This window comes from Streptococcus infantis (assembly GCF_047463315.1).
GTDB lineage: Bacteria > Bacillota > Bacilli > Lactobacillales > Streptococcaceae > Streptococcus > Streptococcus infantis_AB.
In genome coordinates this window covers 115,116-172,786 of record NZ_JASHEB010000004.1, presented here as the reverse complement: position 1 = coordinate 172,786, position 57,671 = coordinate 115,116, and the positions used below count along the sequence as shown (strand labels likewise).

The window sequence follows — 57,671 nt, the reverse complement described above, 5'->3', positions numbered from 1 at the left end:
CCACTACGTGGAAATCTTTAGAAGCCATAATTTGACTCTCCTTTAAATGTTTTCTTTTTGAGTTATATCTGATAACCCTTACAATTTGATATTATATCACCTTCTAGGAATTTTTTCAAGTATTTTATGGGATTTCTTCTTTTTCCTTTCAGATAACTTGCTGAAAATCTTCTATTTTATGTATCAAAATACATCATATAGTTTTTTATAATTTTAACATTTAGAAAACGCTGTTATTTATGGGTTTTATTTTTTGCAATCACTATATATTGTGTTTAGATAACTCTCATCTAAAAAAATTCTACAATATTTAGTTTTTCTTCGTTGACAAAGATTTTTTTTCTGATATACTTAAGAAGTAATTAAATTTTGAAAGAGGAGTTACAGAATGGTAACCGTTTATTCTAAAAACAATTGTGTTCAATGTAAAATGACCAAACGATTCTTAGATAGTAACAACATCGCATATCGCGAAATCAATCTTGATGAACAACCTGAATTTATTGAACAAGTTAAAGAGCTAGGCTTCAGCGCTGCTCCTATCATTCAAACACCAACTGAAGTTTTCTCTGGTTTCCAACCAGCAAAACTTAAAGAACTTGCTTAAGTATCAGGATTAAAAGCTTCTATGTCAATCTTAGAAGCCTTTCTTTTGTAATGAATTAAAGGAAATTTTATGGGATTAAAACAACTTGAGGATGTAACTTACTTCCGTCTAAATAATGAAATCAACCGTCCTGTTAATGGACAAATCATGCTCCACAAAGATAAAGAAGCCTTGGACGCTTTCTTTAAAGAAAATGTTGTACCAAATTCTATGGTTTTTGATTCTATCACTGATAAAATCGATTATCTTATTAAACAAGACTATATCGAAACAGCGTTTATCAAGAAATATCGTCCAGAATTCTTAGAAGAGCTTTACCAATTTATTAAGGATCAAAACTTCCAATTCAAGTCTTTCATGGCAGCATACAAGTTTTACAATCAATATGCCTTGAAAACTAATGACGGAGAGTACTATCTTGAGAGCATGGAAGACCGTGTCTTCTTTAACGCTCTTTACTTTGCTGATGGTGACGAAGCTATCGCGATTGATATTGCCAATGAAATCATCCACCAGCGTTACCAGCCTGCTACACCTTCTTTCTTGAATGCAGGCCGTGCACGTCGTGGTGAATTGGTATCCTGTTTCTTGATTCAGGTAACAGATGATATGAACTCTATTGGACGTTCTATCAACTCAGCACTTCAACTGTCACGTATCGGTGGTGGTGTCGGAATTTCCCTCAGCAACCTTCGTGAAGCTGGAGCTCCTATCAAAGGATATGAAGGTGCTGCCTCTGGTGTCGTACCAGTTATGAAACTCTTCGAAGACAGCTTCTCTTACTCAAACCAACTCGGTCAACGTCAAGGTGCTGGGGTTGTTTACCTCAACGTCTTCCACCCAGACATTATCGCTTTCCTTTCTACTAAGAAAGAAAATGCTGATGAAAAAGTTCGTGTGAAGACACTTTCGCTTGGTGTTGTGGTACCTGATAAATTCTACGAATTGGCTCGTAAGAATGAAGAAATGTACCTATTTAGCCCATATTCTGTAGAAAAAGAGTATGGAGTACCTTTCAACTATATCGACATCACTGAAAAATACGATGAGCTAGTTGCAAATCCAAACATTCGTAAGACAAAGATCAAGGCGCGTGATTTGGAAACTGAAATTTCTAAACTACAACAAGAATCTGGCTATCCTTACGTAGTCAACATCGATACAGCAAACCGCGCTAATCCTGTCGATGGTAAGATCATCATGAGTAACTTGTGTTCAGAGATTCTTCAAGTCCAAGAACCAAGTCTTATCAATGATGCGCAAGAATTCCTTAAAATGGGTACTGACGTTTCATGTAACCTTGGTTCAACAAACGTGGTCAACATGATGACTTCACCTGACTTTGGACGTTCGATCCGTGCAATGGTACGTGCTTTAACTTTCGTTACAGATAGTTCTCACATCGTCGCTGTTCCTACAATCGACCACGGAAACAGCCAAGCTCATACATTTGGACTTGGAGCTATGGGACTTCACAGCTACCTTGCTCAGCAATTGATCGAATATGGATCTCCTGAGTCTGTTGAATTTACAAGCATCTACTTTATGCTTTTGAATTACTGGACTTTGGTAGAATCAAACAATATTGCGCGTGAACGTGGCATTACCTTCCACAACTTTGAGAAATCAGACTATGCAAATGGTACTTATTTCGATAAGTATACGTCTGGTCAATTTGTTCCAAAATCTGATCGTGTTAAAGAACTCTTTGAAGGAATCTTTATCCCGTCTGCAGCTGATTGGGCTGAACTTCGAGATAAAGTTAAAGCAGATGGACTTTACCACCAAAACCGTCTTGCTGTAGCGCCGAATGGTTCTATCAGCTACATCAATGACGTGTCTGCTTCTATCCACCCAATTACTCAACGTATTGAAGAACGTCAAGAGAAGAAAATTGGTAAGATTTACTATCCTGCTGCAGGATTATCAACTGAAACTATTCCTTACTACACTTCTGCCTATGACATGGATATGCGTAGAGTTATCGATGTCTATGCTGCTGCAACTGAGCACGTAGACCAAGGGCTTTCACTTACTCTCTTCATGCGTAGTGATATCCCAACAGGTCTTTACGAATGGAAGAAAGAGAACAAACAAACAACACGTGACCTATCTATCCTTCGTAACTACGCATTTAACAAGGGCATTAAGTCTATCTACTACGTTCGTACCTACACAGATGACGGCGGTGAAGTTGGTGCTAACCAATGTGAAAGCTGTGTGATTTAAAATCTCACTAAAATCTTGTTTACAAAGATAAGGTAACATCAAAAAGTCGGAGTACCGACTTTTTGTGCGGTAACCCAATCACACAAGGATAGAACATTCATCACTATTTTAATAAAATCAAAAGAAAGAGATTTGTAATGGAAACTTACTACAAAGCCATTAACTGGAATGCTATCGAAGATGTCATCGATAAATCAACCTGGGAAAAACTAACTGAACAATTTTGGTTGGATACACGTATTCCCTTATCTAATGACTTAGATGACTGGAGAAAGTTATCAAATCAAGAAAAAGACTTGGTAGGAAAAGTCTTTGGCGGTTTGACACTTTTGGATACCATGCAGTCTGAAACAGGGGTAAATGCTCTTCGCGATGATATTCGTACTCCTCACGAAGAAGCTGTTTTTAACAACATCCAATTCATGGAATCTGTCCACGCTAAATCTTATTCTTCTATTTTCTCAACCTTGAATACCAAGACTGAGATTGAAGAAATCTTTGAATGGACTGATACAAACCCATATCTTCAGAAAAAGGCACAAATCATCAATGAGATTTACCTTAACGGAACACCACTTGAAAAGAAAGTGGCTAGTGTATTCCTTGAAACCTTCCTCTTTTACTCTGGTTTCTTCACTCCACTCTACTATCTAGGAAATAACAAGTTGGCAAACGTTGCTGAAATCATCAAACTCATCATTCGGGACGAGTCAGTTCACGGAACATATATTGGTTATAAATTCCAACTTGGTTTTAACGAATTACCAGAAGAAGAGCAAGAAAAATTAAAAGACTGGATGTACGACCTTCTTTACACACTTTATGAAAATGAAGAAGGTTATACAGAGAGTTTATATGATGGTGTTGGTTGGACTGAAGAAGTGAAAACTTTCCTTCGGTACAACGCCAATAAAGCTCTTATGAACCTAGGACAAGATCCTCTCTTCCCTGACTCAGCTGACGATGTAAACCCAATTGTTATGAACGGGATTTCAACTGGTACATCCAACCACGACTTCTTCTCTCAAGTTGGTAACGGATATCTACTTGGTGAAGTTGAAGCTATGCAGGACGATGATTATAATTACGGATTAGACTAATTAAAAAATATAAAAACATCTGAGTTAAAAATAAACACAGATGTTTTTTGTTTTTGTTTATTTTTGTTTTATTTAAGTTGCTTAGATGTTTAAAATATGATAAAATGATATTGGATATGGGGGTGATTCAATGCTAAAACAAGAAAAACTAGATGTGATTTTAGAGATTGTTAATACAAGAGGAACCATCACAGTTAAAGAAATAATGAATCGTTTAGATATTTCTGATATGACTGCTCGACGTTATCTGCAAGAGTTAGCTGACAAGGATCTACTTGTTCGAGTGCATGGAGGCGCTGAAAAACTTCGTTCTGGTTCTCTGTTAGCAAATGAACGCTCAAATGTCGAAAAACAAGGTCTTCAGATTGCTGAAAAACAAGAAATCGCAAAATTTGCTGGTCATTTAGTTGAAGAAAGAGAAACGATTTTTATCGGTCCAGGTACTACTCTTGAGTTCTTTGCGCGTGAACTTCCAATAGATAATATTCGTGTAGTAACAAATAGCCTTCCTGTTTTCATTATCTTGAATGAACGAAAACTGACTGATTTAATTTTGATTGGTGGAAATTATCGAGAAATCACTGGTGCCTTTGTCGGAACCTTAACGCTCCAAGATATCGAAAGTCTTCAATTCTCTAAAGCTTTTGTTAGTTGCAATGGTATAAAAGATCATGCTATCGCTACTTTTAGCGAAGATGAAGGTGAAGTCCAAAAGCTAGCATTAAATAATGCTAATAAAAAGATTCTTCTTGCTGACCACAGTAAATTTAATAAGTTTGATTTTTATACTTTCTATAATATCGCTGATATTGATACGATTATTTCAGATTCAAAACTTAGCCAAGAAACCCTAAAAACTTTGTCTAAACAAACAAAAATTATTAAGTCGACACCTTAAAAAGTCTCACCAATGGTGAGACTTTTTTATCGTTACATCTACTCAATAAGGCCTGTTTCAGCTAATTTCTTGTACCAATGTGCAGATTTCTTAGGATAACGTTCTTGTGTATCGAAATCAACGTAGAAGAGTCCGTAACGTTTTTCATAACCATTAGACCATGAGAAGACGTCCATCAATGACCAGATGAAGTATCCTTTGACGTTTGCACCATCGGCAATCGCATCAGACAATACTTCCAAATGTTGTTTCACATAATCGATACGGCCATCATCGTAAACAGTGTTTTCCACAAATTCATCTTTGTATCCAAGTCCGTTTTCAGTGATGTAGATCTTCTTGTAGTTTGGATAATCTTTCTTGACACGCATTATTTGATCATACAAACCTTGAGGGTAGATGATCCAGTCCCAGTCAGTACGAGGTACATAGTCAGGAGCTACACGACGTCCAACACCTTTGATTTGGTATTTAGAGCTTCCTTTCTCCCCTTTACCATTGTGGATGATTTCAGTTTCACCATCAAAGGCTTCCATCCAATCACTCATGTAGTAGTTAATTCCAAGGAAGTCATTCAGGTCTTTAGCTGCATCAAGTGCCACAAAGTCTTCGTCTCGAAGATCCAACTCACCACCATTAACTGAAAGAATGTGGTTTACACCTTCCATAGTTTTATCGGAATAGTGTCCAAGGTAAGTAGCATCCAAGATAAATTTGTTGTGGATGATATCTTCCAACTCAGTCGCACGTACGTCTGCAGGATTTTTAGGATCCAACGGATACTTAGTTGGAAGAGCGTGCACAACTCCAATTTCACCTTCATACCCTTTGTCTTTATACAATTTCACAGCACGCGCATGAGAAACCATCATATTGTGGTGAGATTGGAAGACTTTGGCAAGGTCATACTGAATCCCTGGAGGGAATTTACCGACTAAGTATTGACCATCACCGATTGGGCCAATTTCATTGAAGGTTGTCCAGTAGTTGACTTCTGGGAACTCTTCAAAACAGAAGGCAGCATAATCTACGAAGTGTTCGATATTTTCACGATTCAAGAAGTCTCCGTTTGAGTGAAGAGCTTCCGGAGTATCAAAGTGGTGAAGAGTTACGAATGGTTCTACATGACGTTTATGACATTCTGCAAATAACTTATGATAGAATTCTACCCCTTTTGGATTGACTTCACCATAACCAGTTGGGAAAATACGTGACCAAGCAATAGAAATACGAATTCCGTTTACGCCATATTCTTCCGCCAACTGTAAGTCTACTGGATATTTATGGTAAAAATCACTTGCTGGTTCAGCAGTATACCAATAGTTGTCTGCTAAGTATTTGTCCCATGCAACAGGTCCTTTACCGTCTGTATGAGTCGCACCTTCTGCCTGATAAGCTGCAGTTGCGCCACCAAAAATAAAATCTTTAGGAAGTGTTTTTGTCATTTTTTCACCTATTTCTTGATTGGATAAAATGAAAAGTGAGGGGAGAGGAGTTAGTGAGCCATCCATCTCCATCTCACTTCTTGTTCCAAGCCACCGAATTGTGACATGAGGAGGTAAAAACGATATGTTTTTACCGACGAATTAACAAGGCGATTAGGAAAATCGCCATAGCGATTTCCGTTACGATAGGAGACTGTTTCACAGTCCCTATCGTTAATCGAATTGAGCTTGAACAAAGGCTAGAGCACCTTGTCCATCGCGTGTCAATTTAATGTACTGAGCACCCTCTGTTTTCGCCAATTTGATGCCTAGTTTATCTGTTTCAGCTTTCATATCCTCAAAATTTGAAGCAACTTGTGGTGCTAAGATAACCAAATCAAACTCTGGTAACATTTCACGGTGGGCTCCATAGCCACCTGCTGCAGCTTTAACTGGAACTTTATACTCTTCTGCGGCTTTATTCAAAGCATTGGCAAGAAGACCACTTGTTCCTCCACCCGCACAAAGAACGAGGACGTTTGTTTCTTCAGTAATTGTATTCTGTGCTGAATCTACTCCAGCTTTTTCAAGAATAGCATCTGCTTTTGCAGTGTTAAAGTTTGCAGCTACTTTTTCTTTTAATTCATCATTAGCTTTACCTGAACGTTCTTCTTCAAGAATTTGTTCATCATAAACCTTGAGGAATGGATAGTAGATAACAACGTCTACTACAATTAATAATGCTGCGAGAGCGAATGATAAAAACTGGAAGTTTGTACCAAGAACAATACCAAGAGGTCCTGGTGTAGTCCATGGAAGGTTGGCAGTAAATGAGTTCATGCCAAGTGTTTCAATAAAGAACTTAAAGATCCATACGTTTGCAATTGGTGCAAAGATGAATGGGATAAAGAAGATTGGGTTCAAAACAAGTGGTGCACCAAATAAGATTGGTTCGTTTACACCGAAGAATGTAGGAACTACTGAAGCACGTCCGATGGCACGGTTACGCTTAGACTTACACAACCACATAAACATGAATGGAACTACAAGGGTTGCTCCTGTACCACCCATAGTGACGATGAACATTTGTGTACCAGATGTAAGGATCTTATCAGCGTGCATACCTTGTTGGAGAAGGTTCATATTTACTTCAGCATTGGCATATGTAATAGCAGCAATTGCAGGCTCAACGATAGAAGGTCCATGGATACCAATAAACCAGAAGAAAGCAAAAGCACCGAAAATAATCGTAATACCAACATAACCATCAGCTGCTGAGAATAGAGGTGCAAAGAATTTTCCGATTGATTCTGCTACACTTGCGCCAACAAATTGACGAGCAAGTAAGTCAAGACCGTAAAGGGAAACGACAGAAAGCGTAAATGGAATAACATCTTTAAAGACCTGTGAGATATTTGGTGGAACTTCGTCAGGCATTCGAATAGTAACATTATTCTTCACACAAACTTTATAGATTGCTACAGTCACAAAGGCTGCTAGAAAAGCTGAAAGCAAACCTTTTGTTCCGAGGAAACCTGTTGCAAAGCCCCCTTCAATTGGGTCAGCTGCCAAGATCAATAAACCAACAATAGCAGCTAATAGAGTTGACATATAGTTGATTTGGTTGGTTTTTTCCATGCTACGGTTAACAGAGTCTGTTAATGATTTAGCAGTCGTACCAGCAACCAAAAGTGCGAGAATACCCATTGAATAGCTATAAGGTTTCATCAATAGTGCCACTACATCATCTGACCACTGGAATCCCCATGAATTTGGTACAAAGGCAATTAAGATAAAAATACTTGAGAATAGAATGACTGGCATTCCTGCGATAAATCCATCACGAATAGCACGAAGATAGATATTACGAGATAGTTTTTCAAAGAAAGGTTTTCCTTTCTCGATAAAGGCAATTAACTTATTCATTATTTAGCTCCTCTTTTATAAAGTTCAATTAAATGATGCATCAAATCTTTTAGCAAAATAGTTGTCATCAAGTGATCTTGGCCATGCATCATGGTCACGCTATAAGCCAAATCGTCACCAGCAGCTTCCTTGGTTAAAAGACTAGTTTGCGCGTGGTGAGCTTCTGCAATACAAGAACCAGCTTCCTCGACTAGGCTATCCGCTTTTGCAAAATCACCAGTTTCAGCAGCTTTCAGAGCTTCTAAGAGTTTTGAACGAGCATCGCCAGCATAGGCAACAATCTCAAAACCTAACAGTGTTACTTCTTCTCTATTCATGATAGATTTCTCCTTATATAATTTTTAGTAAATATTATGACAATAAACGTTGAATATGTAGAACAAGGTAAACTCGTTCACTCTTATAAAGGTCTACCCCAGTTTCCTGAGCAATGACTTCATAAATTTTGCTACCAATTTCAAATGCTTTTGGATATGTAGTTTTGATATGTTCTTCCATATCGAGCAAGGATTGATTATCATCCCGACTTCGATCAAGGTAATCCAAGAAATAATTTAGATGAATCATAAAACGATCGTAGAAATTATTATTTTCATGGGTTCTTTGAATGTCATAGCTCCTGAGAAGACTCTCAACCTTCTTTATGATTTCCTTTCTCTTATCAATAGCTTCTGCAACTTCTACCTCATTCTCACCCTCGGCATTAATAAAGTGGTAGGCTATTCTTTTTATTTCATCCTTTGGTAAATTACCAGATAGTTTACTATTATAGATTTCAAAAGACTCTTGAGCTATTTGAAAAGCAATAGGATACTCCTTTGAAATATCAGGTAAATTACTATCCTTATAACGTCCTTGGCTAATCGCTTGATAAGAACAATAGATATGGTCTGTTAAGGTTACGTAGAGGTACTCTTGAACAGGATATTGGTATTTTTTTGAAAGATTATCGATAATTTCATAAGTAACGGTAATAAAGTCTAACGGAACATCCTTGAGTAGAGTCATAAAATTTTCTCGAGATTCTTCAGTCTTCATCCGAAAAACTTTTTCAACTTGCTCTTCGGAAATCAAATCACCTTTCTTTTTCCCAAAGGCAATCCCTTTCCCAATTACTACAAGCTCTTCACCGTTTCCGTTACGTACAAGAGAAACATTATGGTTCATTGGATTTAATATCCGATACATGTCGACCTCCTTGTTCTGTCATTTAAGAGCTAGAGCATAAAAAATGACCACAAATGACCCTGAAAATAAATTTCTGAATCATCTGTGATCATGCCTAATATTACTTAGTAACACTCACTCTTATTAACTTGTGACTTAAGTATAGCACAAGATTTTTGTTTTGTAAACCTTTACATACAACTTTTTTTAAAAGTTTTTTGCTGGGTTTTAGAACATAAAAAGGGTGGAAATTTACACACGTTCGGTCCATGAAGTTGCTGTTGTTTTAAGAACTTTGTTGAGTTCATCGATGTTCTCAAAACCAGTTGTACGAAGCCATTCGCGAGCAGCTGCTTCACCGTCTTTAATATAAGCTTCAACTGATCCAGCCCATGTTGCACGTCCACAAAGAACACCATTGAAGTTTGCACCTGATTCGTGGGCAAATACAAGAGTTTCTTGGAAGAGCTTAGCTGATACACCAGCACTCAAATAGATGTATGGTAGATTTGTTGCTTCGTCTTGTGCTTTGAAGAATGCTGCTGCTTCTTCACGTGTGTGAACAACTTCGCCTTCAGCGAAACCTTCAACGTATTTAACGTTAACTGGAACTTCCACTTTCAAAACATCAATGTTAAAGCGTGGGTCTGAGAAGACTTTCATAGCACCAATAACTTTGTGTGGTTTTACTTTAGCGTATTCAGCAGAACCTGCATCAGCAATTTTTTCATCGTAAGCAAGAATTTCAAGGAAGAATGGAATATCTTCTGCCACACACTCAGAACCAATACGTTCGATGTAGGCTTGTTTTTGTTGGTTGAGTTCGTCAGAGCTATCTACGTCGTAGTAAAGCAAGAACTTAACAGCATCTGCACCTTGTTCTTTGATACGTTTTGCAGACCAAACATCCAAGCAGTCTGGCAAGCGTTTTGTGCTTGTTGTGTCGTATCCAGTTTTTTCATAAGCAAGGAGAAGACCAGCATTTGGAGCAAGAGCTTTAGTCGCTGGAAGTCCGTACTCAGGGTCAAGTAGCATAGATGAAGCATATTTAGTCAATTCATCTGCTACCAAGACTTTAAGTTCTTCCATTTGAGCTACTGTTGGCTCTTCTGTTTGGTATTGAGCCATAAGGCGTTTCAAAGCACCACGTTGGTCAAAAGCAAGAGCTGAGATGATACCATTTTCATCTGAGAGTTTTTTCAAACAAGCACGTTTATTTTCTGTTAAAGTCATTTTATACCTCTTTCACAATTAATTGGTCAAATAAATTTTGATAGTTAGCCATATTGACATGACCGGTCATTTTTTCTTGAGCATTAAGCATACCAAGGACATTTGCCTTAGTCAACAATTCTTGATCAGATTCTTTATGGAAAAGACCTGATGCAATACCTGCTACAGTAGAATCACCAGAACCAACTGGATTTACTACTTGAATTTTTGGAATATCTACTTTATAGAAAGTATCCCCGTGTTTTGCAAAGGCACCATTAGCGCCTAAGGAAACGATAATCCACTCGATTCCATCAAATAGTGGTTCTTGAAGAACTTCTTTTAATTCATCCAAGTCTTTAGTAATTTCTCTTCCCAAAAGTTGAGATAATTCTTCATTATTTGGTTTGATAACTGTTGGCTTATGTGGAGATTCAAGAACCGCCTGAAGTGAAGCTCCTGAACAATCCAAGACAACAGGTTTACCAGCTTGGTTAGCAAGTTCAACCAGACTAGCATAGTAATCAACTGGAAGTCCTGCAGGTAGACTACCTGAAATGGCCACTACCTCTACAGTCTCTAAAAGTTCTTTGAAATGAGCCAAGAAATCTTGACCTTCTTTTTCTTGAACTTCAGGACCTTTTTCTAGGATTTCTGTTTGGCTTTCTCCATGTAGAATTGCGATACAGTTACGGGTTTCACCTTGAATAGAGAAGAAACGTTTGCTTACTTTATCATCAATATTTTCTACTAAAAAATCACCCAGTTTACCACCGACAAGTCCTGTTGCGACTACGGAGTCACCAAATTCTGATAGGACACGAGTAACGTTAAGACCTTTACCACCAGCCGTCTTAGTTACATCTACAACACGGTTGACAGTGTCAATTTTTAATTCATCCAAAGGATAGGAAATATCAATGGATGGGTTCATTGTGACTGTTAAAATCATAAGTCACCTCTTAGTCGTGGTATTCACCACGATCCCATTTTTCAAGGAATTCTGTAAAGAAGTTGGCATCCGTTTGATGGTCGTTATGAGTTTCAACGTGTTGGATTTTAGCGATCAATTTTTTGTTTTCTTCTGATGGTTTGTATTCAGCGTTGATGAAAGCTTCAATGATATCACACATGAGCAATTCACCAGTGATTTTACCACCAAATCCGATTACGTTGGCATTCAATTGTTCTTTAGCATAAAGAGCTGTTGTCATATCACGAACTAATGCTGAACGAACACCAGGAACTTTATTAACAGCATTATTAATACCTACACCAGTACCACAGATACATACACCAAGATCAGCTTGTCCACTAACTACTGCTTCACCAACTTTTTTACCAAAGATAGGGTAGTGGGTACGAGCATGGTCATAAGTACCAAAGTCGATAACTTCATGTCCTTTTGATTTCAAAAATTCTGAAACAGCCATTTTTTCATTTGTTACGATGTGGTCACATCCGATTGCAATTCTCATTAGTTATTCCCTCCGATTAATTGTATAAATCTAATATCATTTATCTTACTCAAGAAAAATCAAGATTAGCTTAGGAAGCGAGCTGCGAGCATAACTGAGGTTAGCTAAAGTGAGCTGACGACAGATTATCTTGATTTTTGAAGAGTATTAGCACATTTTGTTCAACATGTCGACCCTGATTTGGTGACGACCACCGTCGTATTTACCATTCACAAAGCCTTTAGCAATATTTTTAGCTAATTCATCACCAACAAGTTGAGCACCCATCGTAATCATACGTGAGTTGTTGTGACCGCGAGTCATATAAGCTGAACGTTCATCAGAAACTTCTGCAGCAACCATTCCTTTGATTTTAGTAGCAACCATAAACGGACCTGCACCATAAGCATCAATGACGATACCAAGGTTTTGTTCTTCTTTCTTGACTTCTTCCGCAACTGCTAGAGTTACATCAACAAAGTCTTGACCTTCTGCTGTAACATCCACTACGTGGAAGTTTTCTTTTTCCAAGAAGTCTTTTACAACTTCTTTCAATCTTAAACCTGCAGCATCTGCACCAATAACAATAGCCATATTGTATACTCCTTTTTTATAATAGACCAGTAAAACTTTTTGATTCTAGCCTAAAAGAGACCTTTCTCAAATAGTTACTAGTAGTTTTGTTGACAATAATTTAAATTAAGAACGAAGACCGTATTCCGTTCTTAATAAGTTTTCTTCATAGAAAAACTAGAACAGTCACTTTGTTAAAATAAACACAAATTGTTCTTTATAAACATAATATACTACTATTAGTTGAAAAAGTCAACAATTTATGTTTGTTTTTGTTTATTTTTTATAAAATTTCGATATCAAATCCAACGTGATCAAAATCGACAGGTTTCAAAATTCGAACATCTTTCTTTTCTTCAAGTCGATCGCCTTCTTCAAGTGAAGTAGACAAGCCAGACCATGGTTCTAAGGCGATAAAAGGGCCTTTATTAAGAGTTGACCATACAATTAAATTTGGAAATTCTTCAAAGTGTAGTCTCAAACCTTTATCATGTTTTCTTGAGCGTAAAGTTACTTTGCGGGACTCTAACTCATCTAATGTCACTGCATCATAGCTAAACAAGTCATAATTTAGGTCCAATTCTTGTTGATTGTCTAACAAAGAACTTCTTACTTTGAAATCTAACATTCCTGTTTCTGGGAAAGGTTTCGGAACTGAGCACGTTTCAGGCTCTTCAAATTCAAGATAGTAATCTTCATAAACTTCATCAGCTAAGAGTGGACAATTAAAGCCAGGATGCCCTCCAATAAAGTACGGCATAGTCTTTTCAGATTCTTTATTGTAAATTTTATACTCTGTACGAATTATTTTACCAGTCACAATATAAGTGATTTCTAGTCGGAAATGATAAGGATAATTCTCATACATTTCCTCAGTATCTTCAATAGCAAATGTAACAGAATTATCTGTTTGAGCAACTAATTCAAATTCCTTTTTTCTTACCAATCCATGACGCGGAATTTTTCCTATTTTATGACTTCCGTCTTTATTCTCATAAACGACGGTATCATTTCTAACTGATCCGCAAATTGGGAATAAAACAGGTGCTTGTCCACTCCAATAAGTTGGATCACCTTGCCACAGATACTCTACACCATCTTTATCCTTAATTGAAGATAAAGCACCTCCAAAAGTTTGAAACTGTACATGCAATTGATCTGATTTTAATTCAATCACAGCTGTTACCTCCATTTTTTCAAAAAAACTAGGCTGACTGCTCCACGCTGGAAACTGACAACCTAGTTTTTACAATTTACATTTTTAGGAGCAAATTATTTTGCGTTTGCTGCGTATTCTTCGTTACGTTTGATCATTTGTTTTCTGTACCATGCAAAGATACCAACGTAGAATACAAGGAATACTACTGCGCCAAGGATAGCTTTGATATCACCAGTTGTAGCGTTACCAATTGCCCAACCTAATAGTTTTTCAATTGGTCCTTCAAGAGTTGAGTGAGTAATCAATTGAGTTTGGCTCACACCTTCTGGGAAGGCACCTACACCTTTAGCAAGTTCAGTTGCGAATGGTGCGATAAGTGTACCTGAAAGAAGGAAGAGTGGCAATAAGAGAGTTCCGAAGATAATCATACGGAGCAATTTACCACGAGTAACTACCAAGAGAGCTGGAGTCACACCCATAGCGATGATACCAGCAAGTGGCAAGATACCATTTCCGACTTTTGAAAGAAGCACAGCTTCAACCAACATGATTGGTGCAAGTACGTTAGCACAAGCCCAGATTTCAGCACGACCAGCGATAAATGGCCAGTCAAGACCGATGTTGAATTTACGTCCTTGAAGACGTTTAGTAGCAACGTTTGTAATACCTTGTGAAAGTGGTTCTACGGCTGCGATGAACCATGAACCGATAAGAGAGAATAGCTCCAAGCAGACACCGGCAGTCAAACCAAGTGACAACCAACCTTTAATAACAAGTTCCCATTTATCAGCGCCTTCTACACCAGCAACTGGATGTGGAGTTCCCATCAAACCGATAACGATACCAAGGATGAAACCGATGAAGAATTTAGATCCCCAGAAACCGATTTTCTTGTTTAGTTTAGCAGCGTCGAAGTCGTATTTATCAAGACCTGGGAAAAGTTTGTCAAAAATCTTATCCAAAACCATGATAACTGGGTTCATCATGTAGTTCATGTGAGTTGAAGTCATTGGTGATGAACTTGGTGCGTTAAGTAGGTCATCAAATGTAGGTTTCATCAAGTCAGAGTTAATGATTTTAAGAACCCCAACAAGAACAACTGCTGCAGTCGCGATAAAGAGTGAAACTCCTTGGCTAACTCCATTGTTGTCAGCGTACCATTTGATCAAAAGACCTGTGATAGACAAGTGCCAGATATCGAAGATATCAACGTCAAGTGTATCAGTTTTCTTCATTGCAAGCATCACAACGTTGACAATCAACATGATGAGCAAGAAGTAAAGTGTCCAGGCAGAACCCCAAGTGATTGTAGCAAGTGGTGCCCAACCAACGTCGGTGATGTTCAATTGAATACCAGTATTTTCAACGAATTTTGCAAGAGAAGCAGAGAAAGCTCCATTAAGCATTCCGATGATAGCACCGATACCAGTAAGTGCGATGGCAAGTTTGATACCACCTTCAAGCGCTTTGGAGAATTTCACTCCAAAGAGTAAAGCCAAGAGTGTCAACACGATCAGCATGATGACTGGTGCACCCATTTCCAAAATAGGTTTAAAGACCTCATTGGCTATGTTAATAATGACGTCCATAATTTTTCCTCCCTTTATTTTTATGGAAACTTACAAAATAATAATTAACTTAATCCGTGTTCTTTGATTGCTGCTTCAATATTATCATAAACTGGAGCGCTCATTGCAGGAATACGGAACAAAATTGGTCCAGCTTCAACTACTGGGATACCAGGGTCAAAACCTAAGTCAGTTGCAGCGATTGGTGTGAAGATATCATAACCTTTAATCAAGTCTTCATTGACGTCTTTTACCATAACTGCGTCACATTTTACATCGTACCCACGGTTTGAAAGCTCTTCTTCTAGAGCACTTTTAATTTGGTGGCTTGAGTTGACACCTGCACCACATGCAGCAAGAATTTTAATCATTTGGATTTCCTCCGTTTTTTAGTTTCTAATTATTTACAAATTTAAGCAGTCGCATCTGAGATATACTGGTACAGAGCTTCTGGATCAGTAAGCTTAGATAGTGCTTCTAGATGACCATTACCTGTAAAGAAGTCCATCAATTGTGCAAGAATGTTTGTTTGACTTGAACTTGAATTATTGATGATAAAGAAAAGTAATGATACTTCTACTTCCTTGTCAGGTGCAATCATATTGTGGAATGTTACTGGTTTTGGTAAGCGAACCACAACAACATTTTCAGTTAAATTATGAATCGTATCTGTGTGAGGGATTGCTACGTTTGGCAAGTCCTTCCCTAAAAATTCCATATCTAAACCGGTTGGGAACATTTTTTCACGTTCAATCAAAGCCGATCGATAGGTATCCGTAACAACTTTCTTTTCTTCCAATAGGGTTGCAACTTGATCAAATAGTTGCTCTTGATTATCTGCTTCTAGACAAAAAACTAAGTCTTTGCTGAAGAAATGATCTAATCCCATGACCTTCTCCCTTCATATTTAACTTTTATGATACAAGTATAACACTATATGAAACCGTTGTCAATATTTTTTGTTGTATTTTGTTTGATTTTTATTTTTTTTGTTTGATTGTAAACAATTTTATTTCATACATATTCTTTAAAGGTTACAAAGATATAAAAAAACAGGATAATAATCCTGTTTTTAGATTTAACTCTTCTTCGCTGTCCAACTTTCTTCTATCAACGGAAGCATATCTTTCAATACTTCAGGTGTTCCTTCTAGAGAAACATATCTAAACTTACCATCATCTGATTTAAAGATATAGATAACTAGATATTTCCCGTTTTTAGCAATACAGTTTACCACATAAGCGTCATAACCACCAATTTTTGACTTAGATCCCCAAACTTTAGAGAAATCCTTGCTTTGTTGTTTAGTTTGATAAACACTAGTAGAGACTTGAACAGCATCAAGAGTAGCATATTCACTTTCACTAACACCAAGATGCTCTGGTTTAAAAGTATTTAGGGTTACGATATTGATGTCCGTTCCATCACAGTACTGAATATCATCACCACCCTCAACTTCTGTAAAATGAATCCATGATTTTGGAACTTTTACGTAGCCATAAGCATCTGACCCAATTACCTGTGTATCTTTAATTGTTGATTCAGCTACAGTTGTTGTTTCTTGGGCTGTTGTAGTTTCTTGAACTGTTGTTGCTTCTGAGGCCGCTTCTTTTTTCGTTTTTGAAGTATTACAAGCAGCGAGGCAAAGGCAACACACTAAAAGTGTAGATAGGCTGACGATTTTTTTCATGATCCTTCTCCTTTCACTTCTATTCTAATGAAAGAAAAGATAAGTGTCAAAAGATAACTGTATTAGGAATCAATTATTCTTCATCCATACTCAAGACACTTAGGAAGGCTTCTTGAGGAACTTCTACTGATCCAATAGCTTTCATGCGCTTTTTACCAGCCTTTTGTTTTTCAAGAAGTTTACGTTTACGCGAAACATCTCCTCCATAACACTTGGCAAGAACGTTTTTACGAAGAGCTTTGATATCTGTACGAGCTACAATCTTGTGTCCAATAGCTGCTTGGATTGGAACTTCAAACTGTTGACGTGGAATGATTTTCTTGAGTTTATCAACGATGAGTTTTCCACGTTCATAAGCAAAGTCCTTGTGAACGATAAAGCTGAGCGCATCCACCTTGTCTCCGTTGAGAAGGATATCCATTTTAACCAGTTTAGATGGACGATACTCTGACAATTCATAGTCAAAGCTTGCATAGCCACGTGTTGAAGATTTGAGCTTGTCAAAGAAATCAAAGACAATTTCAGCAAGTGGAATTTGATAGATAACATTGACACGATTATCATCGATATAGTCCATCGTTACAAAGTCACCACGTTTTCGCTGAGCTAGTTCCATAACAGCTCCGACAAATTCCTGTGGTACCATGATTTGTGCTTTAACATAAGGTTCTTCAATAGTTGCAATTTTAGTAGGATCAGGAAACTCGGATGGATTCGATACATCCATAGACTCGCCATCAGTCTGATTAACTTTGTAGATAACAGATGGTGCAGTCATGATCAAGTCAATATTGAACTCACGTTCCAAACGTTCCTGAATAACATCCATATGAAGGAGACCCAAGAATCCACAACGGAAACCGAATCCAAGAGCTTGCGATGTTTCGGGTTCAAACTGAAGACTAGCATCGTTCAACTGCAATTTTTCAAGGGCTTCACGAAGATCATTGTATTTATTTGACTCGATTGGATAAAGACCTGCGAAAACCATCGGATTCATCTGCTTGTATCCAGATAGGGGTTCTGAAGCAGGGTTTGCCGCCAAGGTCACTGTATCACCGACACGAGTATCTTGAACAGTCTTGATAGATGCTGCAATATAACCAACGTCACCTGTCGCAAGGAAGTCACGTCCTACTGCTTTGGGTGTGAATATTCCGACCTCAGTAACATCAAAGGTTTTGCCATTGCTCATGAGCTGAATCTTATCACCTGGCTTAACAACTCCATCCATGACACGAACTTGGAGGATAACGCCACGATAAGCATCGTAAACTGAGTCAAAAATCAAAGCTTTTAATGGTGCTGATACATCACCAGTTGGTGCTGGAACTCTTTCTACAATTTGCTCTAAAATATCTTCAATTCCAATCCCAGCTTTTGCTGAAGCTAATACAGCCTCACTAGCATCCAGTCCGATGACATCTTCAATTTCAGTACGCACGCGCTCTGGATCTGCAGCAGGCAAGTCAATCTTGTTAATAACTGGAAGGATCTCCAAATCATTATCTAAGGCAAGGTAAACGTTAGCTAATGTTTGAGCCTCAATCCCTTGGGCGGCATCAACGACCAAAATGGCTCCCTCACAAGCAGCTAGAGAACGTGATACCTCATAAGTGAAGTCCACGTGTCCTGGTGTGTCAATCAGGTGGAAAATATAGGTCTCGCCGTCTTTGGCAGTATAATTAAGCTCGATGGCATTCAGTTTGATAGTAATCCCACGCTCTCTCTCTAGGTCCATACTATCAAGAAGCTGAGCTTGCATTTCACGACTAGAAACCGTCTCTGTAGCCTCCAAAATACGGTCTGCCAATGTTGACTTCCCATGGTCAATATGCGCGATAATGGAAAAGTTTCGGATCTTCTCCTGACGTTTTTTCAATTCTTCTAAATTCAAGATTCTCTTCCTTTCAGGGTATCTATTAATTATAAATTGTTTTTATGTTTTTGACAAGACCATAATACCCTGTAGAGAGTATTAATCTTCAGCAACAAAGCCGTCATTTTCGATGAAATAGTGGTCTGTCATACCTTGGTCAGTAAAGACAATTCCATGAAGGACACCACCATAGACAGCTCCTCCATCCATTCCGATTTTTCCATCTTCTGTCATCCAAAGTTCTGCAGTTCCTGGTTTTTGATCCAAAAGTCCGTAGACTGGTGTATGACCAAAAACAATTGTTTTTCCTGTATGATTAACTGCTTCGTGGAATGGTTTTCTGAGCCAGACTTTCTTGTAATCTGTAGTTTCATGCCAATCATCCAAAGTTAAATCAATTCCCGCATGAACAAAGATATACTGATCCGTTTCAATCATGAATGGCATTTGTCGGATAAAAGCAACCAAGTCTGCTGCTTCAGTTTCTACACGCTTAGCATCTGCTACTCCATCTACTGGTGCATCCAGTGGACGTCCCAAAATAGAATTTATAGTTGTATCCCCACCATTACGACGATAGTGGTCATAGCTTTCTTCAGGATTATCCAACCAAGTTAAAAACATGTACTCGTGATTTCCTGAAATGCAAATCGCTCCTTGATTTTCTACCAAGTCCTTGACCATCTCAAGAACACGACGACTATCTTCCCCTCTATCAATCAAATCTCCAAGAAAGAGTAATTGAGTCTTACCATCCCATGTTTTTAGAAGGTCCTCGAGCATTCCTGCTTTTCCGTGAACATCTCCAATTACATAATAGTCTGTCATTTATTTCTCCTTACTTTGTAACAATTCTCTCGCTTGACTAAGTGCTGCTTCAGTCACATTCTCACCAGCCAACATTTTAGCAACTTCTTCCACCCTTTCTTCAACTGTCAACAAGCGAACTGTTGAAACAGTTGAATGGTCATTACTAATCTTTTCGATAAAGAACTGATAATCTGCGATCGCAATGACTTGAGGAAGATGAGATATAGCTAATACTTGGCCGTGCTGACCAATTTTATGAATCTTTTGAGCGATTGCTTGAGCTACACGACCTGAAACTCCTGTGTCCACTTCATCGAATACAATACTGGTCTTACCTTCCTTACGAGAAAAAGCAGACTTAATCGCCAACATAAGGCGAGACAACTCTCCTCCAGAAGCTACTTTGACCAATGGTTTAAAAGCTTCTCCAGGGTTGGTGGAGATGTAAAATTCAACACTTTCATTTCCTTCACGAGTAAACTTACCTTTAGTAAATTGAACCTGAAATCGAGCCTTATCCATATAAAGGTCTTTGAGTTCTTGCTGAATCTCAATTTCTAATTGTTGCGCTAAGTTATGTCGAGCAGATGCAAGCTTACTTGCTAAGTTAACTAGACTTACTTCTAATTGTTTGAGTTCAGCTTCCATATCTTCTGAAGAAAGATTATTACCAGTCAGAAGGTTGTATTCTTCAGTGATTTTAGCAAAGTACATCAAGACATCATCGACATTTCCACCATACTTACGTGTGATGGCGTGAATGAGATCCAAACGGCTTTCAATCTGCATTAGATGATTACCGTCAAAATCAAGATCTTCAATAATATCCTCTAAACGTTTGGTAACATCTTCTAGAACATAATAAGATTCAGATAAGGAAGTAGAAATTTCACGATATTCTACATCATACTCTTCTATACTTTCCATATCATTCATAGCTGAACGCACGTTAGCTAGACTTGAAAATTCTTCATTATCTAACATTGTATAAGCATTAGTCAACGTATCAGCAATATTTTTATGATTTAGAAGTTTATCTCGTTCTTGGTTTAGTTTGAGGTCTTCACCTGGCTGTAAGGATGCAGATTCAATTTCAGCCATCTGAAATTCCAACATTTCAATACGAGCCTTGTGCTCTTCTTGATTTTTCTTAATCTCAAGAAGTTGCTTGCGCATTTTACGATAAGCATCAAAGTTTGTCTGATAGGCTTGCTTCAGTTCCAGAAAATCTGCATCACCAAACCCATCAAGCATCTGAATATGCAATTGGGGACGCATTAACTCTTCTTGATCATGTTGGCCATGGATATCAACAAGATACTGTCCAATTGAGCGAAGAACAGATAGATTAACCATCTGTCCATTGACACGACTAACACTACGCCCGTTTTGTAAAATTTCACGACGGATGATGATTTCATCACCTAACTCCATTCCTTGCTCATCAAAAATCATTTGCAAAGCATGACTGTTTTCAACCGAGAAAAGACCTTCGATTTCAGCCTTAGGGGCACCATGACGAATAACGTCCGTTGTAGCTCTGGCGCCCAGCATCATATTCATAGCATCAATGATGATAGACTTCCCAGCACCGGTTTCCCCAGTCAGAACTGTCATTCCCTTCTCAAAATTAAGTGAAATAGCCTCAATGATGGCAAAGTTTTTAATTGAAATTTCAAGTAACATAAGGTCCTACCACTTTTTAACTTGTTCAACAATCTCTACAGCTGCTTCTTCAGTTCGCGCCACAATTAAAATTGAGTTATCATCTGCTAAACAGCTAAAAATCATATCCGAAAATGTTTGAGTCAATTGACTTTTTACAAAAATTGTATTCCCAGGAATAACATCTAAGTTGATGAGATTACCCATTCTTTCGAAACTTTCGATATTGTTCTCAGCTAACTGTAAACTTTTAACTACTGACTTTGGTAATTCATAGACATATGTATTGTCTTTCAAAGGAATTTTTACAATCCCTAATTCTTTGATATCACGTGAAACAGTTGCTTGAGTGGCAGAGATGCCTGCTTCTCTCAAGTGTTCAACGATTTCTTCTTGTGTACCGATTTGATAGTCAGTCACAAATCTTCTAATTTTTTCAAGTCTTTCTTTTTTATTCATCTTTAAACTCTCTATGTGCTTTTTCTACTACTTGTTCTATTTCAGAAACTACTTGGTTGCTTGTATGTTCTTCTTTACGTAAATAAGCAAGAAACTCAATATTTCCGTGTCCACCTTGAATAGGAGAGAAATCCAATCCTAAGACTGAGAATCCTTCATCAACTGCCATTTTAGTAACTGATTCTAAAACATTTTGGTGAACTTTGGCATCTCTGATAATACCATTTTTTCCAATTTGTTCTCGCCCTGCTTCAAACTGTGGTTTTATAAGTGCAACAACTTCCCCTTGATTGGCCAATATTCTATGTAGAGCTGGTAAAATGAGACTCAAAGAAATAAAACTCACGTCTATACTTGCAAAACTAGGTTCTTGTTCAAAATCAGTCTTTTCAGCATAACGAAAATTAAACTGTTCCATGCTAACGACACGCTCATCTTGGCGTAATTTCCAGGCTAGCTGATTGGTCCCAACATCAACGGCATAAACCAGTTTTGCACCATTTTGCAGCATGACATCCGTAAAGCCTCCTGTTGAAGCGCCAATATCAATGGTTGTTTTGCCTTCAACTGATATTTCAAATTTTTCTAAAGCCTTCTCAAGTTTCAAGCCACCTCGACTAACATACTTGAGTTTCTCACCCTTGAGTTTTAATTCAGTATCATCAGGAATTTTTTCTCCTGGTTTATCAAAACGCTCACCATTAAGGACTGCAATCACTAATCCAGCCATTACGCCCCGCTTAGCCTGTTCTCTTGTTTCAAATAAACCTTGTTTGTAGGCAAGTACATCTACTCTTTCCTTAGGCATTGATTCTCAAACTTTCTACTATTTTTACAATTGGTTCTTTATCAAAGTCGACTAATTGGCTAATCACGTCTAATTTTTCATTAGCCTGATCCAAAGTTCGGTTACAAAAAACTTTTGCCTCATCCAATCCTAACAAAGCAGGATAGGTTGATTTCTCAGCTTGCAAATCTTTTTGTGGTGTTTTACCAATTTCCTCAAAACTAGCAGTAACATCAAGGATATCATCTCTCACTTGAAAAGCAAGCCCAATCAGCTCTCCAACTGTTTTCAACTGTTTTTGAAGATTTTTATCCAATCCTGCAATAACTCCTGCCGCTTGAAAAGGGAAAGCTAAGAGTTTACCCGTTTTATTAGCATGGATGGTCTGAAGTTCTTCTAGGTTTAAATGTTTACCTTCACCTTCCATATCCAAAACTTGGCCAGCGACCATCCCCATACTTCCAGAAGAAAGGGACAAAGAAGCTATTAAATCTACCTTAATTTCATTTGGCAAGTCTGCTTGCGCTATCAAAGCATAAGGATCTAAAAAGAGGGCATCGCCAGCTAAAATTGCTAGTGCTTCACCAAACTTCTTATGGTTGGTTAAACGCCCACGACGAAAATCATCATCATCCATAGCAGGAAGATCATCATGAATTAAGCTTCCTGTGTGAATCATCTCAAGCGCTGCTGCAACCTGGGCATGAGCTATAGTGATTGGCACCTGCAAAGACTCCAAAACTTCTAAAAGTAGATAAGGACGAATTCGTTTACCACCTGCATGGATAGAATAGAGAACAGCTTCTCTGAGATTAGCAGCTAATTGCTGGTCTCCATAAAACTCCTCAAGAGCTGATTCAACCAAAGCTAATTTTTCTTGCTTGTTCATAGAAGTTCGCTTTCTGTTCCATCTTCTTGCATGACTTTAACCAAGGTCTTTTCTGCTTTATCAAGTGTTGCTTGCAATTCTTTTGAAAGAACCATTCCTTTTTGAAATGCAGTAATAGCATCTTCTAAAGCAATTTCACCATTTTCTAAACTCTGAACAATAGTCTCAAGCTCTGCTAAATTATCTTCAAATTTCTTCTGTTTTGACATCTTTAACCTCTAATTCTACATGACCATCTCGCATCATCAACATCACCTGGTCATTTTTTTTCAAATCATTTGCTGAAGATACCACGGTATCCTCTTTTTTAACAATCGCATAACCCCTTGCTACGATACGACTCGTATCTAACATGAGTAAAGCTTCTGACAAGCGTTTTACTTCAGCAACCTTGGCATCATAAATCACAGCCATCTGGCTACGCATTAATTTTTGTAACTGTTGAATACGATCTTGGTAGCGCTGAATCTTGACATTTGGCGATAATTGCTCCAAACGGTGAATTTGAGCTTGAACCTTCTGTTGATTTCTAACTAACTCACCATTCAATCCCTGCTTCAGTCGAAGCATTAACTGATCCAAGCGTTGCAGATATCCATCATATAAACGCTCTGGTTGCCTGAAGATGACTGATTGACTAAGCCCTCTCAAGGCTTCTTTTTTCTTTGATAAAGTATTTTGTACAGCAGTAGCCATTCGTTTCTCTTGATTTTTAAGGTAGGTCAGTAGATCTAACTTAGTCACAGGTGTAGCTAACTCTGCTGCAGCAGTTGGTGTTGCTGCTCTCTTGTCGGCAACAAAATCAGCCAAGGTTACATCCGTTTCGTGACCAACACTTGAAATAATCGGTAAACGAGATTCAAAGATAGAACGCACTACAATCTCTTCGTTAAAAGCCCAAAGATCCTCAATTGATCCACCACCACGACCAATGATAAGAACATCCAAGTCTTCTCGTTCATTAGCTCTAGCAATGTTACGGGCAATCTCCTCTGCTGCCCCTTCGCCTTGTACCTTGGTAGGATATAAAACAATCTCAACCCCTGGGAAACGTCTGCTAACGGTAGTAATAATATCCTGTATAACAGCACCACTACGACTAGTTACAACCCCGATACGTTTTGCAAACTGAGGGATTGCTTGTTTAAAGCGTTCTTGAAAAAGGCCTTCTTCTGATAATTTCTTTTTTAATTGTTCGAACTGAATCGCAAGAGCCCCTACGCCATCAGGCTCTGCCTTTTCAATGATGATAGAGTAGCTCCCACTTGGTTCATAGACTTGGACACGACCGATAACATTGATCTTCATCCCTTCTTCCAAATCAAAACCTAGTTTCTGATAAATACCTGACCAAATAGTCGCTTGGATTACAGCTCGATCATCTTTTAGAGAAAAATATTGATGAGTTGGACGCTTCCGGAAGTTAGAAACCTGACCAGTTAAATAGACCCTCTCCAAGTATGGGTCTTTATCGAATTTCATTTTCAGATACTTAGTCAAAGTTGTTACCGATAAATACTTTTCCATCTCAACCTCCTTCTTTCTCTAGTTTTTCCTGGGTATTATTATACCAAAAAACCGTTTAAAAATCTCTCATTTCACCTCTAGAATACGAAAACAAGACTGGATTTCTTTGAGCTTGTCTTATAATATACAAAAGCCCTTGGAAAAATCCAAGGGCTTTCATTAGTTCACTGAACTAGATTATTTTTTCAAGTTGTAGAATGATTTCAATCCACGGTATTCAGCTACTTCACCAAGTTGATCTTCGATGCGAAGCAATTGGTTGTATTTAGCGATACGGTCTGTACGTGAAAGTGAACCAGTCTTGATTTGTCCTGCGTTTGTTGCAACTGCGATGTCAGCGATTGTTGAATCTTCAGTTTCACCTGAACGGTGTGATACAACGGCAGTGTAACCAGCTTCTTTCGCCATTTCGATAGCGTCGAATGTTTCAGTAAGAGTACCGATTTGGTTAACTTTGATAAGGATTGAGTTAGCAGCACCTTCTTCGATACCACGTGAAAGGTAGTCAGTGTTTGTTACGAAGAAGTCGTCACCAACCAATTGAACTTTACCACCAAGACGTTCAGTAAGAGCTTTCCAACCGTCCCAGTCGTTTTCGTCCATACCATCTTCGATAGTGATGATTGGGTATTTGTTTACCAATTCTTCAAGGTAGTCGATTTGTTCAGCAGCAGTACGGACAGCAGCTCCTTCACCTTCGAATTTAGTGTAATCGTAAACTTTGCGTTCTTTATCGTAGAATTCTGATGATGCACAGTCAAATCCGATAAATACATCTTTACCTGGAACATAACCAGCAGCTTCGATAGCAGCAAGGATTGTTTCTACACCATCTTCAGTTCCGTCGAAACGAGGAGCAAATCCACCTTCGTCACCTACGGCAGTTTCCAAACCACGTGATTTAAGGATTTTCTTAAGTGCGTGGAAGATTTCAGCACCCCAACGAAGAGCTTCTTTGAATGTAGGTGCACCAGCAGGTACGATCATGAATTCTTGGAAAGCGATTGGAGCATCTGAGTGAGATCCACCATTGATGATGTTCATCATTGGAGTTGGAAGAACTTTAGTGTTGAATCCACCAAGATAGCTGTAAAGTGGGATTTCAAGGTAGTCAGCAGCAGCGCGGGCTACAGCGATAGACACACCAAGGATTGCGTTTGCACCCAATTTACCTTTGTTAGGAGTACCGTCAAGAGCGATCATAGCACGGTCGATAGCTTGTTGGTCACGTACATCGTAGCCGATAATTGCTTCAGCAATGATGTTGTTAACGTTGTCAACAGCTTTTTGTGTACCAAGACCACCGTAACGAGATTTGTCACCGTCGCGAAGTTCAACTGCTTCGTGTTCACCAGTAGAAGCTCCTGATGGAACCATACCACGTCCGAAAGCACCTGATTCAGTGTAAACTTCTACTTCAAGTGTTGGGTTACCGCGTGAGTCTAGGACTTCGCGAGCGTAAACATCAGTAATAATTGACATTTTTTACTCTCCTTTGAGTTAAATTATTTTACACCTCTATGATACATCAAAAAGATACCTTTTTCAAGAAAAAACGTTATCTTTGTGCAAATTTTCCTTAAGTTTATAAAGTAATCGCTTTCTTTTCCGTCTTATCTAGAGACTTTTATGATATACTATATTTATGACTGATGTATCAAAACAAATATTAGAAAAAGCCAATGGTGGAATTAAGTTAAATCCAGACGAACAAAGACGTTTTCTTGGTACCTTTGAAGAACGTGTTCTTGGCTACGCTGAACTCGCCACTGCAAATGATGACAAATTTCAAAAGGCATTTTTAACAATATTAGAGACCCTAAAGAAAGAAACTGAACCTCTATTTGTCAAAATTTCTCCTCAAGTTGAATTTGATAAACAAGTCTTTTACCTAAAACATGCCAAAGATGACAATTGCCAAGCAACTATCGTTTCTGAAGATCATAACTCTTCTCCTTTCGGCATGGTCATACACAGTGATAGTCCTGTTCAAACCCAAGAAAAAGACCTCAGAAAGGCCTTTTCAGACTTATGGCAAGAGAAAGAGCAGAAAGCTCCTACTTCTCTCTGGAAAAAATGGTTTGGTTAACTCTATCTCAAAGACATGATTCGGGCAATACTTGCAGCTGTATTTTCTAAATAAACAGCTGCTTTTTTAAAACTATCTGCTAACGGTTCGCTTTTTTCAAGTATGGAAAAAGCTGCGACTATTTTCTCGAATGGTAAAGGTGGTAAATCCTCTGATAAACTACCACAAATAGCAAGAACTGGAACACCCCTAGGTGTTCTTTTTGCTACTCCAATTGGCGCCTTTCCAGCTAGACTTTGCGAGTCCAGTCTACCCTCGCCAACAATCACTAGGTCTGCATCAGTAACTTTTTGATCGAAGTTTATCAAATCTAAACAAGTTTGAATACCAGATACAATCTCTGCTCCAGCGAAGGCACACAAGCCAGCTGCAATACCACCACCTGCTCCTGCACCATTTAATTTTAATATTTCGGGTCCAATTTTACTATAGAAGTCTTTAATAGCAGCATCAACTTCTTGAAATTTGGATGGATCCAATCCCTTTTGTTTTCCAAATGTGAAGGTAGCACCATGAGGCCCACAAAGTGGATTGGTCACATCTGCAAGTATTTTTATATGTACATCAGAAGGAATTTGAAGCACTCCCTCCCTCGATATTTTCCTGATATCAAATAGAGATTGACCATTTGCTTGAAGTACAATTCCGTTTTTGTCATAAAACTGATAACCAAGTCCTGAAGCAATTCCAATGCCTCCATCGTTACTAGCTGTTCCGCCGACACCGATGTAGATATCTTTTATACCCTGCTCTATTAAATGTAGAATCAGCTGTCCAACTCCCTTTGTTTGAATCTTTAGAGGATTACGTTTTTCAAAAGGGATTTTAGCAAGACCTACTAAATTTGCAACTTCAAATAGAGCTAATTCTCCTTTTTGAAAGTAAGACATCAAAATCTCATCACCAAAAGGGCCAGTTACCTGGACTGTTTTTTCTTCCAAACCTAGAGAACTTTTAATGGCGGTTACTGTTCCTTCACCTCCATCACCAACAGGTAAAAGTAAACACTCCACGTTTGGTATAGCCTTTTCGAATCCTCTTTTTATAGCTTCTGCCACTTGTTTTGCAGGAAGACTCTCCTTGAAGGAGTCAGGTGCTATAACAATTTTCATTTTGATTCCTCTTTCTATCTAAAGGAAGTCTATCATTTCCAAAACTTTCCCAAAATCTCTCTCATCTACCTGAAGATTTATTTCTTTTTTCACAATATCCTTGGCACAAAAGGCTATACCAAGTCCTGCACTTTTAAGCATTTTTAAGTCATTTGCTCCATCACCGATAGCTATTGTCTTCTCGAAAGGTACCTCCAACTCTTTAGCCCAACTGAGCAATGTTTTTTCTTTAACTTCTCTGCTTATAATATGGCCAATAAGATTTCCAGTTAATTGACCATCTCTGATTTCCAGTTGATTAGCAATATATAATGAAATCCCCAAATCTTTTGCTAATCTTTCTACAATAGTGGTAAATCCACCTGATACTAAACCTACTTCTATCCGATTTTTTTGAAGAACCTTAATAAACTGGGCAGCGTTTTTACTAAGGTGAAGTTCATGATAAATCTTATCAAAAACATTGATAGAGAGACCTTTAAGAAGGGAAACACGTTTTTTTAAACTTGCTTCGAAGTCTAATTCCCCTCTCATCGCTTGAGCAGTTAGCAGGGCTACTTCTTCTTCGCACTCTGCCTCTTTCCCTAATAAATCAATAACCTCTTCTTCTATCAAAGTTCCATCAACATCTAGGACACAGAGTCCTCTAGCTTTATTCATTTATTCCCCATACTTTCATCATCTCAAAAAATCGTATGAAAGCATCATACGATTTTATTTATTTAATTTGCTAAGCTGTGATACAAATCGAGATAAGACTGACATGCTGTATTCCAAGAGAAGTCACATTCCATAGCTTGTACTTGAAGTTTTTTCCACACATCTGGATGATTATAGTAGACATCCAAGGCTGTTTGTAATGCCCAATTTAGCCAGTAAGAGGTTAAGTTATTAAAACTAAATCCTGTACCCGTTCCTTCAATTGGATTGAATGGTTGGACAGTATCTCTCAACCCGCCTACCTCATGAACAAGTGGTAATGTTCCATAACGCATAGCCATCATTTGAGAAAGTCCACAAGGTTCAAAACGACTTGGCATGAGGAAAATATCACAGGCTGCATAAATTTCCTGTGCTAGCTTGACATCAAAGGTAATATTTGCAGAAAGTTTATCTGGGAATACTTGACCAAACCATGAGAACGCTTGTTCAAAACCAGGATCACCTGTACCCAAGAGAACAATTTGAACATCTTCTTGAAGCATGCGATGCAAACCTTCAACAACGACATCAAAACCTTTTTGTCTTGTCAAACGCGACACAATACCAATCATTGGAACATTGGGACGAACTGGAAGACCAACTTTTTCTTGAAGTTTAGCTTTATTCTGAGCTTTTCCTGACAGATCAGATTTATTAAAATGGTAATCCAATAAAGGATCCGTCTCTGGATTGTAAAGATCTGTATCAATTCCATTTACAATACCAGAAACCTTACCAGACTCCATTCGAAGAATTTGATCCAAACCACATCCAAACTCTGTTGTCATGATTTCATAAGCATAGCTTGGCGATACAGTAGATACACGATCTGCATAGAGGATACCAGCCTTCATCCAGTTAAGGCAATCATTCCAACGAACTGTACCATCCGCATAACGCTCAAAACCAACTCGGAACAAATCCCAAAGCATACCTTCAGAGAATTGTCCTTGGAATTCCAAATTATGTATAGTTAAGACAGTCTTAATGTTTTGGTAGGCCTGTATCCATCTGTATTTTTCCTTCAATAAGAAAGGGATCATAGCTGTATGGTAGTCATGAGCATGGAGGACATCAGGGATAAATCCGATTCGCTCCATAGCTTCTAGAGCCGCAAGTTGGAAGAAGGCAAAACGTTCACCATCATCAAAATCCCCATACACATGACCACGGAAGAAATAATACTGGTTGTCAATAAAGTAGAATGTAACACCATTTAAAACTGTCTTCTTAATGCCACAAAATTGTCTACGCCAACCAACGTATACTTCAAATTGAAGAACATCTTCAATTTGATCACCAAACTTGGCTTCCACCATGTCATAGTATGGCAAGATAACAGCAACTTCATGACCAGCTTTAACTAATGATTTTGGAAGAGCCCCGATAACATCTCCCAAGCCACCTGTTTTAGAGAAAGGGGCTCCTTCGGCTGCTACAAATAAAATTTTCATGAAAGAATGTCCTCTGTTACTTTTTCACCTTTTTTGATGACAACAGGATTTTCTGCTGTACCACGAATAACAACTCCATCAGCTACTTCAGCACCCTTATCAATAATTGCATACTCAACTTGAGCGCCTTCACCAATGATAACACGAGGGAAAACAATAGATTCTTTAACTAAGCTATCTTTATGAATTTGAACATTACGAGAAATAACTGAACGAACAACTTTACCTTCGACAATACTACCAGAAGCAAACTGCGAAGTATTTACTTCACAACCAGGTGCATAATAAGTTGGTTCTTCGTTTTTCACCTTTGTATGAATCTTTTGATTTGGAGAGAACAAAGAGTAGAATTTATGCTGATCAAGCATATCAATATTCGCTTGGTAGTAAGTTTCTACAGAATGAATATTTGCCAAATAGCCAGTATACTCGTAGGCAAAAGCACCTTCTTTAGCTGCCAAATCACGAAGAACATAGCGAAGTTTTTCTGGATGTTCTTTCTGAGCTTCTTCTTCAAGACGTTCAATCAACCATGGGGTATCAACGACAAAGATATCGGTAGACATGTTGTAAAGATTTTGGTCTAATTTTTTATCAAAGAGCTTGTGAGAAAGTACATGGTCAGTTTCATCGATATCAAGGATTGCATTTACTTCTGAAATATCCTGCTTAGGTAGTTTCTTATAAACAACTGTGATAGGAGATTTGGTAGTATTGTGCAAATGGAAAACCTGAGCAAGATCAATATTTACCAAAACATCGCAGTTCAAGGAAACAGTTTGGTTAGATCCAGAACGTTTTAAATAAGTCAAGAGTTGTTGATAATACTCTTTACCGACTGTGCTACTTTCTACACGTGTATTGTAAATACCTAAATAGTAGTGACTAAGTAGTGTATTCAAGCCCCACTCGCGACCTGAACGAATGTGGTCGAAAACTGAGCTGATATTATCTTGTTGGAAGATTCCAAAGACACTTCGAACACCAGCATTTGCTAAACTTGAGAGTGGGAAGTCAATCAAACGATACTTTCCTCCAAATGGCAAACTTGCCACTGGACGGTTACTTGTCAAGGTTGACATATCATGAAAACCAACAGTGTTTCCTAAAATCGCTGAATATTTATCAATCTTCATCTGTTGCTACCCCCACTACTTCGTTATATCCGACTACTTGTACTTCTTCTGTACCATCAATTTCAACACCATCGGCAATAATTGCACCTTCACCGATGATTGCACGTGTAATTTTAGCACCTCTACCGATAACTGCTCCACTCATGATGACAGAATCAACAACTTCTGCTCCCTTACGAACTTGAGCAGCTGTAGAAAGAATGGAATGTTTTACAGTACCATTCACGTAACATCCATCTACTACTAGAGAGTCTTCTACTTGAGCAAATTCTCCAAGGAAGTTTGGTGGAGCGATAAGGTTACGAGAATAAATTTTCCATTGACGATTACGGCTATCTAGAGCATTTTCTGGAGAGATGTATTCCATATTTGCTTCCCAAAGAGATTCGATTGTACCAACATCCTTCCAGTATCCATTGAACTCATAAGCATAGACACTTTCACCAGTTTCAAGATAATTTGGAATAACATTCTTTCCAAAGTCTGACATGTCAATATTATTCTTTTCAGCTGCAACTAGCATATTGCGTAGACGTTTCCAATCGAAAATATAAATACCCATTGATGCCTTGGTTGATTTTGGTTGGGCAGGTTTTTCTTCGAATTCAACAATGCGATTATTAGCATCTGTATTCATGATACCGAAACGACTAGCTTCTTTTAGTGGTACATCCAAAACAGCAACTGTCAAGCTGGCATTGTTATCCTTGTGTGATTGGAGCATATCATCATAGTCCATCTTGTAGATATGGTCTCCTGAAAGAATCAAAACATACTCAGGATTAATGCTATCGATATAGTCAATATTTTGGTAAATGGCATGACTTGTACCTTCGAACCAACGATTTCCTTCACTTGCAGAGTAAGGTTGAAGGATAGAAACACCTGAATCAATTACATCAAGACCCCAACTAGAACCGTTTCCGATGTGATTGTTAAGAGCAAGAGGTTGATACTGTGTGATAACCCCAACATTGTGGATACCAGAGTTGGCACAGTTAGAAAGAGCAAAGTCAATGATACGATAGCGCCCACCAAATTGCACAGCAGGTTTTGCAATGCTTTGAGTGAGTTTACCGAGACGAGTTCCTTGCCCACCGGCAAGGATTAAAGCTAGCATTTCATTCTTCATTTTCTACTCCTTTTTGAGATTTAATTGATTCTTTTTTAGCAGGTTTCAAGCGACGTTTGATTTTCCAGATACTTGCCCCCAAAGCTGGCAAGGTAAAGGTCAAAGTCTGCTCATAATCCTTCCATAGTCCTTCTTGAGTTTGAACAGTTTGATTGTGTTCTTTCCACACACCACCCCATTGTTCCAACTCTGTATTCCAAATTTCTTCATACACACCTGCAACTGGCAGTCCAATTGTGAAATCAGGACGTTCGACTGGTGCCATATTAAAGACACAGACTAGCATCTCGCCTTTCTTTCCTTTACGAATAAAGGAAAGAACACTCTGATCTCTATTATCTGCATCGATAATTTCAATTCCATCATAGCTTGTATCAATTTCCCAAAGACAACGGTGGTCCTTATAAAGTTGATTTAACTGAGATGTGAAGTATTTCATCTTGGCATTCATTGGATCTTCAAGGTTCGACCATTCCAATTGCTCTTCTGATTTCCACTCTAAGAATTGACCGAATTCGCTACCCATAAAGAGCAATTTCTTACCAGGGTGACAAATTTGATAAGTATAAAGATTTCTAAGGCCTGCAAATTGATTGTAACGATCCCCCCACATCTTATGCATCATACTCTTCTTACCATGTACAACCTCATCATGTGAGAATGGTAGGAGATAATTTTCATTAAAGACATACATAAAACTGAAGGTTACAAGGTTAAAATCAAACTTGCGGTAAATTGGATCTTCTTCGTAGAAACGTAAGATATCATTCATCCAGCCCATGTTCCACTTGTAGTCAAATCCAAGGCCACCAATCTCTTTCGGACCTGTAATTTTAGTAGCTGAAGAGCTCTCTTCTGCAATCATCATGACATCAGGGTGAGCTAGCTTAATAACAGTATTTAAACGCTGAAGGAAATAATAGCCTTCGTAGTTAAGATTTCCACCGTCTTTATTTGGTGTCCAAGGTGCATTATCATAATCAAGATAAAGGATATTGCTTACGGCATCTACACGGATACCATCTAAATGATAAAAATCAATCCAGAACTTAATGCTAGAAATTAGGAAAGATTGTACTTCGTTTTTCCCTAAGTCGAAGTTTAATGCCCCCCAACCATAGTTATGAGCTTTGTTATGGTCTTGATATTCAAAAGTCGGAGTTCCATCATAGTAGGCTAAGGCATCATCATTGATTGTAAAGTGACCTGGAACCCAGTCCACGATCACACCGATATTGTTTAAGTGACACTCCTCAACAAAGTCTTGAAACTCTTCTGGTCTTCCGTAAGAATGTTCTAAACCGAAATATCCCATAAGTTGATAGCCCCAACTCAAACCTAGCGGGTGAGCCATCAAAGGCATAAACTCAATATGAGTGTAGTTCATTTCAACTAAGTAAGGAATCAACTCTTCTTTTAATTGAGCAAAACTAAATGGAGTTCCATCTGGATTTCGTTTCCAGGAACCAGCGTGTGCTTCGTAAATATTAACTGGTCTTTCGAAGAATCCCAAACGTTTTCTACGAGCTAACCAAAGTCCATCCTTCCATTTCTTTTCTGGAATTTCTGTTAACACAGCACCTGTGCCTGGACGTGCTTCATACCGAACAGCTAAAGGATCAATCTTCATAAGTTGATGCCCGTTAGCCCGTGTGATATGATATTTATAAATCTGACCCTCTTGGGCAAAAGTTGTAAAAACTTCCCAAACTCCAGATTCGTTTCGAACCATAGGGATTTGATTTTCAACCCAATTCGTGAAATCGCCGACTAGATGAACAGCCTGCGCATTTGGAGCCCAAACACGGAATGTGTAACCCCATTCCCCGTCTTTCTCCTCACGGTGTGCGCCCAAATAGTGTTGAAGATGGAAATTTTCGCCTGTTGTAAAAGTTCTTAAAGCTTCTAATGTATCCATAAATCCCCCTTTATATTGTAAGCGTTTTCTATATTTCTATTATACTATCTTTTAAGAGAAGTTTCAAGTAAATTACTATATTTTAAAAAATTATTTTGAAAATCTGAAAATAATTTTCTGATGTGTCCCAGGAAAATCGTTTTAATTTTCTGATTTATCTTAGTTCCTTTTCATTTTCTTACATTTTTATATAATAGTAACAAAATATTCGGGTTTAAGCAATTTTTAGCCTAATATTTTTAAAAAATATATTCAAAATCCGTAAATAATATAGAGTTTATGATATTCAACTTAGATTGAAATTATTCAGAAAGCAAGGATTTTCCCCTAAAAAATGAGAGTGGGACAGAAATCGGTCATTCGTTAGAATTCGATTTCGTCGTCCCACCTCCGCACAGTTGAGAAGGGCTGTAAAAGCTGATGAAATCAGCGTAGTAGAGCCCACCTCAACCACTGCGTCTTGCTCAACAATCCAAAAATAAATGAGAGGCTAGGACTTTTGTCCCAGCCTCATCTTTATTTACTATTCTTTACGATTTATCTGCATTTCCCTGAAAAATAAATTTCTCTGGATATTTTTTGATAAAACTTAGTTCATTCTCATTTCCACCATAATCATAAACAAAATCATCTGCTTCATCCAACTTCTGATAAAAAGCATCACCATACTCTTCTTCCATCTGTGCTAGCATCTCCGATCTCTCTTCTCTAACAAAGGAGATAGCTCCACCAAAGTATGCAAGAAGATTTTTGAAATTAATAGCATGCTCCGTCATTCCAAATAGTTCCAATCCCTTTAAAGTATCTTCCCAGACAATCCCTGTCGAATTATCGAGAAATTGATGGTGGCCTCCATTGTTTACTTCGATAAAATACCAGATAATCGCCAGAAGGTATCTTTGTTCTAAAGTAAAGATTTTTGCAGAATCGAGATAGTCTTCATAGGTGTTATAGATGTTAACAGTTTCGTATACTGGTTTAATAATATCCCATGAGTCTTTTGCCTTTTGAACGTCTTCTACCGTAATATTCTTGTATAATTTCTTATTCTGCGCAATTGTCATTTCTTGATTAGTCTCATTAACATCTTCAAAATAGTATTTTTCTAGCAAGGGATAATCTGCTGGCTTAGCTTCAAGAACTTCCTTTAGAGAACCTACTTTAACCAACTCAATACACCATTCAATGACTGGATTTGTTGAGGAATCAGCATTTTTGATAGCATTTTCTAATAAAGCTAGAGCCTGATTAGCTTCAGTTTCAAAGTCATTCTTCGGGTCACTAGATAAACGCCAATGGGTAAAACCATTTCTATAATACCAAATAGCATCCCTATCTTCTTCAGAGACTATCTCTAAAACTGTTTTTGCCTCTTCAAATTGACTCCAATTATTACAAACTTTGGCTAGTTCACTAAGTACTTGACCACTTAAATTTTCTAAACCAAGATCTGAGATGATTTCCTTTATCTTTTCGAATTGGTAGGTATGCTTAATGTCTTTGAGACACTGAAGTTTCTCCTCTTCATTTAAGGTGATGAATTTTTCCAGAGTAATTGTATTGATATCCATAAGTATCTCCCACTAAAAGTAATTAACTTTTCTAATTTTAATTCAATTAATAATGAAACTTCTGCTTTTTTCTATCTGTCCAGTACTTGAAAATGAACTACTTTTTCTGAAAATTTTAGTTTTATTTTCGACTTCAAAGAAGACTTTCTAGAAGTATAGGCCGGGATCAAAAATCCCGACCTCGTATTTTTAGTAGAAATGAGCCTTTGAAACATTTTTGTTCATTCATTGGACTCTACAAAATAGCTTTGCCCTACATTTCATTGACTCCGTCTTCGATCTAAGACTTAGGATAAAACATTCATAACTGCAACGCTCACATTATCAAGAGTGTTTTCTTGGTTTGAACGACTATTAGTGATTCGCATTTCAAGATTTCCCGCATTTTCATAATAGTGGGATTCTCCTTTAGCATTAAAGACCACTAAGTAATGCTCTTCTTCTTCCTGAATTTCATAGACAATCCAGCCACTATTTTCAATAGCTGTGTGAACAAAGACGTGACGGTATACTTCCTCGTATGTAGGGTATGAAAAGGCACTACTCTTTGTTTTAAGACCTATAATCTGACGAATAAATTCAATACTATCCTGACGCTCATTGATTAAGTCCCAGTCCACCTGGTTAACAGCGTCTGGAGCATTGTAACTGTTCATGGCACGTTCGCGATCATCATGAGTCAACTCACCGTTTTCACCTGTAGGAACCAGTTTGGTACGTCCAAACTCTTGACCAAGTTCCATAAAGGAGATGCCTTGCATGAGAAGATTCATGGCAGTTGCTGTTTCTACCTTTTTCATGATACTTGCTTGGTCTTCTGTTGGACGAAGTGTCGCTAATAAATCATGCAAGTTATAGTTGTCATGGGCTTCTACATAGTTGACAACCTGATTAGGGCTTAGATAAGAGCCAAGTTCTCGACTACCAAGGATAGCTTTGGCAACAATTGGTTCAGTGGCAGCACCACTTACGAAGCCTGATTTGATATCACCATAAACTTCAGCACCCTTAACAGCATTACGTTGATCATCATTGAAAAATCCAATATTAGGCAACTGATAGGCATTGTCTTTCTTAGCCTTATCGTAAGGTGCTAGACCAGTACCCATATCCCAACCTTCTCCATAAAGGATGATTTTAGGATCGACTTCATCCATAGCCCAACGAATCATCTGCATGGTTTTAATGTCATGGATTCCCATCAAGTCAAAGCGGAAACCATCAATATTAAACTCATTCACCCAATAGAGAAGTGAATCAATCATGTACTTACGGAACATTTCGTGTTCACTAGCAGTCTCGTTTCCTACACCAGTACCATTTTGATAACTTCCATCGCGGTTCATTCGGTAATAATAGTCTGGAACCGTTGTTTGGAATGGGGCATCAACAGTTGAAAACGTATGGTTGTACACCACATCCATAATAACGCCAATTCCAGCATCATGATAAGCTTGAATCATCGTCTTCAAATCGCGGATGACTTGACCTGGATCATTTGGATTCGTAGACATGCTGGTTTCTGGTGCATTGTAGTTTTGTGGATCGTAACCCCAGTTGTAGGTCACATTTCCATCTGCATCATACTCTTTGTGACGATCAGCAATTGGTTGCAGTTGAACATAGTTCACACCAAGTTCTTTGATGTAGTCAAATGCAGTAGACTGACCGAAGTGATTGACTGTTTCAGTTTGGGCAGCACCCAAGAATGTTCCTCTTAATTCTGGAGAAACACCAGAAGTTTCAGACTTGGTCAAGTCACGAATATGCATTTCGTAAATAACCGCTTGACAAGGATTTTCTAATCGCCAAGTTGCTTCCGTTCCATTCTTAACTTCAAAACCTTCAACTTGACGTTCTTTTTTTGAAAGAATCGCTGAACGTTTGCCATCTGGACTTGTAGCAATGGTATATGGATCTCGTGTCAATGATTGATGATGTGGAAAATTAATCTGATATTGATAGGCACGACCAGCAAGACTTTCAGGAACTGTCAAATTCCAAACTCCAATTGTATTATCCTTGTGACTATACGAATAACTGTTGCCACGTTGCATTTCATAAGTCTTTAGGATAGCCGCATCATTACTTGCTGATTCATAAACTACAACTTGTACAGTTGTTGCTGTTGGCGACCAAAGTTTAAAGCTTGTTTCTTCTTCGGAAACCTGGCATCCCAACTCTCCTTGGTAACCCCAGTGGTGATCAAAACTAGCACTGTTAATCGCTTTATCAAAAGCAAATGGATTTTGATCTTTATAGTGTGGACTTGCAATGGCTGGATTTTCAGAATAATAAACGGTCGAATCTCCATCTAAAATCCAAACTTCTGTTAAGAGTGGATAATGATTGAATCGGATAGGGTATTCTTTGGTAACTCCATCTTTTTCAACTGTAAACACCATTTGTTCAAGAGGTGTTTCACTTGATTGGGTAAATGAAAACTTATCTCCAAAGTATTCTTGCTCTTTAACAAATTCTACTGAATCAGCTGGCCATTTACTAAAGTTGCAACTCTGATATGTTTCATCCTTACGATGATAATGAATAAGTACAGGATAATTGTACATAGTTCTCCCTAATTTCTAATTGTTAAATTTTAAAAAAATAATTTCTTGTTTAAATTTTCGAATTGGAGCAAGAAATCTAAGATAGTCATTCTTTAGTGTGTAATGATTATAAACTCTCCAACCAAGCTTCATCTCGAATCTCAATTCCAAGTTCTTGTGCTTTTTGAAGTTTGCTACCTGCATCTGCTCCTGCTACTACGAGATCTGTCTTCTTCGATACACTTCCAGTAACCTTAGCTCCAAGATTTTCTAGTTTACTTTTTGCTTCAGAACGAGTAAGACGTTCAAGTTTTCCTGTCAATACCACAGTTAGTCCTGACAAGGCCGCATCTGCTGCAACTATCTGTCCTTTATAATCTAGATTAACACCTAATTCTTTTAATTCGCTTAAAAGTATTTTAGAACCCTCAGTTGCAAAGTAAGTCTGCAAACTTTGAGCAATCACAGAACCCAAACTCTCGATAGTTGCAATTTCTTCTGGATTTGCCTGAGCCAAAGCTTCAACAGAATGAAAGTTTTGGAGCAATAACTGACTTGCCTTGCTTCCTACATGACGAATTCCCAAACCAAATAAAAGTTTTTCAGCAGAGTTTTCTTTAGATACTTGGATAGCCTGATAGAGTTTTTGGGCTGATTTTTCCTTAATGCCTTCTAGCAAGAGGAAATCTTCCACGGTCAAACGATAAATATCTGCTACATCCTTGACTAATTGTGCTTCAAAAAGTTTTTCAACGACTGATGGACCAAGACCAGCAATATTCATGGCATCACGAGATGCAAAGTGTGTCAAGCCTTCCTTAATCTGAGCTGGACAACGTGGGTTTATACAACGAAGAGCAACTTCATCTTCAAAATGCATAAGCTTGCTCTCACAGCTTGGACAGTTGGTTGGAATATCAAGTTTCTCCTCAGACACACGCTTAGATTCAACCACTCGCAAGACCGCGGGAATAATATCGCCTGCCTTATAAACGATGACAGTATCATCCTTGCGAATATCCTTTTCAGCGATATAGTCAACATTATGAAGCGTTGCACGACTAACTGTTGTACCTGCCAATTGCACCGGAGTAAGATTGGCAGTCGGAGTTACGACTCCTGTTCGTCCAACTGTCCAGTCAACAGAAAGGAGTTTTGCTTCTTTTTCTTCTGCCGGAAACTTATATGCCACTGCCCACTTAGGTGCTTTTACTGTAAAACCTAGTTGCTCTTGACCAGCTAAGTCATTAACCTTAATCACAACACCATCGATATCATAAGGCAGCTGGTCTCTTTCTCGACCAACTTCTTGGATAAAATCCCAAACCTCATCCATGCTGTGCGCTAATAAGCGTCTTGGATTAACAACAAAGCCCAATTGTTCCAAATGCTCCAAAACCTTCTCTTGGCTATCTCGAGTTGAAGGGCTTGCTTCTTGATAGAGGAAGGTTGCAAGATTACGTTTGGCTACTACTGCTGTATCCAACTGGCGAAGAGTACCTGCAGCAGCATTTCGTGGATTGGCGAATTCAGACTCGCCGTTTTCTTGACGAGCAAGATTGACTTGATTGAAAGAAGCTCTCGGCATATAGCATTCACCACGAACAGTTATATCTAATTTTTCTGGTAAAGTTAAAGGAATGTCTTTCACTCGTTTAAGATTTTCAGTGATATTTTCACCAATAGAGCCATCACCACGAGTTGCTCCAGCAACAAAAAGTCCTTGCTCATAAGTCAAGGAAATCGATAGTCCATCAATCTTCAACTCACAAATATAAGTGACATCATCCAATTCTTTACGGACACGCGCATCAAAGGCATCCAATTCTTCACGTGAAAAAGCATCCTGCAAACTATAGAGAGGATACTGATGACTATATTTTTCAAATCCATCAAGAATCTTTCCACCTACACGATGTGTCGGACTTTCTGGCAAGACTTGGTCCGGATGAGCTTTTTCTAACTCTACCAATTCACGATAAAGACGGTCATACTCACTATCAGATACAGATGGATTATCACTTGTATAATACTCTGTCGCATAGCGATTGAGCAACTCAACGAGCTCTTTCATTCTTTCATTCATAAAACCATTTTACCATAAAAAGGACTATAGAAACAATATTCAAGCTCTAAAAAAGAAAATGAGAAGGATATTTCTATCACTTCTCATTTATTTTTATTTTTTACGATTCAAAATAGCATTCAAGATGATGGCTACAGCACTCGCAATGACGATACCATTTGAGAAGAACATTTGCAGTTCAGTCGGTAAAGTATTGAAGAGATTGCTTCCGTTCAATCCAACCCCAGCAGAAATAGACACTGCTGCAATGAGGAAGTTGTGTTCATTGTGCTCAAAGTCTACACGAGCCAAGATTTGCATCCCTTGGAGAGACACAAAACCGAACATGACGAGCATTGCTCCACCAAGAACAGGGCTAGGAATAATCTGAGCCAAGGCACCAAACTTAGGCAAAAGACCGAGTAAGATAAGGAAACCAGCTGCGTAGTAGATTGGCAAACGAGTACGAATACCTGAAAGTTTCACCAAACCTACGTTTTGTGAAAATCCTGTATAAGGGAAGGTATTGAAAAGTCCACCAAGTAAAACAGCGAGACCTTCAGCACGATAACCATTACGGAGACGAGTGCTATCAATTGGATCTTTAGTAATATCAGAAAGGGCAAGATATACACCTGTTGATTCTACCATTGATACAGTAGCGATGATACACATCATGACAATAGATGAAATCTCAAATTGTGGAGCGCCAAAGTAGAATGGAGTTGGGATATGAACCAGTGGAGCTTCTGCCACTGGAGAAAAATCAACCAAGCCCATAGTCGCTGCAATAATCGTACCGGCAATCAAACCAATCAAAATCGAAATAGATTTGATAAATCCTTTTGTAAAGATATTGACCAAAAGAATGATGAGAATGGTGATTGTTGCTAATGCTAAACTTTGTCCCGTTGGTTTTTCGACGTTATTTCCCATATTTCCGATAGCTACAGGAATCAAAGTTAAACCGATTGTTGTAATGACAGAACCTGTTACGATTGAAGGAAACAGATTTGCAACCTTAGAAAATACGCCAGCTACAAGAACGACATAAATACCAGAAGCAATCAAGGCACCAAACATAGCACCACTACCGTGACTTTGTCCAATCATAATAAGTGGAGCAACAGACTGGAAGGCTACCCCAAGAACAATAGGTAAACCGACACCAAAATATTTATTAAGTTGCAATTGTAAGAGAGTTGCGACCCCACACATAAAGATATCTGTAGAGATAAGGTATGTCAGTTGTTGAGGTGAGTAACCTAGGGCACCTGCAATCATGATTGGTACCAGGATTGAACCTGAGTACATGGCAAGTAAGTGTTGCAAGCCCAATACGGCCGCTTTTGAGTGGTTTTCTTTTTGATTCATTAGATGTCTGCCTCCTTGAAGATAACTCTTCCATTTTCAAAACGCTCTAAACGAGCAAGTGATACTACCTGATGACCTGATTTTTCTAACAGTTCACGACCATCTTGGAAAGATTTTTCAATCACAATCCCGACAGCCTCGACTGTAGCACCAGCTTGTTCGATAATCTGAATCAAACCATTAGCTGCTTGACCATTTGCCAAAAAATCGTCAATAATTAGTACTTTGTCTCCGGGAGATAAGAACTTCCCGGCAATAGATACGGTACTAGTAACCTGCTTAGTGAAAGAATAGACTTCAGCAGTTAAAATTCCTTCATTCATGGTAATATTTTTTGCCTTCTTAGCAAAAATCATGGGTACGTCCAACTGTTCAGCCACATAAAGAGCTGGTGCAATTCCAGACGCCTCAATTGTAACAACTTTGGTAATGCCAGCATTTTTAAAATGCTCTGCAAAAGTATGTCCGATTTCTCGCAATAACTTATAATCAACTTGGTGGGTCAAGAATGAGTCCACCTTAAGAATATTCTCACCTAGAATATTCCCATCTTTTAAAATACGTTCCTCTAGTAATTTCACGTTAACCTCCGAAATAAAAAGGGACTTACAAAGTAAGTCCCTCAGAAACATAGAAACAAATAGTACCGCTTCTTTAATCTCTCTTCGACCTACTTATTGTTAGGTATTTACGGTACCTTGTAGAAACGCCACGCCTATTCATGGCATAAATAAGTAATAAAATATTTAGTGAGCATCTCCATTCCAGATAGAGTTTTTCACAATGACATAATCCACATGTCTAAGATCAGCAACCTTGCGACCTCCAGCATAAGAAATCGAACTTTGCAGATCTTGTTCCATCTCAGTCAAGGTATCTTGCAAATGTCCTTTGGCAGGAAGAAGAATCTTCTTGCCTTCAACATTCTTGTAGGCACCTTTTTGGTATTCTGAAGCAGATCCATAGTATTCTTTAAATTGTTTACCATCGACTTCAACGGTTTTACCAGGGCTTTCGATATGACCTGCAAATAGTGAACCAATCATAACCATGCTTGCACCGAAGCGGATTGATTTAGCAATATCACCATGTGTACGAATCCCACCATCAGCAATGATCGGCTTACGAGCAGCTTTAGCACACCAGCGAAGAGCCGCCAACTGCCAACCACCAGTACCAAAGCCAGTTTTTACCTTAGTAATACATACTTTACCTGGACCGATTCCGACCTTAGTCGCATCCGCGCCAGCATTCTCCAATTCACGTACAGCTTCTGGTGTTCCAACGTTACCAGCGATGACAAAGGTATCTGGCAACTCTTTTTTGATGTGCTGAATCATTGAAATCACACTGTCAGCATGGCCATGAGCAATATCAATAGTGATGTACTCTGGAGCATCTTTCTTTAATTGACTAACAAAATCATATTCGTAATCTTTAACACCAACAGAGATAGAAGCAATCAACCCTTTTTCGTGCATGCGTTTCACAAAAGGAATGCGCCCAGCTTCATCGAAGCGATGCATGATATAGAAATAACCACCTTTTGCAAGTTGTTCTGCAACATCTTCATCCAAGATAGTTTGCATATTTGAAGGAACAACTGGTAATTTAAAGGTGTACTTCCCTAGTGTCACTTGTGTGTCAGCCTCTGCTCGACTTTGAAGAACACACTTATTAGGAATTAGCTGAATATCTTCATAGTCAAAGATCGGAAATTCGTTTAACATTTCGATGTCTCGTTTCTTTTATAATGACCTACCTATGCTTGCGCATCACTACGCCTTTTCCGACGTTTCCTCTAACGATTATAAACTAAGGTAAAGTTTTTGTCAATTATTTTGAAACCTAAAATTTATAACGTTCGGATTTTACTCGTTATTTCACAAAAAATAGAGAGTTTATTGACTCTCTATTTTTGTTTTATATTATTTTGAAAAATTCTTTCTGACTTCCCTAGCATTTCATAGAATTCGCTGTAGGATGACGTCTTTTGAGGAATTTGGATAGACCACTTTTTAAGAAAGACCCCATAACCTTCAACTTTTCCTATTTCACTACTTACTGCCTGATCTATGCTAGGGAAAATCAAGCCAGCTTTCTCTGCTTGTAAGATATAAGCATAAGAAATCATTTGAAATAGATCATCACGATTGATTCCCTTTTCAGTCAATTCCAGTTTTTTGTATTTAGCATCTAGTACAATCTTTCGCTCTCTATCATAAAAATCTGGATATACTTTTCTTTCACGATTAGAAAATACTGAAATACCGTCCGTCTTATCCTTATTTCTAGGATGGATGAATTCTTTTGGCAACAAGGTATGAACATACTCTTCCCAAAGCCAAGCAACATCAAAAAGAATACCATGGATTTTTTGCTCTTGGTACCCTAAACCATGCTCTTCCCTATTTAGGATCATCAGACAAAGTTCTTGCAATTTTCTGTACTCTCGAAAGTAGGCATGACGAAGAGGTTTATCTTGATTTCGTCGAATAACCTTAGCACGATCAGCTTGTTTATACGAAGGTGTTACACGAATTATTTCTGTAATATTATCACGATTAGTATAAATGATACCTCTTCCTAGAGATTTTTGATTTTTAATGTACTCGATAGTATGACGAATCAGCTGCATCATCGGATTGTCATAAGTAAATTCTCTTGTAGTATAAGCAATATTGCCTGTGAAAGGAAGATTTTTCTTGAGATGATTTCCTACATCAATCACTCCCTTGATATGACTATCATTATGGGAAAATCTCTGGTATTCCTTATAAAGTCCCTTTCGCATAGCAGCTTCCAAATACTTTGGAAAGAGGTAGATTAAAAGCTGATAGAGTCTTTCCTCGCGCGATAAACCAACATCCAAACTAGTGAGATTGATATTTAGAACTTTCTGCAATAGATAATGCAAAAAATAGTCATCACTTTTACTCGAAAAGCGGGAAGAAATGGTTAATCTCTCCTGACCACACCCCAGAAATCCAATCACATTCCCTGTCTTAATTTTCTGATTGACTGTTTCCAAAATCTTTTGTTCCTTATCCAAATCAGGAGAATTTTTCAGGTCGTTTGGAAATATAAAGATACTATCTTCTTGAGAAAGATTATCTAGAGTTCTATCTAAAAGAACTTGACTAATTTTAGGATATTCTGTGATAAACTCTTCTTTGTTTAAGGCCTGTTGATTGTCAGTTAACTGCATCGTCATCACCAATATCTTGCAGATTTGTCAGATCATATGCTTTTTTCAAAGTATTCAGTATTTCATCTTCTTCATAAGAACCACGTAAGTAATCTTCCAAAAGTGGTTTAAGATAATCAGACCAGAGTAACTCATAGTCAAAGTCTACTTCTTCCAGTTTAAGGAAATAACTTGGTCCGATATGATAATGACTATTCAGTTCCTGAACTTTTTCAATTTTAGCATTCAAGTTTCTTAGACGCGCTTTAGCTTCTTCAGCCTTATCACCAAGAGCATCATCTAGCATGCCTAGTTGGCTTTCAGCAGTAACTTCAACAAAACGGAAACGACGGCGCATTGCAAAATCAAAGGTATCCACCGAACGGTCAATATCATTCATAGTTCCAATGATGTAAACATTTTCTGGGATATAAAACTTTTCATCATTTTCGTGTAGATTGGCATATTGAGTAGAAACTCTCCCCTTTTCACCACGATAGCCAGGATCAACAGAGAAAAATAGTTCCCCAAAAATCTTAGAAATCTCACCACGATTGATCTCATCGATGATGAAGACGAATTTCTTATCAGTATCAATTTCTGTTGGAGAAATATAGTCCTTAAGACCAAATCTTTTCTTTAAAGTTTCGAGTACTTTTTTACCTTGGTTACGATAATAGAGCTGTTTCAGATATTTTTCATCTTTGTAAAGTTGATAAACATAAGATTTTGTTAAGACAGTTCCTTGGGCTTTAGTTTCATAATTGATATTAAAATTATTTCGACTATTTACAGTAAGATAGGAAGATTCTGTCAAGTATTCTTTTTCATCTCTGCTATTTACATACTCAAGATAAAGATCCCAAGCCTCATCAAAATTATCTTGTCCTCCAATCAATTGGGCTTCTTTTGCTTTCTGACAAAAATCTTTAAAAATACCATCCTGGAGCTTAAACTCAATAGCTCCATCCCCATTTGATACCGGTCTTAACCCCTCAACAAAATCTGTATAGTCATATGATGGATGAAACTGAACAAAGCCTATTTGATTTTCGTTACCATCTGTTAATTCTTTAGTAATTTCTTTCGCAAGATAAGTTTTTCCTGTACCAGGTGCACCTCGAAGGATGAGGTTTTTGGATTGCAATAAAATATTTTTATATTTGTTAATATTTTCTAACATGTTTACATCTTTCTTCTCTTTTTTAACATAGAAACTAGTAAAATTGTCGTAAAACTCTTTTAAAATATCATTAGGTTCCGCGGTTGATTCCAATTCTAAATCTTTGACAAGGTATTTATACCCTAAATCTTCATCTTGATTATTACTATACCATTTTACTATTTTAAATTCTGTGAGTTTAAATCTCTGAAAACCACACCTTATATTTATCCATGAGTTATCAAAGTCACTCAATCGATAACCAAAATAAGGCGATTTAATATATCCATTACCACTCCTTGGACCAAAATGACCTGTGTTAAGCATTTCAACTTTGTACGGAATACCTTCGATAGTTAGAGCAGGATAAATATGTTCAGCTCCATCTAATTTTTGAGAACGTTTCATTTCTATATCTTTCGAATTATAGATATTTGATTGATTCACAAATTTAGACAAAAATTCTCTGAAGACTTTATAACACTCTGAGTTAATTCCATTTTTTACAAACTCATAAGATTTATTTATAAAAGGAAAAACCTCGTTTAATGAATTTTCGTCCTTAATAAAATACTCAGCATCAAGTGTCCAACCAAATGAATCAGGCTTCTTATTAAATATCAAAAAATCTGAATCACGAAGACTTTTGGAGAGAATGGCAATCTTTATTCCTTTATTTTGAAAATTAATCTCTATAAAGTTTTGTAACTTCCCTTTCATATTTTTAACCTGAAAAGAAATATAACTTTTTGTTTGATTTTCAATTGCATCTGGGAATTCTTTTTTTATTCTATTAATAAAAGTTGATTCAGATATCATAATGCTTTACCTCGCTTATTAAATGATTATTAAAGGTTCTAAATATTATTTGTTAGTGTAAATATTTTTAATAACTATCTTAACACACATTTCATATATAGAATATCATATCCTATAAAAAATGAAAAGAATTTCTAAAGAAAAAGCCCAGCGTTAGGAGCTTCAATGTCTCTTAACACTAGACTTCTTTTCAATATTAATAATACTCACCTTGACGATAATCCCATGAGTTAAAGGTGTCTGACAGATGCATCATTATTTTATTGATGTCAAGTCCTTTACGGATCACAACTGGTGCTGGTAAAGTCGAGCGTGCTCCTCCTTGTTCTGGAATAAGCTTGCCGTCTTTATCAACCATAGACACCATCACACCTTGCTCGTAGCGAGTTTCGATTGTTTTGTCTGGCTGGATTGAAGCAACATAGTCGTCTGCTTCGATGACAAGGTCCACTGCTCCTTCGATACGTTGACCGATACCTTCCACCTTACCACGGTTTCCTTTTCCAGATGGATTTGCAGATGAGGCATAAACCATTTTCCCTTCTTCCCAGAGTTTGGCAGCCAATTGTTCACCAGCTTTACCAAACTTGATGACAAAACAGCTAGTACCACGAACGTCTGTCATGAGTTCTTCACGTCCATCACCGTATGCTTTCAATTTTTCAAAAGCTTCTGGTTTCCACGGAAGGATACAACCAAGGAGAATATCTTGGTCCCAATGTTTTTGATAGAAGGCTTCGATTTCAGGATTTAGCTGTGCTAAGGCGCGAAGCTCATCCATACTACCACAGAGGACTACGCCTGGTTTGTTACGATTACGTTCTTTAGCTTCAAACTTACGCTCAAGTCCAGCCTTGTCACTGGTCATGATAATGTAACCGACCTTAGTAGGGCAAACGATACAACCGCCCTCACCTTTTAAAATGTCATAGCCTTCTTGTGAAAGTGTTCCGTTCCATTGAATGTGTTTTGTCATAGTTCTATTTCCTTTTCTATATTTATTCTAATCCTGCCAATAGGCTGGGCGTTGTTTTTCATAAGCAGCAATCAAGTCTTCATACTGCATGGTAATACCGATATCATCCAAACCATTTAAGAGCTTGTGTTTCCATTCGCTATCAATTTCGAAAGGGAATTCCCCTACTAGTGAAATGATTTTTTGTTGTTCCAAGTCCACAGTTACCTGGTCGCTTGGTTTGAGTTGGGCGAGTTTTTCTCTAACTTCCCTTGGTTGAACAATAGGCAACATGCCATTATTGAGCTCATTATTGTAATGAATATCTCCAAAAGATCCTGCAATTACGACCTTAAAACCATAGTCTGCTAGCGCCCAAGCTGCATGCTCCCTCGAAGAACCAGCTCCAAAGTTATCCCCTGAGATGAGGATAGTAGCTTTTCGGTATTCAGGTCGATTAAAGACAAAGTCTGGATCCTCAGTGTACTTATCGTCCAGATAACGCCAAGCATACATGAGGTATTTGCCAAAACCTTTCTTGTCAATCAACTTCAGAAACTGTTTGGGAAGAATTTGGTCGGTATCGATATTGTCATTCATCAGAGGAACGGTTGTTCCTGTATAAACTGTAAATTTCTCCATATCCTCTCCTTACTGAGCTTCTGGCATTTGCCGTACATCTACGAAACGTCCTGCAATTGCTGCCGCAGCTGCCATGGCTGGACTACAGAGATGAGTCTTAGCACCAAATCCTTGTCGATCTTCAAAGTTACGATTGCTAGTTGAGGCACAATGAACACCATCTGGTACTTTATCAGGATTCATTCCTAGACACATAGAACACCCTGGATCTCTCCACTCAAAGCCAGCATCTAGGAATACCTTGTCCAAACCTAACTCCTCAGCAGCTCGTTTGACTGGTCGAGAACCAGGTACCACGATAGCCGTCAAATTTGGTGCAATCTTCTTCCCTTCTACAAATCGAGCCGCCAGTTGCAAATCGCTAAGTCTAGCGTTGGTACAAGAACCAATAAAGACATAGCCTAGTTGGATATCTGCTGGTTTCTGACCTGGTTGTAAATCCATGTAATGATAGGCTCGTTCATCATTCATATCCGTAATTTCTGGGAAACTAGTATCAAAGTCAACACCCATAGCGGGATTAGTACCCCAAGTCACCATTGGAGCCAATTCTGAGACATCCAAACGAATAACCTTATCATAAACGGCATCTTCATCACTAACCAGTCTTTTCCAATCAGCTACTGCTGCAGCAAAATCCTTGGGAACACACTCTCGACCCTTCAAATAATCATAAGTGGTCTGATCTGGATTCATGATTCCCATTTTGGAACCAAATTCGATGGACATATTGCAGATAGTCATTCGCTCTTCCATGCTAAGTGCATCAATGGCCTGACCTCGATACTCCACCACGTAGCCAACGCCACAAGCAACACCGTATTTAGCAATCAAGGCTAGAATGAAATCTTTGGCATAAACCCCTTTTTGAGGAACTCCTGTGAATTCCACCAACATTTTCTTGGGTTTAACCTGCCAAATGGTTTGAGTAGCAAAGACATGTTCGACCTCACTGGTTCCAATTCCGAAGGCGATAGCTCCAAAGGCACCGTGGGTAGCTGTATGGCTATCACCACAGACGATGAATTTCCCTGGTTGTGTTCGTCCTGTTTCGGGACCAACCATATGAACGATACCTTGTTTTTCTGAACCGTGGGCAGCATGTTCGATTCCAAATTCTTCAACATTTTCAGCTAACTTATCAATCTGAGCTTTGGAGATTACATCTCGAATATCATATATATTGACCGTCGGGACATTGTGGTCAAAGGTACCAAATGTTAAATCCGGTCGTCTCAATCTACGTCCTGCATCACGCAATCCTTGAAAAGCTTGAGGACTGGTCACTTCATGGATGTAGTGCTGATCCACATACATAAGTTGTGGTTGTCCCTCTTCTCCTGTGATTACATGGAGGTCCCATAATTTATCAAAAATCGATTTTCCTGCCATTCATTACCTCCATACAAAATACAAAGCTACTAGTGTAGTTACTATTCCTAGGAACCAAACTGTTTTAAAATACCATTTTCTGGTCTTGTGGTGAAAAACGATTCCTGCAAACCAGGCACCAAAGCCGCCAAGAAAGAATGTAAATGATAATAAATATTTTTCTGGTATTCGCCAAGAACCTCTTTTTGCTTTGGATTTGTCAATACCATAAATCATAAATACCAATAAATTCCAAATCAAAATAGCAAAAGTAATTCCTTGATTTATCTTCATAGTCTTTCAATGATGGCTTCTGTTATTTCACTGGTTGAAGCCTGTCCTCCTATATCTCTCGTTAAAATTCCTGCTGCTAAAGTTTCTTCAACAGCATGTTCGATACGCTGCGCATCCTCATATCGTCCAAAACTATCTCGCAACATCATAGCAACTGATAAAATCATAGAAATAGGATTGGCGATTCCTAGGCCTGCTATATCAGGCGCCGAACCATGAATCGGTTCATAAAGGCTCGGTCCATTTTCAGAGTGACTAGCCGATGGCATGACGCCAAGTGTACCAGATAGAACGCTTGATTCATCAGATAAGATATCTCCAAAAAGATTTTCTGTCACGATAACATCAAACTTGGCTGGATTTGTAATCATGAGCATGGCAGCTGAGTCTACTAGCTGGTGCTCCAAGGTTACATCCGGAAAATTTTTTGCGACTTCATCAGCCACTTTCCTCCAGAGTTTTGAAGTTGCTAACACATTTTGCTTATCAATACTAGTAACAATTTTATTTCGACCTTTTGCAATTTCAAAAGCCTTACGTATAATCCGTTCTACTTCCTCATAGCTATAATCGTTGATATCACGCGCTTTACGCTCTTCAAGGATATGATCTCCAAAGTAAATCCCACCTGTCAACTCACGCACTACTACAAAGTCAACACCAGCAATTCGATCTGGCTTAAGAGGTGATAAATGATTGAGACTCTCAAAAATTTTAACTGGACGAATATTGGCATAAAGATTCAATTCCTTGCGGAGTGCCAAAAGCCCTTGTTCGGGTCGAACTGGAGCATCATCATACTGAGGACTACCGATTGCAGCAAGGAGGATAGCGTCCGCTTCTCTACATGCCTTGAGTGTTTCATCTGGTAAGGGATGCGCTGTGGCATCAATACCTGCACCACCAAAAGGTCGTCTGTCAATCTCAAAAACAAATCCCGTTTTTTCGGCTATCGATGCAAGAACTTCTAAACCAGCTTCCATGATTTCTGGTCCAATCCCATCCCCTGCTAGGGCAACTATTTTCTTTGTCATGGTATTCTCCTTTAAACACTAGGCATGTCACGGTAGGAAAGATTTGGGCCGATCTCGCCAGTATTCTCTTTTTGAACAAAAGTATTGGCATTTATATAAGCAATAGCTGAAGCCTTCAACACATCAAAATCAAGTCCGGCTGCGTTAAAGATAGTTTCAGTATCTCTGTTTTCAACAGTAACTAAAACACGTGCCTGAGCATCAATCCCGTCTGTTACTGCATCAATCGTGTAGGATACCAAGCGAACAGATTGATTAAAGAATTTGTCGATAGCGTTAAAGACGGCCTCAACCGAACCTTGTCCTGTTGCATTAAATTCAACCTTTTCACCATCCAAATTAGCCAAGCTAATAGTCGCTTCAATGTCATTATCCGCATGAGTTTGGAGTTGTAGATCATCAAAGTGGAAGCCCTCTGGATTTTCAACCATGGTGCCAGCTACCAGAGCTCGAATATCAGCATCTGTGATTTCTTGCTTCTTATCTGCTAAGGCCTTGAACTTAGCAAAAAGTGGTTTGATGTCCTCGTCTGTAAAATCTAGGGCCAAATCCCTCAGTTTTTCTACAAAAGCATGGCGACCAGACAATTTCCCAAGCGGAAGACTGTTGCTCTTGACACCCACCAGTTCAGGTGTGATGATTTCATAAGTGAGAGGATTTTTAAGAACGCCATCTTGGTGAATACCTGATTCATGAGAGAAGGCATTTCCTCCTACAACTGCCTTATTTTTTGGAACTGGAATCCCTGAGAAGCGAGAAACCATTTCGGACGTATTAATCGTTTCGTTTAGGACGATACTTGTCTCTGCTTGGTAATAATCTTGGCGAATATTGAGAGCTACTGCTATTTCTTCTAAAGCAGCATTTCCAGCTCGTTCTCCAATCCCGTTAATGGTTCCTTCTACACGTCCTGCACCATTCTTTACAGCAGCAAGGCTATTTGCTACTGCCATTCCGAGGTCATCATGACAGTGAGGAGAATAGATAATCTGACGATTAGTTTGGACATTATCAATCAGATATTTAAAGATACTTCCGTATTCCTCTGGAGTTGTAAAACCTACTGTATCAGGAATATTGATATAAGTCGCACCCGCATCAACCGCAGTTTGAACGACTTGTAGGAGAAAGTCTAGCTCAGTTCTAGTCGCATCTTCTGGAGAGAATTCTACTATTTCAAACTTGCTCCGTGCATAGGAAACATGTTCACTGATCGCTTCCAAAATCTCTTCCTTACTCTTATTGAGCTTATACTTACGATGAATAGGACTGGTAGCGATAAAGACATGTATTTGTGGATACTTAGCATCCTTGAGTGCTTCATAACAAGCGTCAATGTCTGATTTAACAGAACGAGCTAAGCCTGTCACGGCTGTTTTTTTCATAGCCTTAGCAATTTCTTGAACAGCTGTAAATGAATCTGGACTAGCAGCTGGAAAACCAGCTTCGATTGCTGAAATTCCCCATTTCTCTAGCTGTTTTGCTATAGCAACCTTTTCCTTTATTGAAAAATTGACACCTGGTGTCTGCTCACCATCTCGGAGACTGGTATCTAAAAACTCAACTACACGCATGAGAATGCTCCCTTCACATTTTCGATATAGAAAAAACATCTCGCTCGGAGTTCCAAGCGAGATGTTGATTTACTCCCGCTTGGTAAGCCAAACAGGACTAATGCTTTTGCACTAGTCCGAGTACCTCAACAACAAAGCAAATTGATTAAACTTAGCTGTTTTCATGTTTGGCTTTCTCCTTTGTTTGATGTCTTGTTTATTATTCTAGCATAGGAAAAATCACTTGTCAAGAAAAAATCCAATATTTTCTGAAAATTTCTTCAATAAAGAATATTTTGCGAATTGAAAGTATTTGAAAACTCAAATATGTTTATTTCTTAGAAGTCAAAAACCAACTTCTCTCAAATAATTCAAGGACCTTTTCGTCAGTTAGAGTGTCATCGAGTGGAAGACTAATCCAATAGCGTTTATTCATATGAAAGGCTGGATAAACTCCGTTTTGTGAAAGCAAGTCAGCTACTTGGTCGTGTTTGAGGTTGACTGCTTCCACTAGCCCTTCTCTCTCCTTATCTAGCCTATCCCAAGGAATTCTCATTAAAATAGCATACCACTTCTTATTATCTTCATGGCGCAAAACAGCCGTATCAGGCGATTTCTCCCATAGATATTCCAGCTGATTGCCATACTTTTCTTGAACAAGCGCCGTGATTCTCTTGGTCTGTGGACAGATAAATTCCTGTACCTCAAAACAAGCCTTTCTAATATCAAAAAGTTCCTCTAAACAAGCCTCTCGAACAGTTCCGACAAAAGTTCCTCTCATGCTTTCCATGTGGACTTGAGGATAGAGGTCACCAGTTTCTTGGTCATAAACATGAAAACTTAAGTCTCCATCCTCAACTGTAACCATCATGAGAAAATCTCCCTGCAAGATAGTCGTATTATAGGTCCATACACCTTGATTTTCTACAAAACCATAAGTATGAGCCTTTTCTTTATTAAATTGATAGGCTTTAAAAATTTCAAACATAAGCGAAAACTGCTACCAAAAGCTAGCAGTTCCTTTCTATTTTTTAAAAGACAACCTTTGTTCCATGTAATTGTGTCACACCTAATTGATCGATAAAGGTTTGACGGTTGTCCATGTCAATCCCCCCACCAGGTAAAATTTCAATTTTTCCTGCAGCGTGTTCTAGAATTCTATGATAGTGAGAAAAGCGTTTCACTAACGAGTCGCCAGATACACCAGCTCGAGTGAGGATGCGTGTTACACCGGCCTGGCTGAGCCAATCAATGGCTTCCAACTGCTCTTCATCGCTCAAATCATCGAAAGCCATGTGGAAGACAATCTCCATACCTTTAGATGCAGCAACTAATTTTTCAAGATTGGCCTTGTCTAACTTCTTATCTGCTGTTAAGGCACCAAAAACAACCCCTTGGCTACCTGCTTGAGCAGTTAGACGAATATCCTCGAGCATAATAGAAATCTCGAGGTCATTATAAACAAAGTCACCACCACGTGGACGAATCATCGTCATGATAGTCGTATCGTAGTTTGATGCAAGTTCAACAGCTGCCTTGGTTACTCCGTAGCTTGGTGTCGTTCCACCAACTGCTAAATTATCACAGAGTTCAATACGGCGAGCTCCTGCCTGCATAGCTTTTTCAAGCAAGGTCACATTTTCAGCACAAAATTCGTAAATCATTTGGTACTCCTTGAAAGTTTCTTTAATATTATTATATCATATCATTTTTAGTAATCTCTATTTTTTATCAAGGGAAATCATTACTTTTTTAGCTATTCTTTATCTGGTATTACCTTAAAGAGATAATAGGTTATAAATACTGTTAAGCAGCCTAAAGCAATTTTTACAGGTAAGAGCGGAGCAAAATAAATGGAGATTCCCATCAAAATATAAATCGATACGATAATCTTCTTCTTTCGTTCACGCGCAATAGACTTAGTTTCTCTAAAGTCCGCAACATAGGTTTGATAGAGCTTGGTATGATAGAGCCAATCTTCAAAACGTTTAGAAGATTTTGAAAAACAAGCAATTGACAACAAGAGAAAGGGTGTTGTCGGTAATAGTGGCAAGGCAACTCCAACGATTGCTAAAGCTAAAGAAATGAATCCAATGCAAAGATAAATAATGCGCATATCTGCTCCTAAGTAAGAATAATCTTCTTCTAGTTAAGCATAAAAAGATAAAATCTGTCAAGTTTAAATTAAAAAGAGCTGAAATTATCATTTCAGCCCTAATTAATTTTATTTAATCTTTTCTTCTTCGTAGTCACCATTGCTACATACGATCTGTTTTCCGCCACCACGGATTTTTTTCTCCATGAGGAAATGACCACATTTAGGACAATCACGTCCAACAGGTTTATCCCAAGAAGTAAAATCACATTCTGGATAACGATTGCATCCATAGAAAATACGATTACGTTTGGTTTTGCGTTCGATGATTTGCCCTTGATGACAATTTGGACATGTAACACCGACTTCTTTAACAATGGCTTGCGTATGTCGACAATCTGGGAAATTGCTACATGCGTAAAACTTACCGAAGCGTCCAATCTTAATCACCATAGGACTGCCACAAACTTCACAGTCAAATCCAGCTGGTTCATCCTTGATTTGAATTTTTTCCATCTCTGCTTCAGCTTTTTCGACCTCTTTAGAGAATGGTTTGTAAAATTCATCAATAACCCGTTGCCACTCTTCTTTTCCAACCTCGACATCATCCAGTTTACCTTCCATTTCAGCGGTAAACTTCACGTTAACAATGTCTGGGAAGTATTCGACAATCAGCTTGTTAACGACTTGTCCTAAATCAGTTGGTTCAAAGCGTTTAGATGCTAGTCTTACATAGTAACGTTTTTGGATTGTTTCAATGGTTGGAGCATAGGTAGATGGACGTCCAACTCCGTTTTCTTCCAAGGTCTTAATCAAAGTAGCCTCAGAATATCGTGCCGGTGGTTGTGTGAAATGTTGTTCAGGTTTGCTATTAACCTGTTTGACCACATCTCCCACTTCCATATCAGGCAGCATTTTATTTTTATCAGAATCGTTGTAAATGGCTAAATAACCATCAAACTTAACCTGACTACCATTCGCCGCAAATTGAACACCATTTTGCGAAAGTTTAACAGCCATGGTATCAAAAATTGCACCAGTCATTTGACTCGCTACAAAGCGGTTCCAGATAAGGGTATAAAGTTTTAGCTGGTCTTTATCCAAATACTTAGCAATTTTCTCAGGTGTATTAAAGACACTTGAAGGACGAATAGCTTCGTGGGCGTCTTGAGCGCCAGAGGCATTTTTCACCTTGCTACCATGTTTAGAATACTTACTACCAAAACGTTCATTGATGTAACTTGCTGCTTCATTCTGAGCAACTGGACTGATACGAGTAGAATCCGTACGCATATAGGTGATCAAACCTTGGACACCTGTACCAATATTGATTCCTTCATAGAGTTGCTGAGCAACCATCATAGTCTTTCTAGTACGGAAATTAATCTTGTTAGCAGCATCCATCTGCATAGAAGACGTTGTATATGGAAGAGGAGCATTACGCTTTCTTTCCTTTTTATCTACTTGATCAACTGTAAAATCCTTGCTGTTCAAATGAGATAAAACTTTTTTGACTTCATCATTGGTAGTCAACTTCATCTTCTTGCCATTCATTCCATAAAAAGAAGCTTGGAATTGCTTGGTACCTTTTTTAAAGACACCATCAATCGTCCAATATTCTTCTGGTTGGAAGGCATTAATCTCATTTTCACGATCAATGATTAGCTTAAGAGCAACAGACTGAACACGTCCTGCTGATAAGCCTTTTTTAACCTTTTTCCAAAGAATTGGTGAAATTGAATACCCCACTAAACGGTCCAAAACACGACGGGCTTGTTGGGCATCGACCAAATCCATATTGATTTTACGAGGTTCTTTAAAGGCATTTTTTACTGCATCTTTGGTAATCTCGTTGAAAACAACACGGTTGGTATCATTCTCGTCTAGATCTAAAATATGCGCTAAGTGCCATGAAATAGCCTCCCCTTCCCGGTCCGGGTCACTTGCAAGAAAGACTTTATCGGCTTTCTTAGCTTCTTTTTTCAAATCATTGATGAGAGGACCTTTCCCACGAATATTGATATATTGCGGTTCGTAATTATTTTCCACGTCAACTGACATACTTGATTTTTTCAAATCACGAATATGTCCTACGCTGGCTAAAACCTTATAATTACGTCCTAGATATTTTTCAATCGTTTTCGCCTTAGCAGGCGACTCTACGATTACAAGATTTTTTTTACTTGTTGATTTTTTCTTTTTGGTTGCCGTTACCACAGTATCACACCTTCTCAAAGTAATTAAACTTTATAAAGTGTAAACCATTTTTAAAAACCTGTCAAGACATAACACCCATATAATAGAAGAAAAGTTTGCGAAATGAAATCATTTCATTCATTAAAATTCAAATTCTGCTAGTATATCCTGCCCACATGTTGCTAGTTTTGCTCCTTCTTGGATTAAATGATGACAGCCGTCTGAGCGTCCATCT

General features: G+C 38.3%; 53 protein-coding genes and 1 riboswitch (2 of these 54 cut by a window edge). Of the genes, 5 read left to right on the top strand and 48 right to left on the bottom strand.

The genetic code is table 11. The features are described from left to right. Positions 1–28: the start of a phosphocarrier protein HPr gene (locus QM857_RS06040; RefSeq protein WP_000146952.1), read on the bottom strand. It extends 236 nt beyond the left edge of the window; only the first 28 of its 264 coding nucleotides appear in the window; it begins with the start codon at positions 26–28; its stop codon lies off the left edge, out of view. A 360-nt stretch (positions 29–388) separates the two neighbouring features. Here QM857_RS06040 and nrdH point away from each other — a divergent pair, with 360 nt between their 5' ends. The 4 genes from nrdH (at position 389) to QM857_RS06020 (ending at position 4,834) form a co-directional block, all read left to right on the top strand. Beyond that, entirely contained in the window at positions 389–607 is a 219-nt protein-coding gene (nrdH, locus tag QM857_RS06035; RefSeq protein WP_225750293.1) for a glutaredoxin-like protein NrdH, read from the top strand. A 69-nt stretch (positions 608–676) separates the two neighbouring features. Continuing rightward, complete coding sequence (nrdE, locus tag QM857_RS06030) at positions 677–2,836, top strand: class 1b ribonucleoside-diphosphate reductase subunit alpha (protein ID WP_414275370.1); 2,160 nt, start codon at positions 677–679, stop codon at positions 2,834–2,836. A gap of 137 nt (positions 2,837–2,973) precedes the next feature. Further along, positions 2,974–3,936 (top strand): class 1b ribonucleoside-diphosphate reductase subunit beta, encoded by a 963-nt coding sequence (nrdF, locus tag QM857_RS06025; RefSeq protein WP_036757519.1) that lies wholly within the window; start codon positions 2,974–2,976, stop codon positions 3,934–3,936. 130 nt (positions 3,937–4,066) lie between these two features. Further along, on the top strand, positions 4,067–4,834 hold the full coding sequence (locus QM857_RS06020; RefSeq protein ID WP_254724155.1) for a DeoR/GlpR family DNA-binding transcription regulator: 768 nt from the start codon (positions 4,067–4,069) through the stop codon (positions 4,832–4,834). Between the two features lie 38 nt (positions 4,835–4,872). On the opposite strand, the gene lacG is transcribed toward QM857_RS06020, so the two are convergent. The 22 genes from lacG to eno form a co-directional block, all read right to left on the bottom strand. After that, positions 4,873–6,279, bottom strand: coding sequence for a 6-phospho-beta-galactosidase (gene lacG, locus QM857_RS06015; protein ID WP_414275369.1), 1,407 nt, complete (start codon positions 6,277–6,279; stop codon positions 4,873–4,875). Positions 6,280–6,492: 213 nt separating this feature from the next. After that, on the bottom strand, positions 6,493–8,184 hold the full coding sequence (locus QM857_RS06010; RefSeq protein WP_414275368.1) for a lactose-specific PTS transporter subunit EIIC: 1,692 nt from the start codon (positions 8,182–8,184) through the stop codon (positions 6,493–6,495). Then, on the bottom strand, positions 8,184–8,501 hold the full coding sequence (locus tag QM857_RS06005) for a PTS lactose/cellobiose transporter subunit IIA (RefSeq protein ID WP_049496380.1): 318 nt from the start codon (positions 8,499–8,501) through the stop codon (positions 8,184–8,186). Before QM857_RS06005 ends, QM857_RS06010 begins: the two co-directional genes overlap by 1 nt. A 34-nt stretch (positions 8,502–8,535) precedes the next feature. Further along, the gene (locus QM857_RS06000) at positions 8,536–9,372 is read right to left on the bottom strand and encodes a PRD domain-containing protein (RefSeq protein ID WP_368910196.1); all 837 of its coding nucleotides are present in this window, start codon (positions 9,370–9,372) and stop codon (positions 8,536–8,538) included. 231 nt (positions 9,373–9,603) lie between these two features. Next, a complete protein-coding gene (lacD, locus tag QM857_RS05995) occupies positions 9,604–10,584 on the bottom strand; it encodes a tagatose-bisphosphate aldolase (RefSeq protein WP_303942725.1) in 981 nt (326 codons plus the stop codon). A 1-nt stretch (position 10,585) separates the two neighbouring features. After that, on the bottom strand, positions 10,586–11,515 hold the full coding sequence (locus tag QM857_RS05990; protein ID WP_414275367.1) for a tagatose-6-phosphate kinase: 930 nt from the start codon (positions 11,513–11,515) through the stop codon (positions 10,586–10,588). A 10-nt stretch (positions 11,516–11,525) separates the two neighbouring features. Continuing rightward, positions 11,526–12,041 (bottom strand): galactose-6-phosphate isomerase subunit LacB, encoded by a 516-nt coding sequence (lacB, locus tag QM857_RS05985; RefSeq protein WP_001216925.1) that lies wholly within the window; start codon positions 12,039–12,041, stop codon positions 11,526–11,528. Between the two features lie 147 nt (positions 12,042–12,188). Then, complete coding sequence (lacA, locus tag QM857_RS05980) at positions 12,189–12,614, bottom strand: galactose-6-phosphate isomerase subunit LacA (protein ID WP_006148584.1); 426 nt, start codon at positions 12,612–12,614, stop codon at positions 12,189–12,191. Between the two features lie 262 nt (positions 12,615–12,876). Next, entirely contained in the window at positions 12,877–13,785 is a 909-nt protein-coding gene (locus tag QM857_RS05975) for an aldose 1-epimerase family protein (RefSeq protein WP_414253693.1), read from the bottom strand. Between the two features lie 80 nt (positions 13,786–13,865). Then, on the bottom strand, positions 13,866–15,341 hold the full coding sequence (locus QM857_RS05970; RefSeq protein ID WP_414275366.1) for a PTS galactitol transporter subunit IIC: 1,476 nt from the start codon (positions 15,339–15,341) through the stop codon (positions 13,866–13,868). A 44-nt stretch (positions 15,342–15,385) separates the two neighbouring features. Then, entirely contained in the window at positions 15,386–15,691 is a 306-nt protein-coding gene (locus QM857_RS05965; RefSeq protein ID WP_000590575.1) for a PTS sugar transporter subunit IIB, read from the bottom strand. Between the two features lie 41 nt (positions 15,692–15,732). Beyond that, complete coding sequence (locus tag QM857_RS05960; RefSeq protein WP_303942717.1) at positions 15,733–16,209, bottom strand: PTS sugar transporter subunit IIA; 477 nt, start codon at positions 16,207–16,209, stop codon at positions 15,733–15,735. Positions 16,210–16,398: 189 nt separating this feature from the next. Beyond that, positions 16,399–17,010: a hypothetical protein gene (locus QM857_RS05955; RefSeq protein WP_414275365.1), complete on the bottom strand. Its 612-nt coding sequence runs from the start codon at positions 17,008–17,010 to the stop codon at positions 16,399–16,401. Positions 17,011–17,083: 73 nt separating this feature from the next. Next, positions 17,084–18,907 carry a translation elongation factor 4 gene (gene lepA / locus QM857_RS05950; protein ID WP_414275364.1) on the bottom strand — a complete coding sequence of 608 codons (1,824 nt, stop codon included), beginning with the start codon at positions 18,905–18,907 and terminating at the stop codon, positions 17,084–17,086. Between the two features lie 81 nt (positions 18,908–18,988). Further along, entirely contained in the window at positions 18,989–19,717 is a 729-nt protein-coding gene (locus QM857_RS05945; RefSeq protein ID WP_414275363.1) for a metallophosphoesterase family protein, read from the bottom strand. Beyond that, a complete protein-coding gene (gene recN / locus QM857_RS05940; RefSeq protein WP_414275362.1) occupies positions 19,718–21,385 on the bottom strand; it encodes a DNA repair protein RecN in 1,668 nt (555 codons plus the stop codon). It lies immediately after the preceding gene. 6 nt (positions 21,386–21,391) lie between these two features. Beyond that, positions 21,392–21,823: an arginine repressor gene (locus QM857_RS05935; protein WP_004253525.1), complete on the bottom strand. Its 432-nt coding sequence runs from the start codon at positions 21,821–21,823 to the stop codon at positions 21,392–21,394. After that, a complete protein-coding gene (locus QM857_RS05930) occupies positions 21,816–22,631 on the bottom strand; it encodes a TlyA family RNA methyltransferase (protein WP_225750278.1) in 816 nt (271 codons plus the stop codon). Before QM857_RS05930 ends, QM857_RS05935 begins: the two co-directional genes overlap by 8 nt. Then, positions 22,624–23,499 (bottom strand): polyprenyl synthetase family protein, encoded by an 876-nt coding sequence (locus tag QM857_RS05925; RefSeq protein ID WP_223332983.1) that lies wholly within the window; start codon positions 23,497–23,499, stop codon positions 22,624–22,626. Before QM857_RS05925 ends, QM857_RS05930 begins: the two co-directional genes overlap by 8 nt. Beyond that, positions 23,496–23,708 carry an exodeoxyribonuclease VII small subunit gene (locus QM857_RS05920; protein WP_004253516.1) on the bottom strand — a complete coding sequence of 71 codons (213 nt, stop codon included), beginning with the start codon at positions 23,706–23,708 and terminating at the stop codon, positions 23,496–23,498. Before QM857_RS05920 ends, QM857_RS05925 begins: the two co-directional genes overlap by 4 nt. Further along, positions 23,686–25,026 carry an exodeoxyribonuclease VII large subunit gene (gene xseA / locus QM857_RS05915; RefSeq protein ID WP_368910179.1) on the bottom strand — a complete coding sequence of 447 codons (1,341 nt, stop codon included), beginning with the start codon at positions 25,024–25,026 and terminating at the stop codon, positions 23,686–23,688. The genes QM857_RS05920 and xseA overlap by 23 nt, the downstream gene beginning before the upstream one ends. A 177-nt stretch (positions 25,027–25,203) precedes the next feature. Beyond that, complete coding sequence (gene eno, locus QM857_RS05910) at positions 25,204–26,508, bottom strand: surface-displayed alpha-enolase (protein WP_225750274.1); 1,305 nt, start codon at positions 26,506–26,508, stop codon at positions 25,204–25,206. 163 nt (positions 26,509–26,671) lie between these two features. On the opposite strand from eno, the gene QM857_RS05905 reads away from it, so the two are divergent. Next, a complete protein-coding gene (locus tag QM857_RS05905; protein WP_414275361.1) occupies positions 26,672–27,115 on the top strand; it encodes a DUF1694 domain-containing protein in 444 nt (147 codons plus the stop codon). 2 nt (positions 27,116–27,117) lie between these two features. Here QM857_RS05905 and QM857_RS05900 read toward each other — a convergent pair whose 3' ends face one another. The 25 genes from QM857_RS05900 to dprA form a co-directional block, all read right to left on the bottom strand. Next, a complete protein-coding gene (locus tag QM857_RS05900) occupies positions 27,118–28,227 on the bottom strand; it encodes a glycerate kinase (protein ID WP_414275360.1) in 1,110 nt (369 codons plus the stop codon). 18 nt (positions 28,228–28,245) lie between these two features. Next, positions 28,246–28,887 carry a phosphoserine phosphatase SerB gene (gene serB / locus QM857_RS05895; protein WP_414275359.1) on the bottom strand — a complete coding sequence of 214 codons (642 nt, stop codon included), beginning with the start codon at positions 28,885–28,887 and terminating at the stop codon, positions 28,246–28,248. 62 nt (positions 28,888–28,949) lie between these two features. Continuing rightward, positions 28,950–30,383 (bottom strand): glycogen synthase GlgA, encoded by a 1,434-nt coding sequence (glgA, locus tag QM857_RS05890; protein ID WP_414275358.1) that lies wholly within the window; start codon positions 30,381–30,383, stop codon positions 28,950–28,952. Beyond that, complete coding sequence (gene glgD / locus QM857_RS05885) at positions 30,380–31,519, bottom strand: glucose-1-phosphate adenylyltransferase subunit GlgD (RefSeq protein WP_254729937.1); 1,140 nt, start codon at positions 31,517–31,519, stop codon at positions 30,380–30,382. Before glgD ends, glgA begins: the two co-directional genes overlap by 4 nt. Continuing rightward, entirely contained in the window at positions 31,509–32,651 is a 1,143-nt protein-coding gene (locus tag QM857_RS05880) for a glucose-1-phosphate adenylyltransferase (RefSeq protein ID WP_049496442.1), read from the bottom strand. The genes glgD and QM857_RS05880 overlap by 11 nt, the downstream gene beginning before the upstream one ends. Further along, positions 32,641–34,569, bottom strand: a complete 1,929-nt coding sequence (gene glgB / locus QM857_RS05875; RefSeq protein WP_414275357.1) for a 1,4-alpha-glucan branching protein GlgB — start codon at positions 34,567–34,569, stop codon at positions 32,641–32,643. The genes QM857_RS05880 and glgB overlap by 11 nt, the downstream gene beginning before the upstream one ends. Positions 34,570–35,099: 530 nt before the next feature. Continuing rightward, the gene (locus QM857_RS05870; protein ID WP_414275356.1) at positions 35,100–36,140 is read right to left on the bottom strand and encodes a DMP19 family protein; all 1,041 of its coding nucleotides are present in this window, start codon (positions 36,138–36,140) and stop codon (positions 35,100–35,102) included. 287 nt (positions 36,141–36,427) lie between these two features. Further along, complete coding sequence (gene pulA / locus QM857_RS05865; protein ID WP_414275355.1) at positions 36,428–38,710, bottom strand: type I pullulanase; 2,283 nt, start codon at positions 38,708–38,710, stop codon at positions 36,428–36,430. Positions 38,711–38,816: 106 nt separating this feature from the next. Further along, entirely contained in the window at positions 38,817–40,775 is a 1,959-nt protein-coding gene (gene ligA, locus QM857_RS05860) for an NAD-dependent DNA ligase LigA (RefSeq protein ID WP_016465766.1), read from the bottom strand. A gap of 93 nt (positions 40,776–40,868) precedes the next feature. Next, entirely contained in the window at positions 40,869–42,128 is a 1,260-nt protein-coding gene (locus QM857_RS05855) for a nucleobase:cation symporter-2 family protein (protein WP_414275354.1), read from the bottom strand. Beyond that, on the bottom strand, positions 42,128–42,709 hold the full coding sequence (locus tag QM857_RS05850; RefSeq protein ID WP_281137238.1) for a xanthine phosphoribosyltransferase: 582 nt from the start codon (positions 42,707–42,709) through the stop codon (positions 42,128–42,130). Before QM857_RS05850 ends, QM857_RS05855 begins: the two co-directional genes overlap by 1 nt. Before the next feature lie 76 nt (positions 42,710–42,785). Next, a riboswitch (purine riboswitch) is annotated at positions 42,786–42,882 on the bottom strand. Beyond that, positions 42,875–43,858, bottom strand: coding sequence for a GMP reductase (gene guaC / locus QM857_RS05845; protein ID WP_036757580.1), 984 nt, complete (start codon positions 43,856–43,858; stop codon positions 42,875–42,877). It overlaps the preceding riboswitch by 8 nt. A 182-nt stretch (positions 43,859–44,040) precedes the next feature. After that, positions 44,041–45,336 carry an McrC family protein gene (locus QM857_RS05840; RefSeq protein WP_414264208.1) on the bottom strand — a complete coding sequence of 432 codons (1,296 nt, stop codon included), beginning with the start codon at positions 45,334–45,336 and terminating at the stop codon, positions 44,041–44,043. After that, positions 45,323–47,296, bottom strand: coding sequence for an McrB family protein (locus tag QM857_RS05835; protein ID WP_414264046.1), 1,974 nt, complete (start codon positions 47,294–47,296; stop codon positions 45,323–45,325). Before QM857_RS05835 ends, QM857_RS05840 begins: the two co-directional genes overlap by 14 nt. Positions 47,297–47,492: 196 nt before the next feature. After that, a complete protein-coding gene (locus QM857_RS05830; RefSeq protein WP_414264047.1) occupies positions 47,493–48,272 on the bottom strand; it encodes an L-threonylcarbamoyladenylate synthase in 780 nt (259 codons plus the stop codon). 27 nt (positions 48,273–48,299) lie between these two features. Beyond that, a complete protein-coding gene (gene leuD / locus QM857_RS05825) occupies positions 48,300–48,893 on the bottom strand; it encodes a 3-isopropylmalate dehydratase small subunit (protein ID WP_414275353.1) in 594 nt (197 codons plus the stop codon). A 9-nt stretch (positions 48,894–48,902) separates the two neighbouring features. Continuing rightward, on the bottom strand, positions 48,903–50,285 hold the full coding sequence (leuC, locus tag QM857_RS05820; RefSeq protein ID WP_414275352.1) for a 3-isopropylmalate dehydratase large subunit: 1,383 nt from the start codon (positions 50,283–50,285) through the stop codon (positions 48,903–48,905). Between the two features lie 3 nt (positions 50,286–50,288). After that, entirely contained in the window at positions 50,289–50,558 is a 270-nt protein-coding gene (locus QM857_RS05815; RefSeq protein WP_414275351.1) for a DUF1294 domain-containing protein, read from the bottom strand. Then, positions 50,555–51,592 (bottom strand): 3-isopropylmalate dehydrogenase, encoded by a 1,038-nt coding sequence (leuB, locus tag QM857_RS05810; RefSeq protein ID WP_414275350.1) that lies wholly within the window; start codon positions 51,590–51,592, stop codon positions 50,555–50,557. The genes QM857_RS05815 and leuB overlap by 4 nt, the downstream gene beginning before the upstream one ends. A gap of 11 nt (positions 51,593–51,603) precedes the next feature. After that, a complete protein-coding gene (locus tag QM857_RS05805; RefSeq protein ID WP_414275349.1) occupies positions 51,604–53,166 on the bottom strand; it encodes a 2-isopropylmalate synthase in 1,563 nt (520 codons plus the stop codon). Positions 53,167–53,476: 310 nt separating this feature from the next. Then, complete coding sequence (locus QM857_RS05800) at positions 53,477–54,133, bottom strand: MmcQ/YjbR family DNA-binding protein (protein WP_414275348.1); 657 nt, start codon at positions 54,131–54,133, stop codon at positions 53,477–53,479. A gap of 43 nt (positions 54,134–54,176) precedes the next feature. Continuing rightward, entirely contained in the window at positions 54,177–54,809 is a 633-nt protein-coding gene (locus QM857_RS05795; protein ID WP_414275347.1) for a copper homeostasis protein CutC, read from the bottom strand. Between the two features lie 92 nt (positions 54,810–54,901). Further along, entirely contained in the window at positions 54,902–55,261 is a 360-nt protein-coding gene (locus QM857_RS05790) for a YbaN family protein (protein ID WP_006148621.1), read from the bottom strand. Between the two features lie 108 nt (positions 55,262–55,369). Further along, entirely contained in the window at positions 55,370–57,457 is a 2,088-nt protein-coding gene (topA, locus tag QM857_RS05785; protein ID WP_414275346.1) for a type I DNA topoisomerase, read from the bottom strand. Positions 57,458–57,577: 120 nt separating this feature from the next. Next, on the bottom strand, positions 57,578–57,671 hold the 3' portion of the coding sequence (gene dprA / locus QM857_RS05780; protein ID WP_414264209.1) for a DNA-processing protein DprA. The gene runs 764 nt beyond the window's last position; the window shows 94 of its 858 coding nt (coding positions 765–858); the start codon falls outside the window, past its right edge; its stop codon occupies positions 57,578–57,580.

What these genes read in the sequence shown, in the direction of transcription:
- nrdH (WP_225750293.1), top strand. Translation starts at nt 389, where the DNA reads ATGGTAACCGTTTATTCTAAAAACAATTGTGTTCAATGTAAAATGACC.
- nrdE (WP_414275370.1), top strand. Translation starts at nt 677, where the DNA reads ATGGGATTAAAACAACTTGAGGATGTAACTTACTTCCGTCTAAATAAT.
- nrdF (WP_036757519.1), top strand. Translation starts at nt 2,974, where the DNA reads ATGGAAACTTACTACAAAGCCATTAACTGGAATGCTATCGAAGATGTC.
- QM857_RS06020 (WP_254724155.1), top strand. Translation starts at nt 4,067, where the DNA reads ATGCTAAAACAAGAAAAACTAGATGTGATTTTAGAGATTGTTAATACA.
- lacG (WP_414275369.1), bottom strand. Translation starts at nt 6,279, where the DNA reads ATGACAAAAACACTTCCTAAAGATTTTATTTTTGGTGGCGCAACTGCA.
- QM857_RS06010 (WP_414275368.1), bottom strand. Translation starts at nt 8,184, where the DNA reads ATGAATAAGTTAATTGCCTTTATCGAGAAAGGAAAACCTTTCTTTGAA.
- QM857_RS06005 (WP_049496380.1), bottom strand. Translation starts at nt 8,501, where the DNA reads ATGAATAGAGAAGAAGTAACACTGTTAGGTTTTGAGATTGTTGCCTAT.
- QM857_RS06000 (WP_368910196.1), bottom strand. Translation starts at nt 9,372, where the DNA reads ATGTATCGGATATTAAATCCAATGAACCATAATGTTTCTCTTGTACGT.
- lacD (WP_303942725.1), bottom strand. Translation starts at nt 10,584, where the DNA reads ATGACTTTAACAGAAAATAAACGTGCTTGTTTGAAAAAACTCTCAGAT.
- QM857_RS05990 (WP_414275367.1), bottom strand. Translation starts at nt 11,515, where the DNA reads ATGATTTTAACAGTCACAATGAACCCATCCATTGATATTTCCTATCCT.
- lacB (WP_001216925.1), bottom strand. Translation starts at nt 12,041, where the DNA reads ATGAGAATTGCAATCGGATGTGACCACATCGTAACAAATGAAAAAATG.
- lacA (WP_006148584.1), bottom strand. Translation starts at nt 12,614, where the DNA reads ATGGCTATTGTTATTGGTGCAGATGCTGCAGGTTTAAGATTGAAAGAA.
- QM857_RS05975 (WP_414253693.1), bottom strand. Translation starts at nt 13,785, where the DNA reads ATGGAGGTAACAGCTGTGATTGAATTAAAATCAGATCAATTGCATGTA.
- QM857_RS05970 (WP_414275366.1), bottom strand. Translation starts at nt 15,341, where the DNA reads ATGGACGTCATTATTAACATAGCCAATGAGGTCTTTAAACCTATTTTG.
- QM857_RS05965 (WP_000590575.1), bottom strand. Translation starts at nt 15,691, where the DNA reads ATGATTAAAATTCTTGCTGCATGTGGTGCAGGTGTCAACTCAAGCCAC.
- QM857_RS05960 (WP_303942717.1), bottom strand. Translation starts at nt 16,209, where the DNA reads ATGGGATTAGATCATTTCTTCAGCAAAGACTTAGTTTTTTGTCTAGAA.
- QM857_RS05955 (WP_414275365.1), bottom strand. Translation starts at nt 17,010, where the DNA reads ATGAAAAAAATCGTCAGCCTATCTACACTTTTAGTGTGTTGCCTTTGC.
- QM857_RS05945 (WP_414275363.1), bottom strand. Translation starts at nt 19,717, where the DNA reads ATGACAGACTATTATGTAATTGGAGATGTTCACGGAAAAGCAGGAATG.
- recN (WP_414275362.1), bottom strand. Translation starts at nt 21,385, where the DNA reads ATGTTACTTGAAATTTCAATTAAAAACTTTGCCATCATTGAGGCTATT.
- QM857_RS05935 (WP_004253525.1), bottom strand. Translation starts at nt 21,823, where the DNA reads ATGAATAAAAAAGAAAGACTTGAAAAAATTAGAAGATTTGTGACTGAC.
- QM857_RS05930 (WP_225750278.1), bottom strand. Translation starts at nt 22,631, where the DNA reads ATGCCTAAGGAAAGAGTAGATGTACTTGCCTACAAACAAGGTTTATTT.
- QM857_RS05925 (WP_223332983.1), bottom strand. Translation starts at nt 23,499, where the DNA reads ATGAACAAGCAAGAAAAATTAGCTTTGGTTGAATCAGCTCTTGAGGAG.
- QM857_RS05920 (WP_004253516.1), bottom strand. Translation starts at nt 23,708, where the DNA reads ATGTCAAAACAGAAGAAATTTGAAGATAATTTAGCAGAGCTTGAGACT.
- xseA (WP_368910179.1), bottom strand. Translation starts at nt 25,026, where the DNA reads ATGGAAAAGTATTTATCGGTAACAACTTTGACTAAGTATCTGAAAATG.
- eno (WP_225750274.1), bottom strand. Translation starts at nt 26,508, where the DNA reads ATGTCAATTATTACTGATGTTTACGCTCGCGAAGTCCTAGACTCACGC.
- QM857_RS05905 (WP_414275361.1), top strand. Translation starts at nt 26,672, where the DNA reads ATGACTGATGTATCAAAACAAATATTAGAAAAAGCCAATGGTGGAATT.
- QM857_RS05900 (WP_414275360.1), bottom strand. Translation starts at nt 28,227, where the DNA reads ATGAAAATTGTTATAGCACCTGACTCCTTCAAGGAGAGTCTTCCTGCA.
- serB (WP_414275359.1), bottom strand. Translation starts at nt 28,887, where the DNA reads ATGAATAAAGCTAGAGGACTCTGTGTCCTAGATGTTGATGGAACTTTG.
- glgA (WP_414275358.1), bottom strand. Translation starts at nt 30,383, where the DNA reads ATGAAAATTTTATTTGTAGCAGCCGAAGGAGCCCCTTTCTCTAAAACA.
- glgD (WP_254729937.1), bottom strand. Translation starts at nt 31,519, where the DNA reads ATGAAGATTGATAAATATTCAGCGATTTTAGGAAACACTGTTGGTTTT.
- QM857_RS05880 (WP_049496442.1), bottom strand. Translation starts at nt 32,651, where the DNA reads ATGAAGAATGAAATGCTAGCTTTAATCCTTGCCGGTGGGCAAGGAACT.
- glgB (WP_414275357.1), bottom strand. Translation starts at nt 34,569, where the DNA reads ATGGATACATTAGAAGCTTTAAGAACTTTTACAACAGGCGAAAATTTC.
- QM857_RS05870 (WP_414275356.1), bottom strand. Translation starts at nt 36,140, where the DNA reads ATGGATATCAATACAATTACTCTGGAAAAATTCATCACCTTAAATGAA.
- pulA (WP_414275355.1), bottom strand. Translation starts at nt 38,710, where the DNA reads ATGTACAATTATCCTGTACTTATTCATTATCATCGTAAGGATGAAACA.
- ligA (WP_016465766.1), bottom strand. Translation starts at nt 40,775, where the DNA reads ATGAATGAAAGAATGAAAGAGCTCGTTGAGTTGCTCAATCGCTATGCG.
- QM857_RS05855 (WP_414275354.1), bottom strand. Translation starts at nt 42,128, where the DNA reads ATGAATCAAAAAGAAAACCACTCAAAAGCGGCCGTATTGGGCTTGCAA.
- guaC (WP_036757580.1), bottom strand. Translation starts at nt 43,858, where the DNA reads ATGTTAAACGAATTTCCGATCTTTGACTATGAAGATATTCAGCTAATT.
- QM857_RS05840 (WP_414264208.1), bottom strand. Translation starts at nt 45,336, where the DNA reads ATGCAGTTAACTGACAATCAACAGGCCTTAAACAAAGAAGAGTTTATC.
- QM857_RS05835 (WP_414264046.1), bottom strand. Translation starts at nt 47,296, where the DNA reads ATGATATCTGAATCAACTTTTATTAATAGAATAAAAAAAGAATTCCCA.
- QM857_RS05830 (WP_414264047.1), bottom strand. Translation starts at nt 48,272, where the DNA reads ATGACAAAACACATTCAATGGAACGGAACACTTTCACAAGAAGGCTAT.
- leuD (WP_414275353.1), bottom strand. Translation starts at nt 48,893, where the DNA reads ATGGAGAAATTTACAGTTTATACAGGAACAACCGTTCCTCTGATGAAT.
- leuC (WP_414275352.1), bottom strand. Translation starts at nt 50,285, where the DNA reads ATGGCAGGAAAATCGATTTTTGATAAATTATGGGACCTCCATGTAATC.
- QM857_RS05815 (WP_414275351.1), bottom strand. Translation starts at nt 50,558, where the DNA reads ATGAAGATAAATCAAGGAATTACTTTTGCTATTTTGATTTGGAATTTA.
- leuB (WP_414275350.1), bottom strand. Translation starts at nt 51,592, where the DNA reads ATGACAAAGAAAATAGTTGCCCTAGCAGGGGATGGGATTGGACCAGAA.
- QM857_RS05805 (WP_414275349.1), bottom strand. Translation starts at nt 53,166, where the DNA reads ATGCGTGTAGTTGAGTTTTTAGATACCAGTCTCCGAGATGGTGAGCAG.
- QM857_RS05800 (WP_414275348.1), bottom strand. Translation starts at nt 54,133, where the DNA reads ATGTTTGAAATTTTTAAAGCCTATCAATTTAATAAAGAAAAGGCTCAT.
- QM857_RS05795 (WP_414275347.1), bottom strand. Translation starts at nt 54,809, where the DNA reads ATGATTTACGAATTTTGTGCTGAAAATGTGACCTTGCTTGAAAAAGCT.
- QM857_RS05790 (WP_006148621.1), bottom strand. Translation starts at nt 55,261, where the DNA reads ATGCGCATTATTTATCTTTGCATTGGATTCATTTCTTTAGCTTTAGCA.